The organism is Desulfarculaceae bacterium, assembly GCA_020444545.1.
GTDB lineage: Bacteria > Desulfobacterota > Desulfarculia > Desulfarculales > Desulfarculaceae > Desulfoferula.
Genome location: JAHLKT010000006.1, coordinates 169,482 through 225,501 on the forward strand (window position 1 = coordinate 169,482; position 56,020 = coordinate 225,501).

Below are 56,020 nucleotides of genomic sequence, written 5' to 3' on the forward strand. Positions count from 1 at the left end.
TGCGTTCGGGGGTTGTCAGGCGGGGATCATGGCCCCACGCCGGCCATGCGCTCCAGGCGCAACAGGCGCATCTCCACGGACTTGAGGCTGAACTCGATGTCCTCCAAGCGCTTGAGGATCTTGTCCATGCGCTTGACCAGGTCCTCGGGCACCACCATCTGAGTGCCCGCCGGGGCCGAGGCCGTGGCCGCGCCGCCGCCGGTCACCGCGCCGGGCTTGTACATGGGCGTGGCCGAAGCCACAGCCTTCTTGGTGGGCTTGGTGATCATGCGGGCGTCCACGATGTCGCCCCGGTACAGGTTGACCAGCACCTTGTCGTTCTTGATCACCACGGTCTGGAAGGGCAGCCAGTCGTAGACCAGTTCCTGATCGGAGGGGTTGTCGATGCGCCACTCGCTGCCGTCCATGAGCACCACCAGGGTGCCGACCTCCTTGACCGACTTGATGAGCGCCTTCTTGGCCTCGGCCTGGGCGCTGCCCGCCATGAGGCCCAGCAAAAGCAGAGCCAGGCTGATAAGTAAAACGATCCTGCGTTGCAGGGGCATGGTTGTTCGCTCCTGTGGGTTGCCGGGTAAAATCATGTCTATTTATCTAACCACAAATCGGGCCGGGCTTCGAAGGTCAATTGTGTTACAGCCCGCCGGGCGGACCGCCCCCGGGAAGACCATTCCCTGACAATATTAGGGCATTTTTGGCCGGGGGCAGTAAACTTAAATTCGTTGCGCGGGCCAGCCCAAACTCGGCGCAACCAGCGGCCTCCGGGCCGTCCTGTTGACACCCCCATACCCCTGTGTTACCAGGTTTCAATATGGGCTCCGCGTGGGGCCCCTACTTAATGGGCCAAAACCGTTGTAATGGGGAGTATTCATGAAAGTTCGCTTCGAGCCCTTCGGGGTGGAGGTGGAGGCCCAGGCGGGAGACCGCCTGTTGGACCTGGCCCTGGAAGCCGGGGTGCACATCAACGCATCCTGCGGCGGCGAGGGTGTGTGCGGCAAGTGCCGCGTGCATCTGGAGTCCGGTAATGTCGAGGGCGGCCTCAGCGAGAAAATAAGCGCGGCCGACGCCGAGGCCGGGGTGCGCCTGGCCTGCCAGAGCCGCATCGTGGAAGACATCACCGTGCTCATCCCGGTGCAGTCGGGCATGGACAAGGTGGGGCTCAATGCCCTGGCCGCGGGTTCGGCCCAGGTGGCCAAGCTCATCGGCGCCGAGGAGTTGAAAGAGGAGGACCGCTTCGATCCAGCCCTGTCCAAGGTGACGGTGAGCGCGACCCCGCCTTCCCTGGAAGACAACCGCAACGACGTGGCCCGTCTCTTGGGCGCCTTGCGCGCCGCCGGCGAGAGCCGCTTCGTATTCGACTTCGAAGCCATCCGCGACCTGCCCCACGCCTGGCGCGACGGCGAGTGGACCGTAACCACCACCATCGACCGCCCCATCGACCGCGAGACCGGCCGCAACCACGTTATCCGGGTGGAGCCCGGCGACACCTCTGACAAGAACCTGGCCCTGGCCATCGACTTGGGCACCACCACCGTGTGGGCCCAGCTGCTGGACCTGCACACCGGCGAGATCCTGGGCACCGAGGGCGATTTCAACGAGCAGATCTCCTACGGCGAGGACGTGATCAGCCGCATCGTCTACGCGGGCAAGCCCGGCGGCATGGAGAAGCTCCAGCAGGCGGCGTCCCGCTCCATCAACAAGGTCATGGCCCAGGTTTCAAAGCGCACCGGCGTGGACCTGGGCGAGGTGAGCCTGGCCACCCTGGCCGGCAACACCACCATGACCCAGCTTTTCCTGGGCGTGGAGCCCAAGTGGCTGCGCCTGGACCCCTACGTGCCCAGCGCGGCCTACTACCCGCCGGTAAAGGCCTCGGACTTCGGCCTTGAGCTGCCGGACCACGTGTCCACCCTGGTCTTCCCGGCGGTGGCCTCCTATGTGGGCGGCGACGTGGTGGCCGGGGTCATGGGCGTGGGCATGCACCGCTCCGAGGCGCTCACCCTGTTCATCGACATGGGCACCAACGGCGAGGTGGTGGTGGGCAACCAGGATTGGATGGCCTGCGCGGCGGCCAGCGCGGGGCCCGCCTTTGAGGGCGGCGGCATCAAGTTCGGCATGCGCGCCGCCCGGGGCGCCATCGAGAACTTCTCGGTGGACCCCTTCACCGGCGAGCCCGCCCTGATCACCGTGGGCCACGCCAAGCCCCGGGGCATCTGCGGCTCGGGCCTCATCGCCATCGTGGCCAGCCTGCTCATGGCCGGGATCATCGACGAGCGCGGCCGCTTCAACGTGGACCATCCCAGCGACCGGCTGCGCGTGGGCGATGACGGCCCGGAATACGTGCTGGCCTGGGCAAAGGACACGGCCATCGACCGCGACATCGCCCTCACCGAGCCGGACGTGGACAACCTCATGCGGGCCAAGGCGGCCATGTACGCCGCCTATATGACCCTGCTCGAAGGGGTGGGCCTTACCATCCACGACCTGGAGCGGGTCATCCTGGCCGGCGGCTTCGGGCAGTCCATCAACCTGGAGCGCGCCATCCTCATTGGCCTGCTGCCCGAGCTGCCTCTGGACAAGTACACCTTCGTGGGCAACGGCTCCCTGCTGGGCTGCCGTTTGGCGGCCATGAGCAACCCGCTTCGGGCCGAGGTGGGCGGCATCGTGGAGCAGATGACCAACTTCGAGCTTTCGGTGGCCCCGGGCTACATGGACAACTACACCGGCAGCCAGTTCCTGCCCCACACCGAGGCCAACAGCCTGTTCCCCGAGACCTACCAGCGCTTGCAAGAGGCCAAGGCCGCGGTCAAGGCCGCCGGCTAAGCCGAACTTTACTAGTGCAACGGGCGCCTCTCTTCGGAGAGGCGCTTTTTTATTGGGGCGAAAGGGAGGGGGGAGAGAGAAAAGAGGGGAGAAGTCGGTGAAGGAAAAGAGGGGAAACGGGTGGCGCGGCGTTGTTGCCAGCTCGGGCGTCGGTGATGGCAGCGCGCGTGGGACGAACTGGGCGTCCTGAGAGCGCCGCCGTGTGGTGGCGAGGGCGAGAGGATCAGGAGAACGGATAGGAGTGGGGGAGCTGGCGGCTGCCTGGAGTGCGCACAACAGACGGCGCGGAGCACAACCGACCTTTAGCTTTTCACCGACCTCTTATTGCCTTCTCTGGCCGAAACCGCCTCGCCTCACAGTTCCACCAAGGGCAGCCAGTCCTGAGCCGGGCATCCCTCGCAGCGCGGGTTGGTCTTCTTGCAGCGCTCCTTGCCCAGGCGCACCAACAGGGCGTGGTACTCGTTGAACAGCGCCACCTCGGCGGGCAGGGCGTCCATGAACACCTCTTGCAGCTCGAAGTAGCCCATATCCGGCTCGGCCAGGCAGTGGCGGCCCAGGATGCGGAAGGTGTAGGCGTCCACCACGAACACCGGCTTTTGCGCCGCGTACAGGGCGATGCTGTCCGCGGTCTCCGGGCCCACGCCTTTCACCTCCAGCAAGCTGCGCCGCACCGTGTCCGTGCCCTGGGAGAAGAACCACTCCAGGTCGCCATCCCAACGCTCATGGATCATGGCCAACAGGTTGGCCAGGCGCTTGGCCTTTAGGTTGTAGTAGCCCGCCGGGCGGATCAGTTCGGCCAGCTTTTGCGGGGGCAGGGCGCTCAGGGCGGGCAGGGAAAGCTCATCGGCCCGCTTCAGGTTGGCGATGGCCTTCTCCACATTGCCCCAATTGGTGTTCTGGGTGAGCACCGCGCCGATCATCACCTCGAAGGGCGTGTCCCCGGGCCACCAGTCCTGAGGGCCGTAGGCGTCCAAAAGGCGCTGATAGAGTTCCTGCAAGAGCGAGCGGGTGGACATGAAACGAGCCTCTTTCTCGGAGTTTGGAGGCCAAGCCTAACACGCGCCTCCGGCCCGCGCCAAGCCGCTCAACTTGACAAGCACAGGGGCCGCGTATAACGTTTATTACCGCCGCCTCCAGCAAAAGGGCGGCGGATTTTTTCGCACCGTCGAGCAAGGAGCACCCCGGCCATGGCTGGTGAAAACCGCCTCAAGAAAACCCGTAACTTCGGTGTGGTGGCCCACATCGACGCGGGCAAGACCACCTTTTCCGAGCGGGTGCTCTACTACACCGGCCGCACCCACAAGATCGGCGAGGTGCACGAGGGCACCGCGGTGATGGACTGGATGGCCGAGGAGCAGGAGCGGGGCATCACCATCACCAGCGCGGCCACCACCTGCCAGTGGAACAACCACATCCTGAACATCATCGACACCCCCGGCCACGTGGACTTCACCATCGAGGTGGAGCGCAGCCTCAGGGTGTTGGACGGGGTCATCGCGGTGTTCTGCGCGGTGGGCGGGGTGGAGCCCCAGTCCGAGACGGTGTGGCACCAGGCCGACCGCTACCGGGTGCCCAAGATCGCCTTCATCAACAAGATGGACCGCATCGGGGCTGACTTCGCCAACGTCTTGGAGCAGATGCGCACCAAGCTGGGGGCCAAGCCCCTGCCCATCACCATTCCGGTGGGCGCGGAGGACACCTTCGCCGGAGTCATCGACCTGCTGACCATGGACATGCTGGTCTGGGAGGACGAGGAGCTGGGCTCCAGCTACGAGCGCCGGCCCATACCCGAGGAGCTGGCCGACGAGGCCGCCCTGCAGCGCGAGGCCATGATCGAGGCCCTGGCCGAGACCGACGACAGCATCATGGAGCTGTATCTGGGCGAGGAGGAAGTCCCGCTCAAGGACCTGAAGCAGGCGGTGCGCGCCGCTTGCTGCGGGCTCAAGCTGGTCCCGGTGTTCGCGGGCAGCGCGCTCAAGAACAAGGGCGTGCAACCTGTGTTGGATGCGGTGGTGGACTTTCTACCCTCGCCCCTGGACGTGCCGGCCATCGAGGGCGTGGACCCCAACACCGGCGAGATGGAACGCCGCAAGGCCGACGACGCCGCGCCCCTGTCCGCCCTGGCCTTCAAGGTGCAGATGGACCAGGGCCGCAAGCTGGTCTACGTGCGGGTCTACTCCGGCACCCTCAAGGCCGGGGCCGAGGTCTACAACGTGGTCAAGGAGGGCCCCGAGAAGGTGGCCCGCATCCTTCGGATGCACGCCAACAAGCGCGAGCGCCTGGACAAGGCCCAGGCCGGCGAGATCGTCGGGGTCATGGGCCTCAAGAACGTGAGCACCGGCGACACCCTGGCCACCCGCGACCGGCCCATCATGCTCGAGCCCATCGACACCTACGAGCCGGTGATCAGCGTGGCCGTGGAGCCCAAGACCGTGGGCGACCAGGACAAGCTGGCCCTGAGCCTGGACAAGCTGGCCGACGAGGACCCCACCTTCCGGGTGCGCCTGGACGAGGACACCGGCCAGACCATCATCAGCGGCATGGGCGAGCTGCACCTGGAGGTACTGGTGCACCGCCTCAAGCGCGAGTTCGGCCTGGACGTGAACGTGGGCCGGCCCCAGGTGGTCTATCGCGAGACCATCACCGCCGGGGTGGCCGCCACCATGACCTTCGACCGCGACCTGGGCGGCGACCGCCAGGTGGGCGAGGTCTCCCTGGAGCTCAAGCCCAACCCCCGGGGCGGCGGCAACACCTTCCACGTGGAGGCCCCGCCCGAGCAGGTGCCCCCTGAGTATCACGCCATTCTGGAAAAAGCCGTGGAAGAGGGCCTCTCCTCCGGGGTGGTCATGGGCTATCCGGTGGTGGATTTGGGCGTGGTGGTCAGCGGGGGCAAGTTCACCCCCGGCCTGAGCACCGAGCTAGGCTTCCGCCTGGCCACCTCCATGGCCCTCAAGAAAGGCCTGGAGGACGGCTCGCCGCTGCTGCTGGAGCCCATCATGCAGGTGGAGGTCATCGCGCCCGAAGAGTTCATGGGCGAGGTGATCGGCGATCTCAACGCCCGGGGCGGTTCGGTGGAATCGGTGGAGCCCAAGGGCGGCACCAACGTGGTGCGCGCCCTGGTGCCCCTCAAGGCCATGTTCGGCTATTCAACCGACCTGCGCTCGGCCACCCAAGGCCGGGCCATCTTCACCATGCAGTTCAGCCACTACGACGGCAAGACCGAGCGCAGGTAGGCCGCTCTACTTCTTCTTGTCGTCCTTGGCCGGCGCGGGCTTGGCCGGAGCCGCCTTCGGCTGGGCCGCGGCCGCTTCCTTGGCCATGCGCTCCCGCTCGGACTGGATAAAGGCGGTCATTTCGGTGCCCACGATCTTGGCGTTGCCCTGCAACAGGGTGGGCATCTTCTCGCGGATGGCCTGGCCCTGCTTGGAGCCGTAGAAGGCGGTCAGAGCCTTGAGCTCGTCGGCGGTGAAGACCTCGGCGGCCATGGCCAGCCACTGCTTCTTGACCCCGGCCATCTTCTTTTTGTCGAAGAACTTGTTGGCCCGCTCCATGAAAGCCTTGCGCTTGTCGGGCGGAAGCTGCTCGGAGACCTTCTGCATGGTTTCGATGATGCGGTCGTGGGTCTTGGTCAGGTTCCAGTAGCCTTCGGCCGCCTTGACCCGCTGGGCCATTTCCTTGGCGTCGGGCTGGGCGGCCCAGGAGGACAGGGGCAGGGCCACCAGGCAGGCCAGGCTCAGGATTACCAGCAGTCTTTTCATCTTAACGTCCTTTGCCGCTCATGAACGGCGTGTCGGGTTTTTGCAAGGCGGGAAAAAGAGAATTCCAGTTCGGCCCTGGCGAGCCTTCTTGCTGCTCCTCCTCCTGCTGCCTCTTCTTCATTCGGCGGTGCGCGGTGTCGTCGATCTCTTCCAGGGCCTTCTGGGCCTTTTGTTGCAGCTCCGGCTTGCCGGCCAGCTGGTCCACCGCCCGGTTCAGATGGTAGCGGGCCGAGCGGTAGTTGCGGCGCTGCTTGAAGGCCAGTCCCAGATACAGCGAGGCCTCGCCCACCATGCCCAGGCGTCCGTAGGTCACCCCCAGTTCGTACATGGCCGCGTGATTGGTCACGTCCAGCTTGACCAGCCTAGCAAGCACCTGGCGGGACTTGGCCAGCTCGCCCTCGCGCTGGTAGGCCTGGCCCAGGGCCAGCAGGGCGTCCTGGTCGTCGGGCTTTAAGTCCAAGGTATGCTGCAACACCACCTCGGCCTCGCGGTTGCGCCCCATCAACAGCAAACACACCCCGTTGGCCCGGAGCTGGTAGGGGTCGTCGGGCCAGTAGTTCTTGAGGGCCTGCAAAAAGCCCAGGGCCGCGTCGTACTGGTGCTGGCGCATGGACAAAAGGGCCAGGCCGTAGATGGGGTAGGGGGACTTGGGGTCGGCCAGGCGGCGGCGGGCCAGGGAGGTCCGGGCCTGGGCCTCGCTGTCGTACAGGGCGATGAGCCGGGTCTGAATCAAGAGAAAGCGGTGGTTGTCATAGTCGTTGGCCTTGCCGCCCCACAGCCGGGTCATGTTGGCCATGTTTTCGATGCGCTGGGGGCTGGTGGGGTGGGTGCGCAGATACACCGGCACGTTGCCGCCCAGGTACTGCTCCTGCTTCCAGATGCGCTGGAAGCTCCTTTCCATGTCCTGGGGCGGATAGCCCGCGCCGGTGATGGTCTTGAAGGCGGCCCAGTCGGCCTCTTCCTCGTCCTCGCGGCTGAAGGCCAGCTGCTTGGTCACCCCGCCGGCCACCGAGCCCATGGTCACCGCCTGACCCAGGGCCGGGTTGACGATTCCGCCCAGCAGGAGCCCGGCCAGCATGCCGGCCAAAGAGGCGATGTTCACCGGGGTGGACTTGTCCAGGCGACGGGCCAGGTGCCGCCGCCACACGTGGCCCATCTCGTGGGCCAGCACCCCGGCCAGCTCGCCCTCGCTCTCCAGGGAGATCATCATGCCCCGGAACATGAAGATGTAGCCGCCGGGGATGGCGAAGGCGTTCAGGTCGGGCAGGTCGGCCACGTAGATGCGGAAAGGAAAGGGCTTGTCCGGGACGTAGACCTCCAGCTTTTTGGCCAGGTCGCGCACGTACTCAACGACGTCCGGATCGTCCACCAGAGGAATCTCGGCCATCACCCCTTCGAAGGACTCACGGCCGATCTTGCGCTCTTCCTCCAGGGTGATCATGGCCCCGGCCGGAGGGGGCACCATCCCCACCAGCAGGGCGGCGATCAGCAGCAGGCACAGCGCGCGCAGGGCCATACTAGCTTCCTTGCTTGAGAAGCAGGCTCCGTCCGGTCATGGCCGACGGTTGGGCAAGCCCCATCAGCTCCAGCACGGTGGGGGCCACGTCGCACAAGGCTCCGTCGGCGCGCAGCCCGGCCTCCTCGCGGGAGGGGTCCACCAGGATCAAGGGCACCGGGTTGGACGCGGTGTGGGCGGTGTAGGGTCCCCCGGTGACCGGGTCCACCATCTGCTCGGCGTTGCCGTGGTCAGCGGTCACCAAGGCCCGCCCCCCGGCCTCCAGGAGCGCGGGCACCACCCGGGCCAGGCACTTGTCCAGGGTCTCCATGGCCTCGATGGCCGCGGCCAGCACCCCGGTGTGCCCCACCATGTCGCCGTTGGCGTAGTTCATCACTATCAAATCGTAGCGGTCCGCCGCGATGCGCGCCACCACCTCGTCGGTCACCTCCACCGCGCTCATGGACGGCTTCTGGTCGTAGGTGGCCACCTCCTTGGGCGAGGGCACCAACACCCGGTCTTCGCCAGGCACCGGGTCTTCCATCCCGCCGTTGAAGAAGAAGGTCACGTGGGCGTATTTCTCGGTCTCGGCGATGTGCAGCTGGCTCTTGCCCGCCGCGCTCACCACCTCGGCCAGGGTCTGTTCCACCGTCTGGGGCGGGAAGGCCACCGGCGCGCCCAGGTGCTCGTCATACTGAGTCATGCACACGTAATAGCCCAGCTTGGGGCGGCCGCTCACATCGAACTCTTTGAAGTCCGGGTCGTTGAACACCCAGGTCAGCTCCCGGGCGCGGTCGGCCCGGAAGTTGAAAAAGATCACCGCGTCGCCGTCGGCGATGCTTCCCATTGGCTGGCCGTGCTCGTTGATGAGCACCGTGGGCTTGATGAACTCGTCATACTCGCCGTTGGAGTAGTCCTCCTCCACGGCGGTGACCAGATCGCCCGCCTGGCGGCCCTGGCCCTTGACCAAGGCGTCGTAGGCCTTCTCCACCCGGTCCCAGCGCTTGTCGCGGTCCATGCCCCAGTAGCGCCCCCCCACGCTGGCGATGCGCCCGGCGGGGTGCTGGTTGAGGAAGTCCTCGAGCTGCTTGAGGTAGCCCGCCCCGGAGTCGGGCGGGGTGTCGCGACCGTCCAAAAAGGCGTGGATGTAGATGCGCTCAACTCCGGCGGCCTCGGCCGCGGCGATGATCGCCTCCAAGTGGGTGATGAGGGAGTGCACCCCGCCGTCGCTCAGCAGGCCCAGCAAGTGCAGGGCGCGGCCGTCCTCTTTGGCCACGGCAAAGGCTTTTTGGAACTCGGGGTTGGCCCCCAGTTCGCCGTTGGCCACGGCCAGGTTGATGCGGGTGATGTCCTGATACACCACCCGACCGGCCCCCAGGTTCAGGTGCCCCACCTCGGAGTTGCCCATCTGGCCCTCGGGCAGGCCCACCGCCTCGCCGGAGCATTTCAGGCTGGTGTGGGGGTAATCGGCGAACAGGGAGTCAATGAAGGGCGTCTTGGCCAGGCGGACCGCGTTGCCCTCCTCGCTCTCGTTGATGCCCCAACCGTCCAGGATTATCAGCGCCACGGGGGCATGTGCGGACATGGTCTTCTCCAGATGCCTTAGTCGCCCTGCTTTTCGGCCTTATGGGGAACCAGGCCGTCCAGGACAACCGGGTCCAGCTCCACCCGGGGAGCGTCGCCCCACAGGGAGTCCAGGTCGTAAAACTCGCGCACCGGCTGGTGGAAAACGTGCACCACCACCTCGCCGAAGTCCAACAGGATCCAGGTGCCTTCCTTGAACCCCTCGACGCCCAGGGCGGGGCGGCCCGCCTTTTTGAGCACCCGAGCCACATTCTCGCCCACCGAGCTGGCCTGGCGGGTGGAGCGGCCGCTTACCAGGAGGAAGTAGTCGGCATAGCCGGTCAGCGCGCCTACTTCCAAAAGCAGCGGGTCCTCGCCCTTCTTGTCCAGGGCGGCCGCCGCGCAGAGTAGGGCCAGCTCCCGGGGAGTGGCGGGTTTGGGCGGGCGGTTGCGGTTGCGCTGGCTGGTGCTCACCTGGCCTGGCCCTGATCGACGTATAGTTTCATGGATTTAATATAGTCTTCCACCGCCTGGGGTACAAGAAAGCTTATGGAGCGCCCGGTGGCCACCCGGCGCTTGATGTCCGTGCTGGAGATGTCCAACAGGGTGGTGGACATGGGGCGCACCCCGTGTCCGCCGGGCAGGCGGAACCACCCGTTGCCGTCGGGCTCGAAGGCCGGGTCCAGCTCGGTGCGCAGATAGTCCAGCAGGTCCCAGCGGGGCGAGGCCGGCCGGTCCATGACCACGAAGTCGGCCAGCTCCAAGAGGCGGTCCGGCCGATACCAGGAGTGCAGATAGAAAAACTGATCCGTGCCCAACAGGAAGTACAGCTCGTGGCCGGGGTAGTCCAGCTTGAGCTGCTCCAGGGTGTCCACCGTCCGGCTGTGCCCCCCGCGCACCACCTCCAGCTCGCTCACCTCGAACACCGGGTGGTCTTTCACCGCCAGATGCACCATGGCCAAACGGTGGGTAGTGTTGGCCCACACCCGCTTGTTGTGGGGCGGGCTGGCGCAGGGCATGAACAAGACCCGGTCCAGACCCAGCTCCTCGCTCACCTCCTCGGCGGAGCGCAGGTGGGCCATATGGATGGGATCGAAAGTCCCCCCGCAGATCCCCAGCTTTTTGGCCATTAGCCCCGCACCTGGCCGTCGCCGTAAGCGATGAACTTGGTGGTGGTCAGCTCGGTGAGGCCCATGGGCCCGAAGGCGTGCAGCTTGCCGGTGTTGATGCCGATCTCGGCCCCCAGGCCCAGCTCGCCGCCGTCGTTGAAGCGGGTCGAGGCGTTCACCAGCACCAGGGAGGAATCCACGCTGTTGATGAAGCGGCGGCCCCGCTCGTAGTCGCGGGTCACGATGGCCTCGGTGTGCTGGCTGCCGTAGCGGGCGATGTGGTCCATGGCCTCGTCCATGCTCTCCACCACCTTGACCGACAGGATCAGGTCCTCGTACTCGGTGGGCCAGTCTTCTTCCGTGGCGGGCACCGCGCCGGGCACCAGCTCCAGGGTGCGGGGGCAGCCGCGCAGCTCGGTGCCCTGGGCCATGAGCGCCTCGGCCGCCTGGGGCAGGAAGGCCTCCGCCTCGTCGGCGTGCACCAGCATGGTCTCCAAGGCGTTGCACACTCCCGGGCGCTGGCACTTGGCGTTGACCGCGATGTTCACCGCCATGTCCAGGTCCGCGCCCTGGTCCACGTACAGATGGCACACGCCCTTGTAGTGCTTGAGCACCGGGATGGAGCTGTTCTCGGCCACGAAGCGGATGAGCCCCTCGCCGCCTCGGGGGATGATCACGTCCACCAGGCCGTCTTGCTTGAGCAGAGCCATGGTGGCCGCCCGGTCGGTGGTGGGGATCAAACGCGCCGCCGCGCCGGGCAGACCGTTGGCCTCCAGGGCCTGGGAGATCAGCTCGGCCAGGAACAAATTGGAGTTGATGGCCTCCTTGCCGCCTTTCAAGACCACCGCGTTGCCGCTCTTCAGGCACAGCCCGGCCGCGTCCACGGTCACGTTGGGCCGCGACTCGTAGATGAAACCGATGACCCCCAGGGGGATGCGCTGGCGGCCCACCAGCAGGCCGTTGGGGCGGCGCTGCATGCCGGTGACCTCGCCCACCGGGTCGGGCAGGGCGGCCACCTCGCGCAGGCCCTGGGCCATGGAGGCGATGACCTGGTCCGAAAGGGTGAGGCGGTCCAGGAAGGCCGCGCTCATGCCGCTTTCCCGGCCCGCGGCCAGGTCCTTGGCGTTGATTTCCTGGATGGCGGGCGCGTTGGCCTCCAGGGCTTCGGCCAGGCTAAGTAGGGCCTGGTTCTTAACCCCGCTGGGGGCCACGGCCAGGGCCCGCGCCGCTTGGCGCGCCTCCCGGCACAGCTCGCTTACTAGCTGCTCAACAGACATGCCACGCTCTCCTCGTCCTCCAGGTCGAACATCACCAAATTGTCGCGGTGGATCACCTCGTCGTAATCCTTGTAGCCCAGGCGGCTCTCGATCTCGTCCGAGCGAAGGCCCATGATCTGCTCCAGCTCCTCGCTGGCGTAGTTGGTCAGCCCCACCCCGATGACCGTCTCGCCGGGCCCCAGCACCCGCACCGCCGCCCCGGCCAGGAAAGAGCCCCGCACCGCGCGGATGCCCGCGGCCAACAGGCTCTTGCCCTTTTCGCACAGGGGCCGCACCGCGCCTTCGTCCACCACCAGCTCGCCGGCGGGCTCGGAGTCAAAGGCGATCCAGGCCTTGCGCCGGGACAGGGGCTCGTGGTGGGGCAGGAACAGGGTGCCCCGCATTTCGCCGGCGGTCAACTCGTCCAGGATGCCGTCCACCGTGCCGTTGGCCACGATGGTGGCAGCGCCGCAGCGGGCGGCCTTCTCGGCGGCCTTCACCTTGCTGAGCACCCCGCCGCGCCCCACCGAGCCGGGCTGGGAGCTGGCGGCCTGCAAAAGCTCGTGGGTCACCTTCTCCACCCGGGGGATCAGCCTGGCCTCGGGGTTGCTGCGGGGGTCGGCGTCCAGGATGCCTTCCACGTTGGTCAGGTTGACCAAGAGGTCCGCGGCCAGCAGGTTGGTCAGGGTGGCGGCCAGGTTGTCGTTGTCGCCCAGCTTGATCTCGGCCACGGCCACGGTGTCGTTCTCGTTGACGATGGGCAAGACCCCCCAGTCCAGCAAGGTGAACAGGGTGTTGCGCGCGTTGAGGTAGCGCTTGCGCCGGTGCAGGTCCCCGCCGGTGAGAAGCACCTGGGCCACCTTGACCCCGTGCTCGGCAAAGGCGTCCTCATAGGCCTGCATGAGCCGCGATTGGCCCAGGGCGGCGGCGGCCTGCTTTTCGGGGATGGAGGAAGGCACGAAGCCGGGCCGAAGCTTGGCGGCGCCGCTGGACACCGCGCCGGAGGACACCAGCACCACCTGGCGGCCGCTGGCCAGCAAGCGGGCGATCTGCCCGGCCAGCTGGCCCACCCGGTTGAGGTCCAGACCCTGGGAGCCGGTCAGCACCCCGGAGCCCACCTTTACCACCACGCGGCGGCTGGCCTGAATGATCTCGGCCCTATTCACCGCTCTCCTCCTCTTCGGCGGGCTCTTCCTCTGGGGCCATGGCCGCCAAACGATCGGCCAGCTCCTCCATGAGCCCGGGCACTCCCTCGCCCTCCATGGCGCTGATGGGCCACACGGCCAGGCCCGCCTCTTGGCAGGTTTGTCGGAAGGCGGGCAGATTCTCCTGCGCGGCCTCCAGGTCCATCTTGTTGGCCGCCACCAGCCCGGCCCGCTCGGCCAGGGCGGGGTCGTAGGCCCTGAGCTCCTCGCGCACGGTCCACAGGTCCGCCGCCGGGTCCTCGCCGCTCAGGTCCACCACGAACAAAAACAGCCTGGTGCGCTCCACGTGCTTGAGAAAGCGCAGCCCCAGACCCGCGCCCTCGTGAGCCCCGGCCACCAGGCCGGGCACGTCGGCGATGGTGAAGGGCGCGCGCTCTTCCAACTGTACCACCCCCAGGTTGGGGGTCAGGGTAGTAAATGGATAGTCCGCCACCTTGGGCCGCGCCGCGCTGGCCGCGCTGATCAGGCTGGACTTGCCCGCGTTGGGCAGGCCCACCAGGCCCACCTCGGCCAGGAGCTTCAGCTCCAGGCGAAGGGTGCGCTTGACGCCTTCCTCGCCGGGCTGGGCGAAGCGGGGGGCGCGGTTGGTGCTGGTGGCGAAGTGGGCGTTGCCCTTGCCGCCCCGGCCGCCGGTGGCCACCGCCACCTCCTGGCCGTCGGCGCTGAGGTCGGCCACCAGCTCGCCGGTGTCCACGTCGTAGACTTCGGTGCCCACCGGCACCTTGACCAGCTTGTCCTCGCCGGCCTTGCCGTACTTGTTGGAGCCTTGGCCGTGGGTGCCGCGTTGGGCCCGAAAATGTCTGAGATAGCTGTGGTCGGAAAGGGTGGTGACGCGGTTGCTGGCCCGCAAGATGACATGGCCGCCCCGGCCGCCGTCGCCGCCGTCGGGGCCGCCTTTTGGCCGGAAGCGCTCGCGCAGGAAACTGACGCAGCCGTTGCCGCCGTCGCCTGCCGCCACCTCGATGATGGCCTCGTCCACGAAGCGCATGACTACTGCCCCGGCGCCGGGGTTAAAAAAAAGCCAAGGGCGGCCCGGGCGCCATCAGCGCCGCCACGGCCGCCCCAACAAAGGCCTCTTAAGCGGGATAAACGCTGACCTGCTTGCGGTCGCGGCCCAGCCTTTCGAACTTCACCGTGCCTTCGATGGTGGCGAAGATGGTGTAGTCGCGGCCCATGCCCACGCCCTTGCCGGGGTGGATCTTGGTGCCGCACTGGCGCACGATGATGCTGCCGGCCGTAACCAGCTTGCCCTCGCCGCTCTTGATGCCCAGCCTCTTGCCCGCGGTGTCGCGGCCGTTGCGCGAGCTGCCGCCTGCTTTTTTATGAGCCATGGTTCGACTCCCCGAATGCTAAAGCGGCCCTAGGCCGAGATTTCGTTGATACGCACCGCAGTGAAGTGCTGGCGATGGCCCCGCTTGACCTGGTAGCCCTTGCGCCGCTTCTTCTTGAACACGGTGACCTTCTTGGCCTTGCCCTGCTCAAGGATGGTGGCCTTGATGCTGGCGCCGTCGATGTAGGGCTGACCGATGGTGGGCTCGCCCTCGCCGCCCAGCATGAGCACCGGAGCAAGCTCCACGGTGTCGCCCACTTCGCCGGCGAGCTTTTCCAAGCGGAGCACTTGGCCCGCTTCAACTTTGTATTGTTTACCGCCAGTGGCGATTACCGCGTACATGGGAGAGCACCTCCAAAAATTAAGAAGGTGAAGTATAGCAAAAGTCTAGGCCCTGTCAAGGGATGCGCCACCCTGCGTGGCGCGGTGTTTGCCATTGATACACCAGGGGAGGTGGTCGCGCAAGCCTTTGGCCTCAAAATAAAAGCCGGGCCACCGCGTGGATTGCGCGGCGGCCCGGCGGGGTTACGAATCTAGAGCCCTACTTGGGGGCCCTGAGGTACTTGTAGAAGTCGCTGTCCGTGGACAGGATCAGGTCGGTGCGCTGGCCGTCCTCGGCGCCGTAGGCCTCCAGGGTCTTGAACAGCGCGAAGAACTCCGCGTCGCGGCCATAGGCCTGGCCGTAGATGCTGGTGGCCTTGGCGTCGGCCTGGCCCTCGATCTTCTGGGCCTTCTTGTAGGCCTCGGAGCGGATGCGGGCCAGCTCCTTCTGCATCTGGCCCAGGATGCGGCGCTTTTCGCCCTCGCCCTCGGAGCGGTACTGGCTGGCGATGCGCTTGCGCTCGGAGATCATGCGCTCAAACACCTGTTTCTGCACGCTTTCCACGTAGTTGATGCGCTTGATCTCGATGTCCACCACCTCGATGCCGTACTGAGGGGTCAGCTTGGCCGCCTCGGCCAACATGCTCCGGGTGATGGTCTTGCGCCCAATCTTGACCTCTTTGTCGATGCGCGCCTGGTCGTCCTCGGTGCCGGGCACCGGCTTGGCGGTGGGGTAGTTCTCATACCCCGAGGTCTGGGTGCGGTACACCGGCTTCCAGTCGCTGGAGCGCACCAGCTCCACCAGGAGGTTGGAGCTCACCTGGTCGCGCACCACCGAGTCGATGATGTCGTCCAAGCGGCTCAGCGCCCCGCGCTCGGTGGACACGGTCTGCAAGAAGCGCAACGGGTCGGTGATGCGCCAGCGGGCGGTGGTGTCCACCCAGATGTATTTTTTGTCCCGGGTGGGGATCTGGTTGGGCGAGCCGTCCCACTTCAACAGGCGCTTCTCAAAGGTGTGCACCTCCTGAATCATGGGAATCTTGAAATACATGCCGGCCTGCTGGTAGGGGCCGCCCACCGGCTTGCCGAACTGGGTGAGTATGGCCTGCTTGCCTTCCTTGACAATGAAGAACGAGCCCGAAGCCGTCAACACGGCGATGAGCAGCAGGACGATGATGGGCAGTCCCTTCTTGGCGGCGCTCATCACTTCACCCCCTTTCCGGTGCTCGGCTGAACCCCGGGGGCCAGGTTGAGCATGGGCAGCAGGCTGCGCACGTTCTGGTCCACCACGTAGACCTTGTCCGCCTTGTCGATCATGCGTTGCATGGCCTCCAGGTACAGGCGGCGGCGGGTGACGTCCTTGGCGGTGAGGTAGCTGGCCAAGACATCCTCGAAGCGCTTGGCCTCGCCCTGGGCGCGGTTGATCTTCTCGGTGGCGTAGCCCTCGGCCTCGGTGACCACGCGGGAAGCCTCGCCCAACGCCTTGGGAATCTCGCGGTTATAGGCCTCCTGGGCCTCGTTGATCATGCGCTCCTTTTGCTGGCGCGCCTCGTTGACCTCGTTGAAGGCGGGCTGCACCGGCGGGGGCGGGTTGACGTCCTGGAGCTTGACCGTGACGATCTGCACCCCGGTCTTGTAGGAGTCCAGAAGCGACTGAAGGTCCGTCTGCGCCTTGGCCGCGATCTCCACGCGCTGCAAGGTGAGCACCTGGTCGCTCAGGCGGTTGCCCACGATCTGGCGCATCACCGACTCGGAAAGGTCGCGGATGGCGGCCACGGGGTCGCGCACCGCGAACAGCCACAGGCGCGGGTCGCGGATCTTGTACTGCACGATCCACTTGACCTCGATGACGTTGAGGTCGCCGGTGAGCATCAAGGATTCGTCGGAGTATCCCTTTTCGGAGAAACGGCTGCGGATGCCGGGGTTGATCCCCCGGAAGCCGAACTCCTCCTTGAACACGCGGCCGGTCTTGACGTTGATGGCCTGCTCAATGCCGAAAGGCAGCTTGAAGTGCAGGCCCGGGCCGTTCTCCCGGGAGAAAGCTCCCAAGCGCAACACGATGCCGGTCTCCTCGGGGCCCACGGTGTAATAGGCCGTGGAGCCGAGGATGATGGCGGCGACCACCAACACCACGATCCACAGGCCTTTGGCCCGTTTGAAACCCGGCATTTTGCTCTTGAAATCAGCGATGACCTTGTTCAGGTCGGGCTCCCGGCCGGTCCCCCTTGGTGGGGGAGTCCAGTCCATGGGCATATGCTCACCTCGTAGGGGCTGGGTAGGTAAAAAATACTACAATTACGAAATACTATCAGCCACCCGGCGGGGGGGCAAGGTATTCCGGGCAGCCGGGCGGGCAAGGCAATATGGCCCCGCCTCTTGATCGCGGGGGCTCTGGGCCGCGATTCCTCTTTAAATCACGGCTTGCGCAAGAATCGGATTGGTCTGGTCCCGCCTTGCAGGCATGCTAAGGGTCGAAGCGGAGGTGAAGGGGGTACAGGAGGAATTAAGCCCATGGACCGGGATTACCAACGCATCGAGCAGGCCATCGCCTATTTGGAAGAGCATGCGCCGGAGCAGCCCAGCCTGTCCCAAACCGCCGCCGCCCTGAGGCTGAGCCCTTTTCATTTTCAGCGGCTTTTCAAGCGTTACGCCGGGGTCAGCCCCAAGCGTTTCCTGCAATTTTGCACCGCCCAGGAGGCCCGCCGCCTTCTCGGGCAATCCACGCCCGTGTTGGAGGCTGCCTTTGAGCTGGGGCTGTCCTCGCCCAGCCGGCTGCACGATCTAACCCTGACGGTGTATGCCCTCACTCCGGGCGAGGTGGCCCTGGCCGGAGCGGGAATCGAAATACGCCACGGCTTTCACGACACCCCCTTTGGCCGTTGCCTCCTGGGGCTGAGCCCCCGGGGAGTGTGCTGGCTTTCTTTCGGCGACGCTGGGGATGACAAGCAAGCCTTGCAAGACTTGGCGCGGTGCTGGCCCAAGGCCGACTTGCGCCGGGACCAGAAGGCCACCGCGCCGGTGGTGGCCCGGATTTTTCAACCCCAGGAAGACCAGGCGGCCGCCCCCCTGCCTCTGCTGCTCAAGGGCAGCAACTTTCAGCTTCAGGTGTGGCAGGCCCTGCTGCGCATCCCCTCGGGGGCCTTCACCACCTATGGCGACCTGGCCCAACGCCTGGGGCGGCCGGGCGCGGCCCGGGCCGTGGGCAATGCGGCCGGGGCCAATTCCATCGCCTACCTGATCCCCTGTCACCGGGTTCTGCGCTCCAGCGGAGCCCTGGGCGGCTACCGCTGGGGGATGCAGCGCAAAAAGGTGATGATAGCCCGCGAGGCGGCCCGGATATCGGGTTAGGCGAGGCCGCTCAGGCGTCCACCTTTTGGGGCGGGCGCTTGGCCGGGGCGTACTTGACCAGGAGAATCAGGCCCGGGATGGCCGCCAGGGTGCAGAAAATGAAGAAGCCCGGCCAGCCCATGTACTGGGCCATCCAGCCGGTGGGCGCGCTGGCCACCACCCGGGGGATGCCGATGAGGCTGGAGAGCAGGGCGTACTGGGTGGCGGTAAAGCGCTTGTCGGTGAGGGTGGCCATGAAGGCCAGGAAGGCCGCCGTGCCCATGCCCGAGGCAAGGTTCTCAAAGGCGATCACCGCGGCCAAGGCCCATATCTGGTGGCCGATGTAGGCCAGGGCCGCGAAGCCGGCGGTGGAGACCGCTTGCAGAATGCCGAAAATCCACAGGCAGCGCCGGATGCCCAGCTTGAGGATCACCACCCCGCCGAACAGCCCGCCGCCCACCGTGGCCCAAAAGCCGAATAGCTTGACCACCGCCCCGATCTCGCTGTTGGTGAAGCCGGTGTCCAGGTAAAAGGGGATGGTCATGGTTGAGGCCATGGAGTCGCCGATTTTATATAGAAGCACGAAGGCCAGCAGGCCCAAGGCCCCGGAGCGTTGGAAATACTCCACAAAGGGCTCGATCACCGCGTCCCTGAGGCTGGTGGGGGTGCCCCCGGGATGGGGCGGTTCGCGGCAGAGCAGGGTGGTGATGATGCCCACGCCCATGGCCGCGGCCATGATCATGTAAACCTGGGTGAAGCCGATGTGGTCGGCCATGATCATGCCCCCGCCGCTGGCCAGGAGCATGCCCACCCGGTAGCCGTTCACGTACAGCGAGGAGCCCAGGCCCAGCTCCTCGTCGCTCAGGTCCTCCCGGCGGTAGGCGTCCACCACGATGTCTTGCGAGGCGCTGAAAAAGGTGACCAGCAGGGCCACCAGGGCCAGCACGGTGGGGGCCTTGGCCGGTTCGCTGAAGCCCAGGGCCACGATGGCCCCGGTGAGGAGCACCTGGGCCACCAGCAGCCAGCCCCGCCGCCGCCCCAGGAAGGGCAGGGTGTAGCGGTCCACCAGGGGGGCCCAAAGGAACTTGAGGGTGTAGGGCAGGCCCACCAGGGCCATGAGCCCGATGGTGGCCAGGTCCACGCCCTGGGCGCGCATCCAGGCCTGCAAGAGGGAGATGGTTAGGAGCAGGGGCAGGCCGCAACTGAAGCCCATGAGCAGGGCCACCAGCATGCGGGGGCTGAATATCTGCCGGATGATGCCGGGCATGGCTCAGCCCCGCCGCCGTGGCGGCTCAAGGTTGTTGCGATTTTCCGGGATGTGAACGCGCGGGAGCTGGGGCGCGGCGGTCCTCATCACTCTACGCTGACGATCTCCAGCAGGCGGACGCCGCCCGGGGTGCGCACCGAGACCTCCTCGCCCTCTTCCTTGCCCAACAGGGCCTGGCCGATGGGAGAGGTCATGGAGATGCGTCCGGCGGTGGCGTCGCTCTCGGCCTCGCCCACGATCTGGTAGGAGAACTCCACGTCCCCGTCCACGTCGTAGACCGTGAAGCGACAGCCGAAGACCACCCGGCCGTTGGGGTCGGGCAGGGGATCAACAATCTCGGCCACGGCCAAGAGGTTCTTGATCTCGGCGATCTTGCTCATGATTATGGCGTTGCGCTCTTTGGCGGCGTGGTACTCGGCGTTTTCCGAGAGGTCGCCGTGGGCCCGGGCCTCTTCGATGGCCTTGACGTTGGCCGGAAGGTCCACCTTGCGCAGTTGGTCCAGTTGGTCTTGCAGACTTTTGTGGCCCTCGCGGGTGAGTAGGGTGCGCGACACCGTAACTCCTTACCTGGGGCGGCCCTAAAAAATAAACGGGCAGCCGGGGTTCAAGAAACGGCGCGGACGAAAGCGTCCGCGCCGCCGTGAAAAGGAGTATAACACCAACCTCCCGCCTACTCAACGCCGCCCTTTGTTCAAGCGCGGGGCCAACTTGTTAAGACCGGGGGGCGATGTTATACTAGGCCTCCTGTTCTTGGAGGGGTGGACCGGGGAACCCCCTGAAAGCCCTGGAGCATTTTGCCCCGGCTGAGGCTTGACAGCCGGGGCGGTTTGCTATAGTCAACAGCAGGCCCCAAAGGTGGTCGGACTAATGAAGATCGCGGTGAAGGACATTCAGCCGGAAGGCCTCGCCGTAAACTTCAGCGATAATGCCGCTCAACCGGGGGACCTGGGTCCGCAGGTGGAGGCCATAGCACAAGCGCCCCGGGCCGAGCTTCGCCTGGAACGCGAGGGCGATCTGGTCTTTGCCAAGGGCAGCTACGCCGCGGAGCTGGTGCTGGCGTGCAGCCGGTGCCTGGGGCCCGCGCCCCTGGGCCTGGAGGGCACGGTGGACTGGACCTTCCGGCCCCTGCCCGAGGACGCGCCCGAGGAGTTGCGCCTGGCCGGCGAGGAGATGGAGCTGTCGTTTTATAAAGACGGTGTCATCGACCTGGCCCAGGCCCTTCGGGACGAGTTGGGCCTGGCCCTGCCCATGGCCCCCTTGTGCAGCCAGGCCTGCCCGGGCCTGTGCCCCGTGTGCGGCAAGCCCATTGAAGAGGGCAAGGCCTGCTGCGCCGAAGAGAAGATCGACCCCCGCTGGGCCAAGCTGGCCCAGTTGAAAAAAGAGTGAGTTTGCAACCAACGCGGCACGACCGCGATTAAAGCCGGAGACATTAGAAAATGGCCGTTCCCAAAAGACGTCATTCCACCACCCGCGGCAAAAAGCGGCGCTCCCACGACGCCATCGCCCTGCCCAACACCGTGGCCTGCCCTCAGTGCGGCGAGCCCAAGATGCCCCACCGGGTGTGCCCTTCCTGCGGCACCTACAAGGGGCGCCAGGCGGTGCAGACCGAGGAGTAGGTACTAACTTCTCATGCGCATAGCCCTGGACGGTATGGGGGGCGACAAGGCCCCTGAAGCGGTGGTCAAGGGAGCGGTGCGCGCCCTGAGCGAGAACCCGTCGGATGTGGAAATCATCCTGGTGGGCCAGCCCGAAGCGCTGGAGCCGCTCTTGGAGCGCGAGAGCTACCCCAGCGACCGCCTACATCTGCATCCGGCCACCCAGGTGGTGGCCATGGACGCCTCGCCGGGCACCGCGCTCCGGCGCTTGCCTGATTCCAGCATCCGGGTCTGCTACGACCTGCACAAGAGCGGCGAGGCCGACGCGGTGATCAGCGCGGGCAACTCCGGCGCGGTCATGGCCCTGGGCGTGGTGATCATGGGCCGCTTGGCCGAGGTGGACCGCCCGGCCCTGGCCTCGGTGTTCCCGGCCCTCAAAGGAGCCACCCTGCTCATCGACGTGGGGGCCAACGTGGATTGCACCCCGTTGATGCTCCTCCAGTTCGGCTACATGGGCAGCGTGTACGCCGAAAAGGTCATGGGAGTGCCCTCGCCCAAGGTGGGGTTGTTGTCCATCGGCGAGGAGCCGGGCAAGGGCAACACCGTGGTCAAGCAGGCCGCCGAGCATCTGAACAACAGCGGCCTGAACTTCATCGGCAACGTGGAAGGCCGCGACATGTTCGTGGGCGAAACCCAAGTGATCGTTTGCGACGGTTTCGTGGGCAACGTCTGCATCAAGCTGGTGGAAGGCTTCGCCGACACCTTTGAGTATTTTTTCCGGGAATACATGTCCCACAGCATCAAGGGCCGCCTGGGCGGCCTGTTGCTGCGCGAACAGTTCCGCGACGTGGCCAGCCGCCTGGACTACTCCAACTACGGAGGCGCCCCCCTGCTGGGCATCAACGGGGTCGGGCTCATCGCCCACGGCGCTTCCTCGCCCAAGGCCATAGCCACGGCGGTCAAGGTGGCCGCTGACGCGGTCCGCGCCGAAGTGACCCGCCACCTGGCCGAAGGCCTGGAGCAATACCGCGGCCGCCTGCTGGGGCAGGGCTTCCTCGACTGAGCCCCCTCGCCCCCCGGCGGCAACCATCACTGGGGAGATACGATTCGATGGACTATTTCTTCACCGAAGAGCAGGAGATGATCCGCGACCTTTGCCGGCAGATCGCCGAAGAGCGCATCAAGCCGGTCCGGGCCGAGTTGGATGAAAAAGAGCAGTTCCCCAGCGAGATCATGAAGGCCCTGGCCCAGGCGGACCTGTTCCAGATCATCATCCCCGAGCAGTACGGCGGCTTGGGCGGCGGGTGCCTGGAAAACTGCATCGCGGTGGAAGAGCTTTCCCGCGCCTGCTGCGGCGTGTCCACCAGCTATGCCGCTTCTTTCCTGGGGGCTTACCCCATCCTGCTCTACGGCTCCGAGGCCCAGAAAGAGAAGTACCTCCCGCTCATCGGCAGCGGTGAGCAGTACTGCGCCTTCGCCCTCACCGAGTCCGCCTCCGGCTCCGACGCGGGCTCCATTGCCACCGAGGCCAAGAAGGACGGCGACTCCTACGTACTGAACGGCTCCAAGCAATGGATCACCAACGGCGGCGAGGCGGGCATCTACACCGTCATCGCCATCACCGACCGCTCCAAGGGGCCCCGTGGGGCCAGCGCCTTTATTGTGGAGGCGGATGACCCCGGCTTCAGTGTGGGCAAGAAAGAGACCAAGCTGGGCATCCGGGCCAGCGCCACGGCCGAGCTGATCTTCAACGACTGCCGCATCCCGGCCGATCGCCTGGTGGGCCGCGAGGGCCTGGGTTTCGTGGTGGCCATGCGCACCTTTGACAAGTCCCGCCCCGGCGTGGGCGCCCAGGCGGTGGGCGTGGCCGCGGGCGCCCTGGACGAGGCCGCGGCCTTTGCCCGCACCCGCAAGCAGTTCGGCAAGCCCATCATCACCTTCCAGGCCGTGGCCCACATGCTGGCCGACATGGCCACCGAGATCGAGGCGGCCCGCGCCCTGGTCTACTGCACGGCGCGTTTCATCGACTCCGGGGCCAAGGACTTCTCCAAGGTCAGCGCCATGGCCAAGGTCTTCCCCTCGGACGTGGCCATGCGGGCCACCACCAACGCGGTGCAGGTCCTGGGCGGCCACGGCTACATGCGCGACTATCCCGTAGAGAAGATGATGCGCGACGCCAAGATCCTGCAAATCTACGAGGGCACCAACCAGATCCAGCGCAACGTCATCGGCCAGGAGCTGAACAAAGAGTACGGGCGCAAGTAGGTTCCGGGAGCACTGCCTAATGAAGATCGCGGTTTGCATCAAGCAGGTCCCGGATACGGCCAACGTCAAGCTGGACCCCGAGACCCATACTCTCAAGCGCGAAGGCGTGGAGAGCATCGTCAACCCTTTTGATCTGTTCGCCCTGGAGGCCGCCCTGCGTATTCGGGAGCAGGCCGGCGGCGAGATCGTGGCCGTTTCCATGGGCCCGCCCCAGGCCGAGTCGGTCTTGAAAGAAGCCGTGGGCTACGGCGTGGACGAGTGCCTGCTCTTGAGCGACCGGGCCTTCGCCGGGGCTGACACCTGGGCCACCACCGCCGCCTTGGCGGCCGGAATCCAGGGCCTGGGCGACGTTGACCTGGTGGTCTGCGGCAAGCAGGCCGTGGACGGCGACACCGCCCAGGTGGGGCCGGGCATCGCCCGCCGCCTGGGCATCCCCCACGTGGCTTTCGTAAAAGGTTTCCGCGAAATGGCTGACGGCCGCCTGGTGGTGGAGCGCCAGATGGACGACGGCTTCGACGTGGTGGCCCTGCCTCTGCCCGGGCTCATCACCGTGGTGCGCGAGGTGGGCGAGCCCCGGCCGCCTTCGCTAAAGGGTAAGATGCGGGCCAAGAAGTATCAGGTGCCCATGAAGGGCGCGGCCGAGCTGGGCCTCACGCCCGAGCAGGTGGGCCTGGCCGGCTCCTACACCCAAGTGGTCAAGGTTTTCGCGCCCAGCGTGTCCGGCGACCGCAAGAAGCTCACCGGGCCGCCCCAAGAGACCGGCGCCTCGGTAATCGACGCCCTGGTGGAAAACCAGGTCATCATGCTGGGGAGCTAGGCGCATGGGCGTGATCATCGACAAAGAGTTGTGCACCGGCTGCGGCTCCTGCGTGGACGTCTGCCCCTTCGAGGCCCTGGAGCTCATCGACGACAAGGCGCAAGTCAACGACGCCTGCACCCTGTGCGGGGCCTGCGCCGACGAGTGCCCCGAGGGCGCCATCACCGTGCCCGAGGTGGAGCGCGCGGCCGACGAGCGCGCCGCCAGCGCCAAGGGCGTGTGGGTCTATGCCGAGCAGCGCGGCGGGGCCATGCCCGAGGTGGTGGCCGAGCTGTTGGGCCAAGGGCGCCGCCTGGCCGACGAACTGGGCGTGGAGCTGGGCGCGGCCTTGTTGGGCGCGGGCCTGGACGGCCTGGCCGGCGAGCTCTTCGCCATGGGCGCGGACGTGGTCTATCTGGCCGACGACCCCCGCCTGGGGCAGTTCAACGACGATCTTTACTGCGAGGTCCTGGCCCGGCTCATCACCGAGCACCAGCCCGAGATTCTCTTGGCCGGAGCCACCTCCCTGGGGCGCAGCCTGATTCCCCGCGTGGCCACGGCCGTGGCCACCGGGCTTACGGCGGACTGCACCGGCCTGAGCATCGATCCGGACAAGCGGCTTCTGTTGCAGACCCGCCCGGCATTCGGCGGCAATATCATGGCCACCATCGTCTGCCCCGCCGCCCGGCCTCAGATGGCCACGGTGCGGCCCCGGGTGATGAAGCAGAGCCCGCGCCAGGAGGGCCGCGAGGGCCGCTTGGTGACCCTGGATCTGAAGCCCGAGGACAAGGCGGCAACCGAGGTGCTGGAGGTGGTTCAGGCCATCGACGACCAGGTGAACCTGGTGGGCGCCGAGGTGGTGGTCTGCGGCGGGCGCGGCCTGGGCAAGGCCGAAGGCTTCGAACTGGTGCGCGAGCTGGCCACGGCTCTGGACGGGGTGGTGGGCGCCACCCGCGGGGCGGTGGATTCCGAGTGGATCGGCCACGCCCATCAGGTCGGCCAGACCGGCCGCACCGTGGCCCCCAAGCTCTATATAGCCTTGGGAGTGTCCGGCGCTGTGCAACATCTGGTGGGTATGCAGGGCTCCGAGACCATCGTGGCGGTCAACAGCGACCCCAACGCGCCCATTTTCGACGTGGCTCATTATGGTATAGTAGGTGACTTGTTCGAGGTCGCGCCGGCCATGCTGGCCCGCCTCAAAGAGTTGCGCGGCCAGGCCTAGAGCGCCGCGCCAAGGGAGGGCGACAGTTTGACTGAGCAAGGCAAGGTACATCTGATCACCGGCGGTTCCCGGGGCATCGGGCGGGCCATCGCCCTGGCCCTGGCCTCGGCCGGCGACGTGGTCTACTTCAACCACTTCGACCCCGACGATAGCGCGGCTGAGCAGACCGTGGCCATGCTCAAGGACGCGGGCGTCACCGCCTTTGGCCAGAAGTTCGATATCTGCGACCAGGCCCAGTGCCAGGCGTGGGTGAACGGCGCCTTCGAGGCCCAGGGCCGGGTGGACAACCTGATCAACAACGCGGGCATCACCATGGACGGCCTGCTGGTGCGCATGAGCGCCGAGCAGTTCAACAAGGTCATCCAGGTGAATCTGGTGGGCGCCTTCTACTGCTTGCAGGCGGCGGCCAAGCTGATGATGAAACAGCGCGGCGGCTCCATCGTGGGGCTGGCCTCCATCGCCGGGCAGATCGGCAACCCGGGGCAGGCCAACTACTCTGCCTCCAAGGCGGGGCTCATCGCCCTTACCAAGACCGCGGCCAAGGAGCTGGCTCCGCGCGGGGTGCGGGTGAACGCGGTGGCGCCTGGCTTCATCGAGACCGACATGGTCAACACCATCCCCGAAAAGCTTCAGGAGGCCATGAAGGCCATGATCCCCATGGGCCGGGCCGGCCAGCCCGAGGACGTGGCCGACGTGGTGGCCTTCCTGTGCTCCGATGCTGCCAGCTACGTCACCGGGCAGGTGATCGCCATCAACGGCGGCATGATGATGTAAGGCCCTCTTGGGCGAAGATCGGCAACGCCGCCTTCGGGCGGCGGACATATAGGGATTCAAAGACACGGCGGGCCCCCCGAGGCCCTGACACAAAATGGGAGAATAGGTTTCATGGACGACATCAAGGCAAAAGTCAAAGAGATCATCTGCGAGCAGCTTTCCGTGGCCCCCGAGGACGTGGTGCCCGAGGCATCTTTTGTCGACGACCTGGGCGCGGACTCCTTGGACTTGGTGGAGATGATCATGGCCATGGAAGAGGCCTTTGACGTTTCCATCGCCGACGAGGACGCCGAAAAGATCAAGACCGTCCAGGACGCCTGGGATTACATCGAGAAACTGAAGCAGTAGTAGCCTAGCTCCAGGGAGGGACCCCGGACGGGCGCGGTTTTTCCGCGCCGCCGGCGGGCATGGCATCGGGCGTTTAAGGAGTGATCGTGCAGCGCAGGGTGGTCGTAACTGGATTGGGGCTGGTGACGCCGCTGGGCACCGGCGTGGAAAAGACCTGGGAAGGGCTAAAGGCCGGCAAGAGCGGCATCGGCCCGATCACCAGGTTCGACGTTTCTTCCTTCAAGACCCAGATCGCGGGAGAGGTCCCTGACTTCGACCCCGAGGAGTGGGTGCCCAAAAAGAAGATACGCCGCCTCGATCCTTTCATTCATTTTGCCATCGGCGCGGCCAAGATGGCCTGGGAAATGGCCGGCTTGCCCGAGACCCTGGACGACGAGGTGGCCCCCCGGGCCGGCTGCATCCTGGGCGTGGGCCTGGGCGGCCTCATCACCCTGGAAGAGACCATCCGCATGACCGAACGGGATGGCTACAAAAGGGTGAGCCCCTTCTTCATCCCCAAGCTCATCGGCAACATGGCCCCGGGCGAAGTTTCCATGATCCACAATCTTCGCGGCACCAACCTCTGCGTGTGCACCGCCTGCGCGGCGGGCACCCACGCGGTGGGCGAGGCCATGAAGAACATCCAGCGCGGCGCCACCGACCTTATGGTCTGCGGCGGGGCCGAGGTGGTCTGCACCGCCACGACGCTGTCGGGCTTCGGCGCGGCACGGGCCCTCAGTACGCGCAACGATGATCCCCAGCGGGCCAGCCGCCCCTTTGACCGCGACCGCGACGGCTTTGTCATGTCCGAGGGCTCGGGGGTGCTGATCCTGGAAGAGCTGGAGCACGCCAAGGCGCGCGGGGTGCCCATCCTGGCCGAGCTGGTGGGCTACGGCCTCAGTTCCGACGCCTACCACATGACCGCTCCCGACCCCACGGCCCAGGGCTTCGTGCGCTGCATGCAGATGGCCCTGGAGGACGCCGGCGTCAACCCCGAGGAGCTGGACTACATCAACGCCCACGGCACCTCCACCGACCTGAACGACGCCACCGAGACCAAGGCCATCAAGATCCTGTTCGGGGACCACGCCTACAAGCTGGCCATCTCCAGCACCAAGAGCATGTTGGGCCACATGCTGGGGGCCACCGGCGGGGTGGAGGCGGCGATCAGCGTTTTGGCCCTGCGCGACCAGATCATGCCGCCCACCACCAACTACGAGAACCCCGATCCCCAATGCGACCTGGATTACGTGCCCAACCAGGCCCGCGAGGGCAAGATCAAAACCGTGCTCAGCAACTCCTTCGGCTTCGGCGGCACCAACGCCAGCGTCCTGTTCAAGGTCTACCAACCCTAGGGCGGGCGCGCCGGGCGCGGCCGGAGCTTTTATACAGCGGAGGCTCGCTCATTTGGACTCCAGACCATCCAAGGACGCCTACTATCTGAATCTGGCCCGCGAAGTCAGCCACCGGGGCACCTGCCTGCGCCGCCGCTACGGCGCGGTCATCGTCAAGGACGACCAGATCGTCTCCACGGGCTACGCCGGAGCGCCGCGCGGGGTGGCCAACTGCGTGGACCTTGGCGTGTGCATGCGCCAGGAAATGGACATTCCGCCGGGCCAGCGCTATGAGCTTTGCCGCTCGGTGCACGCTGAAATGAACGCCGTTATTCACGCCTCCAGGGCTCAGACCCTGGGGGCGGTGTTGTATCTGGCCGGTATTGAGGTGGCCGACGGAAAGCCCACCAAGCATCCCGAGCCCTGCCTCCTTTGCCGGCGGGTGATCATCAACGCCGGCATCGCCGAGGTGGTGGTGCAGCCGCGCGACTCGGAGGTCATTCACCTGGACCCCCAGGACTGGATCGACGAGGAGAATCGCGCGGCCAAGCAGGGACTGGCCGCGCCCAAGGTTTTGCCCATGGCCTAGGCTTAGGCGAGGGAAGGGGAGGAAGCTCGTGAGGTGCCCATACTGCGGCAAGCTGGACAACAAGGTGGTGGATTCGCGCGTCAGCAAGGACGCCTCGGTGATCCGCCGCCGCCGTCAATGCCTGGACTGCGACCAGCGCTTCACCACCTATGAGCGGGTGGAGGAGATGGAGACCTACGTGGTCAAGAAGGACGGCAGCCGCGAAGTCTACGACCGCGCCAAGCTCAAGAACGGCATCCTCAAGGCCCTGCACAAGCGGCCGGTGTCCATCGAAAAGGTGGAGTCCTTCCTGGACGCCCTGGAGACCGGTTTCCAGGAGCGCGGCGCCCGCGAGATTCCGGTGCGCGAGCTGGGCGAGGCGGTGATGAACGCGCTCAAGGAGATGGACGACGTGGCCTACGTGCGCTTCGCCAGCGTGTACCGCGAGTTCCGCGACGTGGACGAGTTCATGCGCGAGGTCAAGAAGCTCCTGGCCCAGCGCGAGGAAGACCTGCCAGGGGCCTGATGCCTTTTTCCGATCCACAGCCTATGGACGCCCACTTCATGCTACGGGCCCTGGCGCTCACCCGCCGGGGCCTGGGCTTTTCCTCGCCCAATCCGGCGGTGGGCGCGGTGGTGGTGGCCCATGGCCGCATCGTGGGCCAGGGCTGGCACGCCAAGGCCGGCACCCCCCACGCCGAAGTGCACGCCCTGGCCGACGCGGGCGAGGCCGCCCAGGGAGCCACCATCTATGTGACCCTGGAGCCCTGCCATCACCAGGGCCGCACCCCGCCCTGCACCAGCGCCATCCAGAAGGCGGGCATCGCCCGGGTGGTCTACGGAGCCTCGGACCCCAACCCCAAGGTGGCTGGAGGCGGCGGGCAGTTCTTGGCCGCGCAAGGCCTGGAGGTCACCCCCGGCGTCCTGGCCCAGGCCTGCGAGCGTGAGCACCGTTTTTTCATGACCCACATCACCAAGGCCCGGCCCCACGTGATCCTGAAAACCGCGGCCACCCTGGACGGCAAGACCGCCACGGCCACGGGCCACAGCAGGTGGGTCACCGGCCCGGCCAGCCGCCGCTACGTGCACCGTTTGCGCGGCTGGATGGACGCCATCATGGTGGGCTCTGGCACGGCCCTGGCCGACGACCCGGAGCTGACCTGCCGTCTGCCAAGGGGAGGCAATCCCCTGCGCGTGGTGGTGGACAGCCGTTTGCGCCTGCCTTCCACGGCCAAGGTGCTCTCTCCCCAAGCGCCGGGCTGCCTGGTGGCCTGCGGGCCGGAGGCATCGCGGGAAGACGAGCAGCGGCTGATTGCCGCCGGGGCCGATGTGCTGCGCCTGCCCGCCGGCGAGTCGGGCGGGGTGGACCTGAGCGCCTTGCTGAAGGATCTGGGCGCGCGGGGCATCACCAGCCTGTTGGCCGAGGGCGGGGCGGGCCTAGCCTGGGGCTTGTGGTCCGCTGGCCTGGTGGACGAGGCCATGTACTTCTACGCGCCCAAGGTGGTGGGCGGGGCGAGCGCCCCCTCCATGGTGGCCGGGCCCGGGGTGGAGACCATGAGCGATGCCTTCCGAGTGTCGCGGCCCGTGATGCGGCGCTTCGGGGATGATGTTATGCTTTGCTTTGGAGCGAAAAATGAGCCCGCAACCTGAGCATACACATCATGAGGAGAGAGACATGGGCGATAGCTTCGGCTGGGTGGAGCTGACCACCGACGATCTGGAAGCGGCCAAGGATTTCTACGGCCAGGTTTTCGATTGGAAGATGGAGTCCTTTGGCGAGGCTCCCATGCCCTACTACATTGTCAAAGCCCACGGCAAGAGGCGGGGCGGCATGATGGCCAAGACCAGCTCCCGCACCCCGGTGGCCTGGACCCCCTACGTGGAGGTGGACGACCTCTCGGCCACCTGCGACCGGGTGGAGCGTCTGGGCGGCCGCATCCTCAAGCACAAGACCGCCATTCCCGGCATGGGCTGGTTCGCGGTGGTGCACGACCCCCAAGGCGCGGTCCTGGGCCTGTGGCAGTCGCGCAAGGGCTAGACGAAAGGGGTTAGGCCTTGTTCACCGGATTAGTGGAAGGCACCGGCACCCTGGGGCGCATCAGCCCCTCGGGGCCGGACAGCGTGCTGAGCATCTCCCCGCCCTGGCCGGTGGGGGAGACGGTCCTGGGCGAGTCCATCGCCATCAACGGGGCCTGCCTCACGGTAACCCGCATCACCGGCGAGGGCTTCACCGTGGACGTGTCGGCCGAGACGCTCTCGCGCACCACCCTGGGCAAAATGAGGCCCGGGGCCAAGGTGAACCTGGAGCGGGCCATGCAGTTGGGCGACCGCCTGGGCGGCCACCTGGTCAGCGGGCACATCGACTGCGTGGGCGCCATCGCCAAGCGCGAGGAGGTGGGCGGCTCCACCCGCTTCGAGGTGACCATCCCTCCCGAGCACCTGCGCTTAATGGTGGAAAAGGGCTCCGTGGCCGTGGACGGCATCAGCCTCACCGTGAACTGGGTGGGCCCGGACCGCTTCGGCCTGAACATCATTCCTCACACCATGAGCGCCACCACCCTTAATCTTGCTAAGCAAGGCGATTCTGTTAATATTGAGACCGACTTGATCGGCAAGTACGTGGCCAGGCTGCTGAATCGCGATGAAGCGGAAAATGGCCAGGATCGTTCCGGCCTGAGCGTCGAGGACTTGAGGCGCGCGGGCTGGTAGCCGGGGGCCGGCGCCCCCAGGAGCGGGGCCGTGCAAGGGGTGGAGTTCACAGGCTACTATCCCGGGGTGATCGGCGAGATCACCCGCCTGCACGCCGTCTACTATGCCGACAACTGGGGCTTTGATTTGTCCTTCGAGTCCCAGGTGGGCCGGGAGCTGGCCGAGTTTCTGGCCCGCTTCAACCCGGCCCGCGATTTTTTTGTTGCCGCCCGGGGCCCCCAGGGCCTGGCCGGAGCGGTGGCTCTGGACGGCGAGTTCGCCGAGGGAGCCAGGGTCCGCTGGTTCATCGTGGACCCGGCCATGCAGGGCAGCGGCCTGGGCCGCGACCTGCTGGACATGCTCCTGGGTTTTGCCCGCGCGGCGGGCCACCGGCGACTGTTCCTGTGGACCTTCCAGGGCCTGGAGGCCGCCCGCAAGCTCTATGAGCAGGCCGGTTTCGTCCTGGACGAGGAGCACCGGGTGGAGCAGTGGGGCGACGCCATCATCGAGCAGAAGCTGGTGCTGGAGCTGTAGGCCCCGCCGACTAGAGTAGAGTTTTCCAGCCCGCGCGGCTGATCATGTTAGGAGAAAGTTCATGCCCCTGGCCAGCATCGCAGAGGCCATCGAGGACATACGCAACGGCAAGATGGTCATCCTGGTCGACGACGAAGATCGGGAGAACGAGGGCGACCTCACCATGGCCGCCGAGCTGTGCACCCCCGAGGCCATCAACTTCATGGCCAAGTACGGCCGGGGCCTCATCTGCCTCAGCCTCACCCCGGACATGGTGCAGCGCCTGGGCCTGCCGCTGATGGTGCGCGACAACCAGTCGCCCTTTGAGACCGCCTTCACCGTGTCCATCGAGGCGCGCAAGGGCGTGACCACCGGCATCAGCGCCCAGGACCGGGCCGTGACCATCCGCACCGCAGTGGACCCGGGCGCGGGCCCGGCCGACCTGGTGAGCCCGGGGCACGTATTCCCCCTGCGGGCCAAGCGCGGCGGCACCTTGGTGCGCACCGGCCAGACCGAGGGCTCGGTGGACCTGGCCCGCCTGGCCGGCCTCACCCCCTCCGGGGTGATCTGCGAGATCATGAAGGACGACGGCACCATGGCCCGCATGCCGGACCTGGAGGAGTTCGCCGTGGAGCACGATCTCAAGATCGTGACCATCGCGGACCTGATCTCCTACCGGATGCGCAACGAGTCCTTTGTGCACCGCCGGGCCGAGGTGCGCCTGCCCACCGAGTTCGGCGAGTTTCGCGCCTATGGCTACACCAACGACGTGGACGACCTGGAGCACGTGGCCCTGGTCAAGGGCGAGATCGACCCGGAAAAGCCGGTCCTGGTGCGGGTGCATTCCCAGTGCCTCACCGGTGACGTGTTCCATTCCCGCCGCTGCGACTGCGGCGACCAGCTGGCCCACGCCCTCAAGATGATCGACGACGAGGGCAGCGGGGTGCTGCTCTATATGAGCCAGGAGGGGCGGGGCATCGGCCTGGTCAACAAGCTCCGGGCCTATGAGCTGCAAGACCAGGGGGCCGACACCGTGGAGGCCAACGAGCGCCTGGGCTTCCCGGCCGACATGCGAGACTATGGAATCGGGGCACAGATCCTGGCCGACCTGGGGGTCCGCCAGATGCGCCTGATGACCAATAACCCCAAGAAGATGGTGGGCCTGGAGGGCTACGGCCTTTCGTTGGTGGAGCGGGTGCCCCTGGAGATTCCCGCCTGCCCGGACAACGAAGCCTACCTGCGCACCAAGTGCACCAAGATGGGGCACTTGCTCAAACAGGCCGAAGAGGCCGAATAGGGGGTGAGATGGCCAAGATAATCGAGGGAACCCTTAACGCCAAGGGTATGCGGGTGGCGCTGGTGGCGGCCCGCTTCAACGACTTCATTACCTCCAAGCTGGTTGACGGAGCCCTGGACGCTCTCAAGCGCCACGGCGCGGCCGAGCAGAACCTCACCGTGGTGTGGGTGCCCGGCGCCTTCGAGATTCCCCTGGTGGCTCGCAAGATCGCCGCCAGCGGCAAGTACGACGCGGTCATCGCCCTGGGCGCGGTGATCCGGGGAGCCACCGCGCACTTCGACTTCGTGGCCTCCGAGGTCTCCAAGGGCGTGGCCCAGGTGACCCTGGACACCGGCGTGCCCGTGATCTTCGGCGTGCTGACCACCGACACCATCGAGCAGGCCATCGAGCGGGCCGGCACCAAGGCCGGCAACAAGGGCTCCGACGCCGCCATGGCCGCCATGGAAATGGTGGACCTGCTCAAAAACCTCTAGGCCGCAAGCGGTCGGCAAAGGCGAGGGCCGTGGGCGAAAGACGCAAGAGCCGCGAACTGGCCCTCAAGGTGCTCTATCAGATGGAGCACGGGGACGCATCGGCCGAGGAGGCCCTGGCCAGCTTTGCCGACAACTTTGCCGCGCCGGCGCGGCTGTGGGACTATGCCCGCGAGCTGGTCATGGGCATCAGCGAGCGGGCCTGGGACATCGACGACTCCCTGTCCTCGGCCAGCCGCCGCTGGCGGGTGGAGCGCATGGACCGGGTGGACCGCAACATCCTGCGCATGGCCTGTTATGAGATGCTCTTCGCCGCCGATCCGGTGCCGCCCCGGGTGGCCATCAACGAGGCGGTGGAGCTGGCCAAACGCTACGGGGCCGACGAGTCCCCCGCTTTCATCAACGCGGTGTTGGACTCGCTGATGGCCGCACGGGGCTAGGGCCCATGCCTCCCTCCAGCACCTTCCGCAATCTGCCTTCCGACAAGCAGGACCGCATCCTGGACGAGGCCCTGAGCGAGTTCGCGGCCGTGGGCTACGCCCGGGCCTCGGTGAACCGCCTGGTGGCCCGCCTGGGCATCGCCAAGGGCAGCATCTTTCAATATTTCCGCGACAAGCCCGGCCTGTTCTCCCAGGTCTTCGACTTCGCGGTGGAGCGGGTGAAGAACCACCTGCGCGGGGTGCGCGAGGCCACGCGGGGCCAGGACGTATTCACCCGCCTGGAGAAAAGCCTCCTGGCCGGGCTGGAGCTCATCGACAACAACCCGCGCCTGTTCCAGCTCTATTTGCGCGTGGTCTTCGAAGGCGACGTTCCTTTTCGCGGGCGCCTGCTGGCCTCCATCCGCATCTTCAGCCACGACTACATCATGGATCTGCTCGAGGATGGGGTGGCGGCGGGAGACCTCAGGCCCGACCTGGATTTGGAGCTGGCCGCCTTTGTGGTGGACGCCACCCTGGAGCGTTTCCTGGTGGCCTCGGCCGTGGAGCACATGGACCCGGGCCTGGGCTTGAGCTCGGCCGACGCCCAGCGCGCCGCCGAACTGGCCGCCGGGCTGGTGGGCACCCTGCGCATGGGCCTGGGGGTGCGTCCATGAGCACTTGGCTGCTCATAGTGGCCATGCGGGCCGAGGCCGGGCTGATCATGCCTCGTTTGCGGCCCATCGACGACATAGGCCGGCGTCCGGCTTTCGAAGGGCGCCTGGCCGGGCGCGAGGTGCTCCTGGTGCTCAGCGGCATGGGCCAGGTGAACGCGGCCCAGGCCACCACCGCCGCCCTGGAGGCCCGGCCCGAGGTGCAGGCGGTTATCAACCTGGGCTGCGCCGGCGCTTATGCCCCCAGCGGCCTGGCGCGCGGTCAGGCCGCCCTGGCCACCGAGGCGGTATTCGCCGACCTGGGCGTGGCCAAGGACGGGCGGTTGCACGAGCTGAGCGTGGTGGGCATTCCCCTGTACGGCGCGCGCGGCAAAAACGACGTGTACAACCGGGTGCCCTGCGACCCCGGTCTGGCCGGGCTCATCCTGGCGGCCAACCCCGGCCTGGCGCAGGGAGCCTTCGCCACGGTGGAGCGCATCAGCGGCGACCCGGCCACGGCCGAGGCCATTGCCGGGCGCTGGGACGTGGCCCTGGAAGAGATGGAAGGCGCGGCCGTGGGTCTGGTGGCCCTGCACTATGGCAAGCCTTTCGCCGCCCTGCGCGGGGTGAGCAACCTCGCCGGAGACCGCGACCTGGACGTGGCCGCCGGAGCAGGCGCGGCCATGCGGGCCCTCATGAACCTGGACGCCCCGGCGTGAACGGCCGCGAGATCCAGTTCGGCTTTTCGCCGTGCCCCAATGACACCTTCTCTTTTCACGCGGCAATGCACGGCCTGGTGGACACCCAGGGCTGGCGGTTCGAGGCAAGGTTCGCCGACGTGGAGCAGCTCAACCAGTGGGCCCTGGAGGGCAGGCTGCCGCTGACCAAGCTCAGCTTCCCGGCTTTGGGCCGCGCTTTGGATCGCTACGGCCTGCTTCGCGCCGGGGCCGCCTTGGGCCGGGGCTGCGGGCCTCTGGTGGTATGCCGCCCGGGGTTTGACCTGGCCCGCCTGGGCGAGGTGAAGCTGGCCGTGCCCGGGATCAACACCACCGCCTTCATGCTGCTCAGCCTGTATCTGGGTAAGCCGCCCGACGCGGCCTTTATGGTCTTCGACCAGGTGATGCCCGCCGTGGCCGGGGGCGAGTACGAGGCCGGGGTGATCATCCACGAGGGGCGCTTCACCTTTGGGGCCCACGGCCTGGAGGCTCCCCTGGACCTGGGAGCCTGGTGGGAAGAGACCACCGGCCTGCCCATCCCCTTGGGCTGCATCGCCGCCCGCCGCGATCTGGGGCCCGCCGCGGCCCGCGAGCTGGAGCAGGTGCTGGCCGCCAGCGTGGCCCACGCCTTGGCCAACCCCCTGGCCTCGCGGGAGTACGTCTTGGCCCACAGCCAGGAGATGCAAGACGAGGTGGTGGCCAGCCACATCGGGCTCTATGTCAACGACTTCAGCCAAGAGCTGGGGGAAGAGGGGCTGGCCGCGGTCCGGGAGCTGATGCGGCGGGGCCGCGAGGTAGGCCTGCTGCCCGCTGCCGAAATGCCCCTGTTGGCAAGCCAGGAAAAATTTTGACCAATACCGCCGGCATACGATAAATTTAGGCTGACCCCTTGTGGGGGATTGGCATTTCTTCAGTGGATGAGGAGAAGTTGGAACCCGAGCCACGACGCGGCTTTCTCCAGCGCCTGAAACAGGCCCTGGGGGGAAACAGCGCCAACACATCAGAAGAGCTCGAGCGCGAGATTCACGGCCTGGTTGACCAGGGCGAAGCTCAGGGCCTGATCACCGAGCGGGAAGGCCAGATGATCGAGGCCATCCTCGACCTGGACGAAACCACCGCCGGGCAGATCATGGTGCCGCGCACCGAGATGGCCACCGTGGACGCCACGGCAACCCTGACAGAAACGGTCAAGGTCATCGTGGATTCCGGCCACTCGCGCATTCCCATCACCGGCGAAGACCTGGACCACATCGTGGGCGTGGTGCACGCCAAGGATCTGTTGCCCCATTGGGGCTGCGCCAACGGCGGCGTCTCGCTCACCAAGATCTGCCGCCCGCCATTTTTCGTGCCCCAGTCCAAGCCGGTGGACCAACTCCTCAGCGACTTCAAGCGCAAGCGGGTGCACTTGGCCATCGTGGTTGACGAGTACGGCGGCACCGCCGGCATCGTCACCATCGAGGACGTGCTCGAGGAGATCGTGGGCGAGATCGTGGACGAGTACGACCAGGAGCAGCCCCAGATCATGGAGCAGGCCGACGGCTCCCTGCTGGTGGACGCCCGCCTGGAGACCGAGAAGCTGGCCGAGCACCTGGACATCGAGCTGCCCGCCGAGCTGCCCGAAGGCCGCTTCGAAACGGTGGGCGGCTTCATCACCACCCTCTTGGGCCGGGTGCCCCGCACCCAGGAAGAAGTCAGCTACGGCCCCCTGCGCATGGTGGTTACCGGGGCGGACGAGCGCCGCATCACCCAAGTGCAGCTCCACCACGACCCCCAGGCCCCGCCGTCTCCCCACACGGGGGACTGACCCCTTCATGTCCAGACTGACTGCATGGCGCCCCGGCCGGGGCGCCGCGATCACCGCCATTTTGGGCGGCCTGCTATTGGCCTGCGCTTTTCCGCCAATAAACCTGTGGCCCCTGGCCCTGGTGGGCCTGGTGCCTTTCTTCTGGCTGGCCCGCCGTCTGACGCCCAAGAAGGCGCTGGTGGCCGGCTGGCTGGGCGGCATAACCATGTTCATGGGCCTGGTCTATTGGCTCATCGTGGTGATGATCACCTACGGCGGGGTGCACTGGTCCGCCGCCTTGCTGGCCCTGTTCATCTTTGCCTGGTATTTGGGATCTTATCTGGGCATATTTTGCTGGCTGCTCAGCCTGGGGGCGCGCGGCGGCCTAAGCCTGCTGATCCTGGCGCCTTTGGTGTGGGCGGGCACGGAGTGGGCCCGGGGGCTCATCTTCACCGGGGTGCCCTGGCTGCCCCTGTCCATGGGCCTGGTGAGCCGGCTGGAGCTGGTGCAGAGCGCCGAGCTGTGGAGCACCACCGGCCTGAGCCTCATCCTGGTGCTGGTCAACGCCCTGGTGGCCGAGGCGGTTTTCCCGGCCCGGCCGGACTCGCCCAACTGGCGGCGGGGCGCGGCGGTGGTGTTGGCCATCCTCATCGTGGCGGCGGGCTGGCTCTGGGGCGCCCAGCGCATGGACCAGGTGGAGGCCCAGGCCAAGAGCGCGCCCACTCTGGCGGTGAGCGTGGTGCAGGGCAACGTGCCGCTTGCCATGATGTGGCAGCGCCAGCTGCGGCCCCAGGTGATCGGCCGCCACGCGCGGGCCACCAAGCGGGCCGCCCAGGACAACCCCGAGCGGCCCTGGCTGGTGGTGTGGCCCGAGTCGGCCGCGCCGTTTTATTTCTTGCGCGACGCCCGGCCCAGCATCCCGGTGCTGGAGCTGGCCAAGGAGCTCAAGGCCTATGTAATGCTGGGCTCCCTGGGCGCGGTGAAGGACGGCGACCTGCTGCGGGTGAGCAACCGCTCCTGGCTCATCGGCCCGGACGGCCGCGAGGCGGGCTATTACGATAAGGTGCACCTGGTGCCCTTCGGCGAGTACGTGCCCCTGGGCAAGCTCTTGTTCTTCGTGCGGGCCGTGGCCCAAATCGGGGTGGACTTCGCGGTGGGCAGCCCGGGCAAGGTGCTCATGGTGGGGCCCCTGGCGGTGGGGCCGCTTATCTGCTATGAATCGATCTTTCCGGAGCTGGCCCGCCAGATGCGCCTGCACGGGGCCCGGCTGCTGGTCAACCAGACCAACGACGCCTGGTTCGGCCGCACCAGCGCGCCCTATCAGCATCTGAGCCACTTGCAGCTCCGGGCCATCGAGAACCGGCTGGCCTGCGCCCGCGCGGCCAACACCGGCATATCGGGGTTCGTGTCGCCCAGCGGACGGGTGAGCCAGGCCACGGGCATCTACCGCCCAGGCCTGGAAAGCGCCCGTGTGCCGCTCATGGAACAGAAGACCTTTTTCACCCGCCACGGGGATATAATCGGGCCAGTCGCCCTGGCCGCCGCGCTGCTGTTGGTGCTGGCCGGCTGGTGGCGCGCCCGCAAAAGAGAGGCATGAGTCATGTACGAGGAGCTCAAGGAACAACTCAACGGGCTGTTGGCGCGTCTCAATCTGCTCCAGGAGTATCTTTGACCCCGCGTCCAAGAAAGAGCGCCTGGCAGAGCTGGACAAGCTCATGGCCAAGGACGGCTTCTGGGATGACTCCGACGCCGCCACGGAGGTGATGAAGGAGCGCTCTCTTCTGGAGCAGGGGATCGAGAGCCTGACCGCGCTGAGCCAGCAGGCCGAGGACGCCGAGGTGCTCCTGGAGCTGAGCCAGGAGGAGCAGGACAAGGCAGCGGCCAAGGAGGTCTCGGCCAACCTGGAGGAGCTGGAAAAGGGCGTGGCCAAGCTGGAGGCCCAGCGCCTCTTGGGCGGGCCGGACGACCACCGCGACGCCATCCTGGCCATCAACGCCGGGGCCGGGGGCACCGACGCCCAGGACTGGGCCGAGATGCTCTTGCGCCTCTACACCCGCTACGCCGAGCGCCAAGGCTTCGAGGTGCGCCTGCTGGACTTGCAGGAGGGCGAGGAAGCGGGCATAAAGAGCGCCACCCTGGAGGTCAACGGACACCAGGCCTATGGCCAGCTAAAGGGCGAGGCGGGCATCCACCGCCTGGTGCGCATCAGCCCCTTTGACGCCTCGCACCGCCGCCACACCGCCTTCGCCTCGGTGTCGGTTTCGCCTCAGGTGGACGAGGACATCGAGATCGAGATCAACGACAACGATCTGCGCATCGACACCTACCGCGCCTCCGGGGCGGGCGGCCAGCACGTGAACAAGACCTCCTCGGCGGTGCGTATCACCCACCTGCCTACCGGCACGGTGGTGCAGTGCCAGAACGAGAAGAGCCAGCACCGCAACCGCGATTTGGCCATGAAGGTCTTGAAGGCTCGCCTGTACGAGCTGGAGCTGGAGAAGCTCCAGGCCGAAAAGCAGGAGGCCTACGACAACCAGCGCGAGATCGCCTGGGGCAGCCAGATCCGCTCCTATGTCTTGGCCCCCTACCGCTTGGTCAAGGACCACCGCACCGGGGTGGAGATGGGCAACGTGGACGCGGTCTTGGACGGTGACCTGGAGAGCTTTGTGCAGGGGTATCTGCTCTGGCGCAGTCAGGCTTAAGCTGGGGAATCATTTAGATCGGCACGCGGCGCCGCCCTTTAAGGGCGGCGTTTCTTTTGGTGGGGTTAGTTGCCGGCCCGCTTGAGGTCCTTGGCGTAGCCCACGATGCCTTCGGCGATGCCCTGGGCCACCACGTCGCGGTAGGACTTTTTGGCCAGCAGGCGGTGCTCTTTGGGGTTGGTGAGGAAGCCCACCTCCACCAGGATGGAGGGCATCCGCGCGCCGATGAGCACATAGAACGGCGCCTGCTTTACCTTGAGGTCTTGAATCTTGGCCTTGCTGCGCGCCTTGGCCAGCATGTCGCCGTGCACCGAGCGGGCCAGGCGGTTGGACTCGTTGATCTTGGAGTTGAGCATCAGGTCGTTGAGGATCATCTGCAAGTCGCTGATGGAGCGGGTGGTGGTGGCGTTCTCCCGCGCGGCCACCCGCATGGATTCTTCATCCGAGGCCAGGTTGAGGAAGTAGGTTTCCATGCCGTTGAGGCGGTGGCTGGCCGCCGCGTTCACGTGGATGGAAACGAATAGGTCCGCGTCGCGGGTGTTGGCAAAGGCGGTGCGCTCCTCCAGAGCCAGGTACTCGTCGCGGTCGCGGGTCAAGAGCACCTGCACGCCCATCATCTTCCTGAGCTTGGCGGCCACCCGTTTAGACAGGTCCAGGGTCAGATCCTTTTCCTTCATGCCCTTGTACAGGGCGCCGGTGTCCTTGCCGCCGTGGCCAGGGTCTAAGACCACCCGCTTGACCCCCAGCCCTAAGGCCTTGGCCAGGCTCAGATCGGGCGGGGTCTCATGGGCGCGGCCCCGGGGCACCCGCCGTTCCCTTGCGTTCTGGCGCTTCTGGGCCCTGGCCTTGGCCTGCTCGCCGAAGCAGTCGATCACCACGCGGAAGGGGTTTTCCAGGGTGAAGACCTTGTAGGTGGCCAGGTGCTTGATGTCCAGGACCAGGCGTACCGTGTCCGGGCTGTATTGCCCGGCCCGCGCGGCTTTCAAGAGGCCGTCGCCGATGGGCATGCGGTCGTCGAAGCCCGAGGGCAGGCGCGCGCCTTTGAGGTCCAAGTACAGCCGCCGCGGCTTGTTGTGGTCCGGGTCGCGCTTCAAGAGGGCCGAGTTGTAAGGCACCGGCCGCTCCAGGCCGATGACTACGCGGGTGTAGCTGGGCGTGGACCAGTGACGCAGGCCTTTCACCGTGGCCAGGGCCTTTTCGCCCGGCTTCTGGGCCGGTTTGGCGCTAGGGGTCTTGACCGGCTTGACTGCCGGGGCGGGGGCTGGGGCCTTCTTGCCCTGGTCGCGCTGGCCCGCGGCCAGGCGTTCCTCAAGGGCGTCCAGGCGCGCCTTGGCCCGGGGGGACATGTCGCCCCGGGGGTAGTTCACCGTCACCCGGAGGTATTCCAGATAGGCCTGCTTGGGCTGGCCCGCTTCCTCGTAGAGCCCGGCCAGCATGGTCTGGGCGTCGTCTGCCAGGCGCGAGTCCGGGAAGTGGTTCACCAGGCGCTTGAACAGGTCAACCGCCCGGTCGAAGTCGTCCTGGCGCTTGAAGCGCCGCCAGGCCTGGCCATGCACCCGGCCCATCCACAACAGGGCGCCCGCCGCGAAGGGTCCGTTGGGCGAGGCGGTGTAGACCCGCGAGAAGCGGTCGGCCAGGCTCTGCCAGTTCTGATACACCGACTGGGCCTTGGGGTGCTTGATCAGCCAGTGGTAGTCGGCCCGCGCTTGGTTGTAGACCGCCTTCTCGTCCTGGGCCAGGGCCGCGCCGCCCGCCAAGGCGGCAAGCAGGGCCACAGCCAAGGCGATTATGCTCAGCCTAGTCCAGTTCATCCTGCCACTCGCTGAGCAGGTTCAGGGCCTGCAAGGGGGTTAGGGCGCTTAGGTCCAGCTCGGCCAGCTTGCTGATGAGCGGGTGCCGCTCCGGCGCGAACAGGGCCAGCTGGCCGCCGCCCGCGCTCTGGTCCGGGGAGGGGGCGGGCGGGCCTTCTTGTTCCAGACGGGCCAGCACCTCCCGCGCCCGGGCCAGCACCGGCTCGGGCAGCCCGGCCAGACGGGCCACGGCCAGGCCATAGGAGCGGCTGACTCCGCCCGGGGCCAGACGGCGCAAAAACACGATGGAGCCTTGGTACTCCTTGACCGCCACGTTGAAATTCTTTGCCCGGGGGTGGGTGGCGGCCAGCTCGGTGAGCTCGTGGTAGTGGGTGGCGAACAGCGTCTTGACCCCCACCCCGTCCAGATCGTGCAGATGCTCGGCCACGGCCCAGGCCAGGGACAGGCCGTCAAAGGTGGAGGTGCCCCGGCCCACCTCGTCCAGGATCACCAGGGAGCGCGGGGTGGCCGCGGCCAATATCTGGCTGGTCTCGGTCATCTCCACCATGAAGGTGGAGCGTCCGCCCGCCAGGTCGTCCATGGCCCCCACCCGGGTGAACACGCGGTCGATGAGCGGCAAGTGAGCTTCGTTGGCGGGCACGAAGGACCCGGCCTGGGCCAGCAGGGAAATCAATGCCACCTGGCGGAGGATGGTGGACTTGCCGGCCATGTTGGGGCCGGTGATGATCAGGACCTGCTGTTCATCGTCGTCCAGGTAAACGTCGTTGGGCACGAACTCGCCCTCGGGAAGCATCTGCTCCACCACCGGATGGCGGCCCGCGCTGATGCTTAAGGGGCCGTCCTTGCTCATCACCGGGCGCACGTAGTCGCGGCTGAGCGCCAGGCGGGCCAGCCCGGCCAGCACGTCCACCTCGGCCACGGCCCGGGCGGCGGCCACCAGGCGGGGGCCTTGTTCGGCCACGGCTCCGCGCAGCTCTTCGAACAGGGTCTTTTCCAGCTCCAGGGCCTTTTCCTCGGCCCCCAGCACGGCGGCTTCCTTGTCCTTGAGGGCCGGGGTGATGTAGCGCTCCGCGTTGGCCAGGGTCTGCTTGCGGATGAAGCTCTCGGGCACCTTGTCCAGATGGGTCCGGGTCACTTCGATGTAATAGCCGAAAACCTTGTTGAAGCTCACCTTGAGCGAGGGGATGCCGGTGTCGGCCCGGAGCTCGGCTTGCAGGGCCGCGATCCAGTCCTTGCCCGCGCCGCGCAATTGCCTGAGCTCGTCCAGCTCCTCGCTCACGCCCTGGGCGATGACCCCGCCTTCGGCCAGGGAGGCGGGAGGGCTTTCGCTCAGCCAGTCGTAGAGGCGCTGGGCCAGGGGACCCAGGCCGCCCATCTGGCCCAAGCGCGCGGCCACCAGGGCCGACTGCATGGGCTCCAACAGGGCGCGCAGGCCGGGCAGGGCCAACAGGGCGTCGCGCAGGGAAGCCAGGTCGCGCGGGGTGGCCTGGCCCAGGCTGGCCCGGCCCACCAGACGGGGCAGGTCGGGCAGCTCGCGCAGGGCCTCTTGCAAGGCGTCCAGGAGCAGGGGATCGCCCACCAGCTCCTCCACCGCCTGGTGGCGCGCCTCGATGGCTTCTAAAGAGCGCAGGGGGAAACCCAGCCATTGCTTGAGCAGGCGTCCGCCCATGGGCGTTGCAGTCATGTCCACCGCGTTCAAGAGCGAGCCCGTGCGCCCGCCGCCCGCGATGGCGCGGTAAAGCTCCAGGTTGCGCTGGGCCGTGGCGTCCAGGACCAGGTGGGTCTGCACCCGGTAGAGGCCCAGCGGTTCGATGTGCTCCGGGCTGGTGCGCTGGGTGCTCAAGACCGCGGACCAGGCCAAGGCCGCCGCGATGAGCGCCGGCTCCCAGTCCTCTTCCTCCGCCTCCTCGGGCAGGCGGGCCTCCAAGAGCTGGCGGGCCTGGCCGGGGGTGGGCGGGCGGCCTGTGGCCAGGCTGCGGGGCAACTCGGCCGCGCCGGGGCCCAGGTCGCCCAGGCCAGGGTGGGCCGCCTGGCTCTCGGCGATCACCAGCTCGGCGGGCTCCAAGCGGGCCAGCTCGTCGGCCAGGGCCGGGCCGGGCAAGAGGGTGGTGGCCATGAACTCGCCAGAGGCCAGATCCAGGCAGGCCAGGCCCAGGCGCTCGCGGCCCAGGAACAGGGCGGCCAAATAGCGGTGCTCCCTGGCGGGCAGGTGGTTGGGGTCGATGAACATGCCCGGGCTCACCACCCGGGTGATCTCACGCTTGACCAGCCCCTTGGCCTGCTTGGGGTCCTCCACCTGGTCGCACACCGCCACCTTGTGGCCCGCTTCCACCATCTTGGCCAGGTAGGCGTCCACCGCGCGGTAGGGCACCCCGCACATGGGGATGGGATCGGGGTGACCCTTGTCCCGGCTGGTCAGGGCGATGGAGAGCACCTTGGAGGCGACGATGGCGTCGTCAAAGAACATCTCGTAGAAGTCGCCCATGCGGAAGAACAGAATGCAGTCAGGCACCTGCTCCTTGAGCTCGAAAAATTGGCGCAGCATGGGGGTGTCCCGGGCGGGACTGGGCGAGGCGGAATTGGAACGGCTGGGGCCTTGAGCGGAATCGGGCTGCACGGCGCGGCTCATGGTTGGCGAGGCACCACTCCTAAGAGGGTTTCAGGGTTCCTGCTGTCCACTAACATAGCAGAAATAAAGGCCTTACGCCAGGAGCCCCCTAGCGGACCCGGGGCAACATGCTGTCCCAGCGGTGGCAGCGGGGGCATTTCCAGGTGAGCTGGTGCGAGACGAAGCCGCACTGGCTGCACTGGTAGCGCGCCTGGTCGCCCTCGATCTCGTCCAGCAGCTGGGCATAGGCCTCCAGGGCCCGGCCCCGGTCGCCGTCGGCCAAGAGGATGCGGCCGCGCAGGCGGTGGGCGTCGAGCAGATGGGGCGCCCGCTCCACGGCCATGTCCACCACCTCCAGGGCCTTGTCCTGGTCCTGGTGTTGGGCATAGTGCTGGGCCAGGGCCATGAGGGTGGGCACCTCGGCGCTGGCCGGGTCAATCTCCCCGAAGAAGCCCTCGGCCGCCTTTTCGCCCAGCTCCTCCTCGGCCGAGTTCACCCGCATGATCACCAGGTGGGCGTACTGGGGCGAAAGCTTGACCGCCTTCTTCCACACCCCCAGGGCCTTGCGGGCCCGCCCCCGGGCCAGCTCCAAATCGCCCAGGTGCAGATAGGCGTCCAGGCAGTTCTTGTCCACGTTGATGGCCTGGCTGAAGGCGTCTTCGGCCCGGTCCAGCTGGCCTGAGACCATCAACTCCTTGCCCTGTTCGGTCTTGTAATGGGCCAACACCGGGCGGCTGTCGCTCTTGGTCAGGCGGTCCAGGCGCTTGCGGGCCTCGAAGGCGCCCTCCCAGTCGCGCATCTCCTCGTAGAGGGTGGCGATCTGGCGGGCGGCCTCGATGTGGCGCTGGTCATTCTTCAAGACCTCGTCAAAGGCCTCGGCCGCGCGGTTGAACAAGCCGCCTTTCTTGTAGTCCAGGCCCAGGTCGTAGACCGCCTGGAGGTGGGACTTGGCATCAAGGTTGGGCCGGGCGATGATGCTCTGGCGGATGCGCACCGCCCGCTCGATCTCGCCCTTTTGCCGAAACAGGTTGCCCAGGACCACGTAGGTCTCCACCGTGTCCGAGTTCAGGGTCACCGCCTTGGTGAACTCCTCGATGGCCTGGTCGGTGTGGTCGGCCATGAGGTGGCTGATGCCCCGCATAAAGGCGTCGTCGCTGGCGCTGCGCCCCGGGCCCCGCTCGGAGGACTGGGCCGCGGCCTGGGCCTTGCCCGAGCGCCCGGCCAGCCAGCCGACGAGCCAGCCTATGATCAGCAGGGCGACGCCGGCCACCAGATGGGCCGTGGTCAGGCTGTAGCCCTGCCAGGTGAATAGCACCGTAGACATGATCTAACGCTTGTCCTTGTCCGGAGCCGCCCCTGGCTCCTCGGCCTGCTCCAGGGCGGGCAGTTCGCTCTCGGCCTTGGCCTCGTTGGCGCTGAAATCGTCGGTGGGGGTTATGCCCCCGGTGCCGGCCACCATCCCCTCGCCGGTCACCGGCAGGTTCCTCAGGCTGTTCAGCTCGCGCCGAAGCTCCTCGGTCTTCTTGACCTGGGCCTTGACCTGGCGGCGCAGGCGGAAGCGCTCGCTGATGCCCACCAGGCTGGCGGCCAAGAGCCCCACGAAGAAGGCCAAGAGGATTACCAGGTAGGTGGGGTAGGGCGTGGACTCCCACTTGACGAACAAAAGGTTCAAGCGGATGCCCAGGGGATGGCTCAGCGGGGTGATGTTCTGGATCATGAAGATGATGGCCAGAGCCACCACCGCCGAGAGTATGATCACCTTGATATAGCCCATGGTCGGCCTTTCTATTTTAGATCGGCGAAATAGGGGCGCAGATTCTCGTAAGTGGCGCGGATGTGCTCGGGGATCACCCGCACCTCGCCGAAGACGGTCATGAAGTTGGTGTCGCCGCCCCAGCGGGGAACCACATGGAAGTGCATGTGCTCCTCGATGCCCGCCCCGGCCACCCGGCCCAGATTCAGGCCCACGTTGAAGCCCTCGGGATGCATGATTTCCCTAAGGGCCTGCACGCTCAGGCGCACCGTGGCCAACAGGTCGGCCATTTCCTCGGGGCTCAGCTGGTCCAGGCCGGGCAGGTGCCGCCGGGGAGCCACCAGGAGGTGGCCGTTGTTGTAGGGGTACTTGTTCATCATCACCAGGCTATGCTCGCCCACGCCGAGCACCAAATCGTCGGCGCCCTTGCCGTCGCCGGCCAGGCAGAAGATGCAGCCCTCGGGTTTGTCCTCATCCAAAATGTAGGTCATGCGCCAAGGGGCCCACAGGTTTTCCATCAGCTACTCCCCTAACTTTAGCACGTGGCCGGTGATCTCCTGGTCTAATTCCAGGATGCCCACCGTGCCGCTACCCAGGAAGCCCTTGGCATAAGATCCTGGGTTAAATAACAGTATACCTTGCTTTACCAGGTTGGTGGGGCGGTGAGAATGTCCGAAGACCACCGCGTCCACCCCGGTGAATTCGTTCAGCACCCGGCCGGGCAGGCCCATGGGCGAGCCCCAGCCGTGGATCAAGCCGATCTTGAAGCCGCCGACGCCGACCACCCGCTTGATGGGCAGGTTGGCCCGGATGGCCGGGCCGTCCATGTTGCCCGCTACGGCCACCACCTCCACCCCGTCCCAGGCATCCAGGACCGCGGGATCGGTGATGTCGCCAGCGTGCAGGATCATCTCCACCCCGGCGAAGGCCTCGGCGGTGCGGCGGGCCACTTCCGGGTCATAGCCGGTGAGGTGGGTGTCGGATATCACCCCGATGCGCTTCATGCCGCGTCTCCCAGGGGGGCCAGTTCCAGCTCACCCCAGGCGGCCAGCTTGGAGCCGATGACGATGAGCGCGCCCAGCACCCCCGGCACGCCGGAAACCCAGTCCAGGGCGCTCTCCAGGTCACGGACGCTTTTGACCCGGTTGCCCAGGGCGGTGGCTGCCGCGTCGGCCAGGGCCCCGTCCTTGGCCTTTACCGTGGCCGCGTCGGCCTTGCCCAGGGAGAGCGAGTGCCCCACCGTGCCCGAGCTGGTGCCCAGGCACAGGGGCATGTCATCGGCTGCGATCTTTATGCCCAGGCGGCCGGAGATGGGCGAGTCGCCCGCCTCCAGGCCCACGGTGATGTGGCGTGCGGCGCCCAGAAAAACGTCGCCGCCGTTCTCCACCAGCACCTCGTCCGAGAGCTCGCCCAAACGGCGGCCCACTTCCTGGGCGATGGCTCCGGCCACGGCGGCCATGGGCCCGGTGCCCGCGGCCCGGCCCGCGGCCAGCATGGCCTGCATCACCGGCGGGGCGGTGGGGTCCGGTGGCAGGGGCTCCAGGGAAGTGAGCGCTTCGGGGTTTTCCAGCAGATAGCGCTCCAGGCCCCGGCGCACCGCCATGATGGCCTCCACCGCCTCCTGGGTCAGGTCGCGCGAGGCGGTGATCCAAAGGTCGGTTTCCTTGACCCGGGCGGTGAAAGAGGCCAGAGAACGGCCCCCGCATTTAACCCGGTAGATTCTTTCTTGGAATTGAGGCAAGCCCACCACCCTCCACCCGCCGCGCCGCGCGGGCGGTTCCTTCTTATAGACCAGCCCCTTGCGCGTGTCAACGAAAGCGGATAAGGGGCCCGCTTGGCTGAACCCGGGGTGCGAATTGGTCCCGAGCGCTCGGTCGGCCTTTCTTGACTTGTTCTCTATTGTCGGCTAAGTAGAGGAGGATTAGGGCGAAAGGAGGGGCATGAACAGCCGCCGCTTGGCCCGGCTCATGGACATTATCTGCGATATCAAGGCTCATCCCCGTCGCAGCCCCGACGAGATGTGCGCTCGGCTGCAGATATCCCGCCGACAATTTTACAAAGACCGTGACACTTTGTTGGCCATGGGCTTCGGGTTCCACTATTCCCGTGGCCGGGGGGGCTTCGTCCTGGACAAGGAGACTACCTTCAACGTCCAGGGCATGAGTTTGGCCGAGCTGTTCGCCCTGATCCTGGCGGTTCGCGAGCTTACCCGCCTGAGCGACTTCTCCCTGGCCATGGGCGCGGTGGCCGGCCTGCGCACCCTGGTGCGCCAGCTGCCCGACGGGGTAAGGGATTGGTTCGACGAGGCAGTGGACGGGGTGGTGGTGGCCGACGGCTTCGGCTGCGACTCCGAGGTGCTCACGGCCCTGGAGGAAGCCATCCGGGGCGAGTGGCAGGTGGTGCTGGTTTTGGAGCAGGGCCATGGCGAGAAACGCCTGACCGTGGCCCCCCGCCAGCTCTATCTGCGCGAGGGCACCCTGTTCCTGGAAGCCAGCGGGGACGAGCTGGGCGAGAGCGGCCTGGTGTCCCTGTCCCGGGTGCGCCGGGTGATCAGTACGCCGATTTTCACCGCCCGCCGCCGGGAAGAGGGGCCCGGCGCGCCGGCGGAAGAGTAATTGCAAGCGGAGAGAGGACATCCGGGGCCACAGCGGCCGCCGGAGAGGAGAATAGTTTGCTCATGCGCGAAGTAGTTATCGTCAGCGCCTGCCGCACGGCGGTGGGGTCTTTCCTGGGCGGGCTTTCCAGCCTGAGCGCCAATCAGCTCGGCGTGGTGGCCATCAACGAGGCCATCAAGCGGGCGGGCATCGACCAGCAGGCGGTGGACGAGGTGATCATGGGCTGCGTGTTGCCCGCCGGTCTGGGCCAGAACCCGGCCCGCCAGGCCACGCTCATGGCCGGGCTGCCTTACGAAGTCGGCTGCATCACCGTGAACAAGGTCTGCGGCTCGGGGCTCAAGGCGGTGATGCTGGCCGCCCAGGCCGTGGCCTGCGGAGATGCGGACGTGGTGGTGGCCGGGGGCATGGAGAGCATGTCCAATGCGCCCTACCTGCTGCCCAAGGCGCGCACCGGCATGCGCATGGGCGACGGCAAGGCCATCGACTCCATGGTGCATGACGGCCTGTGGGACCATATCAATGATTTCCACATGGGCATGAGCGCCGAACTCTGCGCCGAGAAGTACGGGGTCAGCCGTATGGACCAGGATTTGTTCGCCTTCGAGTCCTACGAGAAGAGCCTCAAGTCCGCCGAAGAGGGCCGCTTCGACGCCCAGATCGTGCCCGTGGAGATACCTCAGCGCAAAGGCGAGCCCAAGGTGGTCAAGCGGGACGAGGGGCTCATGGCCCCGGACCTGGACAAGCTGAGCTCGCTCAAAACGGTTTTCAAAAAAGACGGCACGGTCACCGCGGGCAACGCCTCCAGCCTCAACGACGGGGCGGCGGCGGTGGTGGTGATGAGCGCGGAGCGGGCCAAGGAGCTGGGCTGCTCCCCCATGGTCAAGGTGGGGGCCCAGGGCGCGGCGGGCATCGATCCCAAGTACGTGCTTGTAGCCCCCATCTGGTCCATCCCCAAGGTGGCGGCCAAGCAGGGCATCGCGCCCACCGACATCGAGCTCATGGAGGTCAACGAGGCCTTCGCCTCCAGCTCCATCGCGGTGCAGCGCGAGCTGGGCCTGGACCCGGAGCGCATCAACATCTACGGCGGGGCCCTGTCCATCGGGCATCCCATCGGCGCCTCGGGGGCCCGGGTCTTGACCACCCTGATCTACGCCATGAAGGACACCGGCGCTGCCACGGGCATGGCCAGCCTGTGCCTGGGCGGCGGCGAGGCGGTGAGCCTCATTTTGGAGAACATCTAGCGCGCCGCGACAGAGGCGCGGATTAATATTTCATAACACCAATACAACCGGAGATCGGCAGAGGAGCAATCATGAAAGAAGTAGTTATCGTAGGCGCGGCACGCACCGCGGTGGGCCGTTTCGGCGGTATGTACACGGACGTTTCGGCGGTGGACCTGGGCGTGATCGCGGCCAAGGCCACCCTGGAGCGCGCCGGGGTGGATCCCTCGGCGGTGGACGAGGTCATCCTGGGCAACGTGCTGGGCGCGGGGCTGGGCCAGAACGTGGCCCGCCAGGTGCAGGTGCACGCGGGGATGCCGGTGGAGTCCAACGCCTTCACCATCAACAAGGTCTGCGCCTCGGGGCTCAAGAGCGTGATGCTGGCGGCCCAGGCGGTCAAGTGCGGCGACAGCCGCATGGTGCTGGCCGGCGGCACCGAGAACATGACCCAGGCTCCCTACCTGCTGCCCAAGGCCCGCTGGGGCATGCGCATGGGCGACGGCAAGGTGGTGGACTCCATGGTCCACGACGGCCTGTTCGACATCTTCAACAAGTACCACATGGGCATCACCGCCGAGAACGTGGCCGAGAAGTTCGACATCACCCGCGAGGACCAGGACAAGCTGGCCGTGACCAGCCAGAACCGGGCCGAGGCGGCGATCACCTCCGGGCGCTTCAAGGAGGAGATCGTTCCGGTGATCATCCCGCAGCGCAAGGGCGACCCCAAGGTGGCCGACACCGACGAGCATCCGCGCTTCGGGGCCAGCCTGGAGGCCATGGCCAAGCTGCCGGCCGCCTTCAAGAAGGACGGCACCGTGACCGCGGGCAACGCCTCGGGCATCAACGACGGCGCGGCCTGCGTGCTGGTGACCACCCGCGACGCGGCCGAGGCCGAGGGTCTCAAGGTCATGGCCACCATCAAGAGCTACGGCTGGGGCGGCGTGGACCCGGCTTACATGGGCATCGGGCCCATCGCGGCCACCAAGGCGGCCCTGGCCAAGTATGACGGCAAGGTGGGCGACCTGGACCTGATCGAGGCCAATGAGGCCTTTGCCACCCAGGCCCTGGCGGTCATCAAGGAGCTGGGCTTCGACCCCGAGATCGTCAACGTCAACGGCGGAGCCATCGCCCTGGGCCATCCCATCGGCGCCTCGGGCTGCCGCATCCTGATCACCCTGCTGTATGAAATGATCAAGCGCGACGCCAAGCAGGGCCTGGCTACCCTGTGCATCGGCGGCGGCCAGGGCGCGGCCCTGGTGCTGGAGCGCTAAGGCCCAAAGCGAGAGGGGAAAGCACAATGGACTATGAAATGATCCTGTTCGAGACCCAGGGCCCGGTGGCCGTGGTCACCATCAACCGTCCCAAGGCCATGAACGCCCTGAGCCCCCAGGTGGTGGCCGAGATCGACCACGCCATGAAAGCGGTGATGGCCGATGACGACCTGCGCGTGGTGGTCCTCACCGGCGCAGGCGATAAGGCCTTCGTGGCCGGGGCCGACATCGCGGCCATGAGCAAGATGACCCCCCTGGAAGGCCGGGCCTTTTCCCGCGCCGGCCAGAAGGTGCTCTTCGACCTGGAGAACATGGCCAAGCCGGTGATCGCGGCGGTGAACGGCTTCGCGCTGGGCGGCGGCTGCGAGATCGCCATGGCCTGCGACTTCATCTACGCGGCGGACAACGCCAAGTTCGGCCAGCCCGAGATCAACCTGGGCATCATCCCCGGCTTTGGCGGCACCCAGCGGCTCAGCCGCCTGGTGGGCAAGAACTGGGCCATGGAGCTGTGCCTCACCGGCGCCATCATTAGCGCGGCCGAGGCCAAGGAGATCGGCCTGGTCAACCGCGTGTTCCCCGGCGAGGAGCTCATGGCCGCGGCCATGAAGACCGCCCAAGGCATCGCGGCCAAGGGCCGGGTGGCCACCCGGGCCATCAAGGAGCTGATCAACCAGGGCTACGACATGTCCCTGGAGCGGGCCATCCCCATGGAGGCGGAGTGCTTCGCCACCTGCTTCGCCAGCCCGGATCAGGCCGAGGGCATGGGCGCCTTCCTGGAGAAGCGCAAGCCCGATTTCAAGGGCGGACTGGACAAGTAATTGCGCACGGCCCCGAAGGCTCATAACGCCTTCGGGGCCGTTGTCGTATAAGATAACCCCTAATAACCAAACGCCACCGCCTCGGGCGGCGGGCGTCCGCGCGGCATTTTTTTCTTTCGAGGTGTAAGCCATGAATTTCGCTTTGACCGAAGAACAACAGATGGTCAAGGACACGGCGGCCCGGATCGCCGACGAGGACCTGAAGCCCAAGGCGGCGGAGTTTGACCAGTCCCACCAGCACCCAGCCGAGGCCTGCCAGGCCCTGGGCGAGCTGGGCTTCATGGGCATCGCGGTGCCCGAGGAGTACGGCGGCGCGGGCATGGACTACGTGTCCTACGTCCTGGCCCTGAGCGAGATAAGCCGGGGCGACGCCAGCGTGGGCGTGATCATGAGCGTGAACAACTCGCTCTACTGCTTCCCGGTGATGACCTTCGGCAACGAGGAGCAGAAAAAGGCCTTCCTCACCCCGGTGGCCTCCGGCGCCAAGATCGGCTGCTACGGCCTCACCGAGGCGGGCGCGGGCTCCGACCCGGCCTCCATGCGCACCACCGCCGTTTTGGACGGCAACGAGTGGGTGATCAACGGCGAGAAAAAGTTCATCACCAACGGCAACGTGGCCTCTTATGCCGTGATCGCGGCGGTGACCGACAGGGCCGCCGGGGCCAAAGGCATCAGCTCCTTCGTGGTGGACCTGGAGAACACCAAGGGCTTCTCCGTGGGCCGGGTGGAGGACAAGCTGGGCATCTGCGCCAGCGGCACCTCGGAGCTGGTCTTCGAGGACGCGCGCATACCCAAGGAGAACCTGCTGGGCCAGGAGGGCGGCGGCCTCAAGCAAATGCTCACCACCCTGGACAGCGGCCGCATCGGCATCGGCTCCCAGGCTCTGGGCATCGGCAAGGCGGTGTTGGAAGAGGCCATCCAGTACGCCGGCGAGCGCGAGCAGTTTGGCCGGCCCATATCGGCCTTCCAGGCCATCCAGTGGAAGCTGGCCGACATGGCCGCGGCCCTGGAGGCGGCGGAGCTTCTCTTGCTCAAGGCCGCCTGGATGGAAGACCAGCACATGCACTTTGAGAAGAACTCGGCCATGGCCAAGATGTTCGCCTCCGACGCGGCCATGAACGCGGCCATCGAGGGCGTGCAGATCCTGGGCGGCTACGGGTACTGCAAGGAGTACCCCATGGAGCGCCACATGCGCGATGCCAAGATCACCCAGATCTACGAGGGAACCAACGAGATCATGCGCCTGGTCATCGCCCGCAACCTGCTGAAAAAGAAGTAGGGCGCAAGCCAAGGAGAGGAGACGGCCCCGGCCGGATTCATGACAGCCCAAGAGAGAGCAGACAAAGTCCTGGCCGGTGACATCCGGGCCATCGCCCGGCTGATGCGCGACATCGACGACGGCGAGCCGGGCTGGCGCGAGGTGCTGGCCTTGCTCTATCCCCATGCGGGCCACTCCCGCATCATCGGGCTCACCGGCTCGCCGGGGGTGGGCAAGTCAACCCTCACCGATGTCCTGGTGGAGCGCTTCCGCGCGGCGGGCCTCACCGTGGGCGTGGTGGCGGTGGACCCCACCAGCCCCTTTTCGGGCGGGGCCATATTGGGCGACCGCATCCGCATGCAGCGCCATGCCACCGACGAGGGAGTGTTCATCCGCTCCCTGGCCACCCGGGGCCACTTCGGCGGGCTGACCGCCTCGGCCCGGGGCGTGGTCACGGTCATGGAGGCCATGGGCCGCGACGTGATCCTGGTGGAGACCGTGGGCGTGGGCCAGGACGAGGTGGAGATCGTGCGCATGGCCGACACCACGGTGATCGTCACCGTGCCCGGCCTGGGCGACGACATCCAGGCCATCAAGGCGGGCATCCTGGAGGCTGGCGACATCTTCGTGGTCAACAAGATGGACCGCGACGGGGTGGGGCGCACCGTGCAGGAGCTCAGGAACATGCTGGCCCTGAGCGGCGGGCATGAGCGCCGGGCCGGTTGGGAGCCGCCGGTGCTGACCACCAGTGCCCTGGACGGCCGGGGCCTGCCCGAGCTGATAGACGCCTTGGACGGGCACGAGAAGGTGCTGGCCGCCGACGGGGGCAAGCTCTTGAAGGCCCGCCGCCGCGAGGGCCTTAGGCGCGAGCTCTTGGACCTGATCCAGAGCGGCATCATGGAGCGGCTGGTGGCCCGCCTGGAAGCGGGCGATGGCATGGCCCCCTTGGTGGAGCGGGTCATGAGCGGCGGCGAAGACCCTTACTCGGTTAGCGACGAGGTGATTAACAAGGCCCTGGGCGAGTAGCCCAGCGGGCGGGAGCGGAAAATGGCACGCAAGGTCAAACGGCAATCCCTGGGGCAGCGCATCGGCCGCCTGCGGGAAAGCCAGGAAATGAGCCTGGAGACCCTGGCCAACATGACCGGGCAATCGGTGGAGACCCTGGCCCAGATCGAGAAGGACGAGAAGATTCCGCCCGTGGCCTTGCTGCTAACTCTGTCGCGGGCCCTGGAAGTGGACAGCGGCGAGCTACTCAAGGACGAGGACGAGGCCGAGGCTGCCGAGCGCCGCGTGGAGGCGGTGAAGAAGCGCACCGACCGCTACTCCTACCGCGTGCTCACCCCGGAGGCGGGCCACCGCCACCTCAAGAGCTTCCTGGTTACCATCGACCCCACCAGCGACCTGGAAGGCGCGGGCTATCAGCACGAGGGCGAGGAGTTCGTCTACGTGCTCTCCGGCGAGGTGGAGGTCAAGGTTGGCCAGAACCTCAACCGTCTCGCGGTTGGCGACAGTCTGCATTTCAACTCCAGCCTGGTGCACACCCTGAAAAACCCCGGCGACGAAACCACCGAGCTGCTGGTCGTACTCTACACTCCATAAAGCCGGGAGCGCGCCATGGCCTTTGTGCTCAGCGAAGAGCAGGTGATGATCCAAACCCTGGCCCGGGACTTTGCCAGGGAGGTGCTTTTGCCCACCGCCGCCGCGCGCGACCGCAGCCATGAGTTCCCCCGCGAGAACCTGTTGCAAATGGGCGAGCTGGGCTTCATGGGCATGATGGTGCCCGAGAAGTACGGCGGGGTGGGCGTGGACACGGTGAGCTACGCCCTGGCGCTCAGCGAGATCGCCTATGGCTGCGCCAGCACGGCGGTGGTGATGAGCGTGCACAACTCCATCGCCTGCGAGGCCATCCTGCGCTTCGGCTCCGAGGAGCAGAAGCAGCACTGGCTGCCCCAGATGACCAGCGGCGATTGCATCGGCGCCTTTGCCCTCACCGAGCCCGGCGCGGGCTCAGACCCCTCCAGCCAGCGCACCAGCGCGGTGCTGGACGGCGACGAATGGGTGATCAACGGCACCAAGCAGTTCATCACCACCGGCAAGAACGCGGGCGTGGTCATCGTCACCGCGGTCAACGACAAGAACAAGCGGCACCGGGGCATAAGCGCCTTTCTGGTGCCCAAGGGCACGCCGGGCCTGATCGTGTCTCGGCTGGAGGACAAGCTGGGACTGAGGGCCAGCGATACCGCGCAGTTGGTGTTCGAAGACTGCCGCATCCCGGCGGAGAACGTGCTTGGCAAGCCGGGCGACGGCTTCCGCGTGGCCATGACCTGCCTGGACGGCGGACGCATCGGCATCTCGGCCCAGTCGGTGGGCGTGGCCAGCGCCTGTTTGGACGAGGCCATCGACTTCACCCGCAACCGGGAGCAGTTCGGCCGGGCCATCAGCGACTTTCAGGGCATCCGCTGGAAGCTGGCCGACATGGCCACCCAGATCGAGGCGGCGCGCCTTTTGTGCCTCAACGCGGCCAGCCTCAAGGACCTGGGCAAGCGCTACTCCATGCAGGCCTCCATGGCCAAGCTCTTCGCCTCAGAGATGGTGCAGCAGGTGGCCGGCCAGGCCATTCAGATGCACGGCGGCTACGGCTTCAGCACAGAGTACAGCGCGGAGCGCCACTACCGCGATGCCCGGGTGTTCACCATCTACGAAGGCACCAGCGAGATTCAGCGCATCGTGATCAGCAACAACCTGATCGGCCCGCCCATGGTGCGATAAGAGTTAGCCGAGTATTGGCGGAGGGGAAACTTTTTTGGAAAAAAGTTTCCCCTCCGCGCCACCCCTTCAAAAAACTTCGCCGGATATTGCCCGAGGCAATATCCGGCCGTTGTTTTGGGCGGGGGACAACGTACAACTCAAGCATTCTGTTGCAGGCCGAGATTGCCGCGTCGCCGCTGGGCAGCGGCTCCTCGCAATGACAATGGTGGATATATAGACAACGTTGTCATTGCGAGGCGCGGCCATGGCCGGGCCGAAGCAATCTCTGCAACGAGTTGATGGTTAGGTGGAAATCGGGTGGTGCGCTAAATGAGAAAGGCAAGACAGCCC

The 56,020-nt window shown here is 66.7% G+C and carries 58 protein-coding genes; 35 read left to right on the forward strand and 23 right to left on the reverse strand.

The window, feature by feature from the left end; translation table 11 throughout:
* Window positions 1–26: 26 nt before the first annotated feature.
* Window positions 27–545, reverse strand: a complete 519-nt coding sequence (locus KQH53_17235; GenBank protein ID MCB2228427.1) for a hypothetical protein — start codon at window positions 543–545, stop codon at window positions 27–29.
* Window positions 546–867: 322 nt separating this feature from the next.
* Here KQH53_17235 and KQH53_17240 point away from each other — a divergent pair, with 322 nt between their 5' ends.
* Entirely contained in the window at window positions 868–2,817 is a 1,950-nt protein-coding gene (locus tag KQH53_17240) for a DUF4445 domain-containing protein (GenBank protein ID MCB2228428.1), read from the forward strand.
* Between the two features lie 353 nt (window positions 2,818–3,170).
* Here KQH53_17240 and KQH53_17245 read toward each other — a convergent pair whose 3' ends face one another.
* The gene (locus tag KQH53_17245) at window positions 3,171–3,833 is read right to left on the reverse strand and encodes an endonuclease III domain-containing protein (protein ID MCB2228429.1); all 663 of its coding nucleotides are present in this window, start codon (window positions 3,831–3,833) and stop codon (window positions 3,171–3,173) included.
* 171 nt (window positions 3,834–4,004) lie between these two features.
* On the opposite strand from KQH53_17245, the gene fusA reads away from it, so the two are divergent.
* A complete protein-coding gene (fusA, locus tag KQH53_17250; protein MCB2228430.1) occupies window positions 4,005–6,050 on the forward strand; it encodes an elongation factor G in 2,046 nt (681 codons plus the stop codon).
* A gap of 6 nt (window positions 6,051–6,056) precedes the next feature.
* Here the strand turns inward: fusA and KQH53_17255 are convergent, their stop codons facing one another.
* From KQH53_17255 to hflK, 12 genes are all read right to left on the reverse strand, one after another.
* The gene (locus KQH53_17255) at window positions 6,057–6,575 is read right to left on the reverse strand and encodes a DUF2059 domain-containing protein (protein ID MCB2228431.1); all 519 of its coding nucleotides are present in this window, start codon (window positions 6,573–6,575) and stop codon (window positions 6,057–6,059) included.
* Between the two features lies 1 nt (window position 6,576).
* Entirely contained in the window at window positions 6,577–8,091 is a 1,515-nt protein-coding gene (locus tag KQH53_17260; GenBank protein MCB2228432.1) for a M48 family metalloprotease, read from the reverse strand.
* Between the two features lies 1 nt (window position 8,092).
* Window positions 8,093–9,655 carry a 2,3-bisphosphoglycerate-independent phosphoglycerate mutase gene (gene gpmI / locus KQH53_17265; GenBank protein MCB2228433.1) on the reverse strand — a complete coding sequence of 521 codons (1,563 nt, stop codon included), beginning with the start codon at window positions 9,653–9,655 and terminating at the stop codon, window positions 8,093–8,095.
* Between the two features lie 17 nt (window positions 9,656–9,672).
* Complete coding sequence (gene rsfS / locus KQH53_17270) at window positions 9,673–10,107, reverse strand: ribosome silencing factor (protein MCB2228434.1); 435 nt, start codon at window positions 10,105–10,107, stop codon at window positions 9,673–9,675.
* Complete coding sequence (nadD, locus tag KQH53_17275; GenBank protein MCB2228435.1) at window positions 10,104–10,763, reverse strand: nicotinate-nucleotide adenylyltransferase; 660 nt, start codon at window positions 10,761–10,763, stop codon at window positions 10,104–10,106. The genes rsfS and nadD overlap by 4 nt, the downstream gene beginning before the upstream one ends.
* Window positions 10,763–12,019: a glutamate-5-semialdehyde dehydrogenase gene (locus tag KQH53_17280; GenBank protein ID MCB2228436.1), complete on the reverse strand. Its 1,257-nt coding sequence runs from the start codon at window positions 12,017–12,019 to the stop codon at window positions 10,763–10,765. The genes nadD and KQH53_17280 overlap by 1 nt, the downstream gene beginning before the upstream one ends.
* Complete coding sequence (gene proB, locus KQH53_17285; GenBank protein ID MCB2228437.1) at window positions 12,001–13,164, reverse strand: glutamate 5-kinase; 1,164 nt, start codon at window positions 13,162–13,164, stop codon at window positions 12,001–12,003. Before proB ends, KQH53_17280 begins: the two co-directional genes overlap by 19 nt.
* Window positions 13,157–14,191 (reverse strand): GTPase ObgE, encoded by a 1,035-nt coding sequence (gene obgE / locus KQH53_17290; protein ID MCB2228438.1) that lies wholly within the window; start codon window positions 14,189–14,191, stop codon window positions 13,157–13,159. Before obgE ends, proB begins: the two co-directional genes overlap by 8 nt.
* Window positions 14,192–14,279: 88 nt before the next feature.
* Complete coding sequence (rpmA, locus tag KQH53_17295; GenBank protein ID MCB2228439.1) at window positions 14,280–14,534, reverse strand: 50S ribosomal protein L27; 255 nt, start codon at window positions 14,532–14,534, stop codon at window positions 14,280–14,282.
* A gap of 29 nt (window positions 14,535–14,563) precedes the next feature.
* Window positions 14,564–14,875 carry a 50S ribosomal protein L21 gene (rplU, locus tag KQH53_17300; GenBank protein MCB2228440.1) on the reverse strand — a complete coding sequence of 104 codons (312 nt, stop codon included), beginning with the start codon at window positions 14,873–14,875 and terminating at the stop codon, window positions 14,564–14,566.
* A 199-nt stretch (window positions 14,876–15,074) separates the two neighbouring features.
* Window positions 15,075–16,058 (reverse strand): protease modulator HflC, encoded by a 984-nt coding sequence (gene hflC / locus KQH53_17305; protein ID MCB2228441.1) that lies wholly within the window; start codon window positions 16,056–16,058, stop codon window positions 15,075–15,077.
* Window positions 16,058–17,107 carry an FtsH protease activity modulator HflK gene (gene hflK, locus KQH53_17310; GenBank protein MCB2228442.1) on the reverse strand — a complete coding sequence of 350 codons (1,050 nt, stop codon included), beginning with the start codon at window positions 17,105–17,107 and terminating at the stop codon, window positions 16,058–16,060. Before hflK ends, hflC begins: the two co-directional genes overlap by 1 nt.
* Before the next feature lie 258 nt (window positions 17,108–17,365).
* Here hflK and KQH53_17315 point away from each other — a divergent pair, with 258 nt between their 5' ends.
* Complete coding sequence (locus tag KQH53_17315) at window positions 17,366–18,202, forward strand: methylated-DNA--[protein]-cysteine S-methyltransferase (protein ID MCB2228443.1); 837 nt, start codon at window positions 17,366–17,368, stop codon at window positions 18,200–18,202.
* Window positions 18,203–18,212: 10 nt separating this feature from the next.
* Here KQH53_17315 and KQH53_17320 read toward each other — a convergent pair whose 3' ends face one another.
* Together KQH53_17320 and greA are read right to left on the reverse strand one after the other, a co-directional pair.
* Window positions 18,213–19,448, reverse strand: a complete 1,236-nt coding sequence (locus tag KQH53_17320; protein ID MCB2228444.1) for an AmpG family muropeptide MFS transporter — start codon at window positions 19,446–19,448, stop codon at window positions 18,213–18,215.
* Between the two features lie 86 nt (window positions 19,449–19,534).
* Window positions 19,535–20,002 (reverse strand): transcription elongation factor GreA, encoded by a 468-nt coding sequence (gene greA, locus KQH53_17325; GenBank protein ID MCB2228445.1) that lies wholly within the window; start codon window positions 20,000–20,002, stop codon window positions 19,535–19,537.
* Between the two features lie 313 nt (window positions 20,003–20,315).
* On the opposite strand from greA, the gene KQH53_17330 reads away from it, so the two are divergent.
* The 24 genes from KQH53_17330 (at window position 20,316) to prfB (ending at window position 39,567) form a co-directional block, all read left to right on the forward strand.
* A complete protein-coding gene (locus KQH53_17330; GenBank protein ID MCB2228446.1) occupies window positions 20,316–20,834 on the forward strand; it encodes a DUF177 domain-containing protein in 519 nt (172 codons plus the stop codon).
* Window positions 20,835–20,884: 50 nt separating this feature from the next.
* Window positions 20,885–21,064, forward strand: coding sequence for a 50S ribosomal protein L32 (gene rpmF, locus KQH53_17335; GenBank protein MCB2228447.1), 180 nt, complete (start codon window positions 20,885–20,887; stop codon window positions 21,062–21,064).
* Between the two features lie 13 nt (window positions 21,065–21,077).
* Window positions 21,078–22,106, forward strand: coding sequence for a phosphate acyltransferase PlsX (plsX, locus tag KQH53_17340; GenBank protein ID MCB2228448.1), 1,029 nt, complete (start codon window positions 21,078–21,080; stop codon window positions 22,104–22,106).
* Window positions 22,107–22,153: 47 nt separating this feature from the next.
* On the forward strand, window positions 22,154–23,308 hold the full coding sequence (locus tag KQH53_17345; GenBank protein ID MCB2228449.1) for an acyl-CoA dehydrogenase family protein: 1,155 nt from the start codon (window positions 22,154–22,156) through the stop codon (window positions 23,306–23,308).
* Window positions 23,309–23,327: 19 nt separating this feature from the next.
* The gene (locus KQH53_17350) at window positions 23,328–24,125 is read left to right on the forward strand and encodes an electron transfer flavoprotein subunit beta/FixA family protein (protein ID MCB2228450.1); all 798 of its coding nucleotides are present in this window, start codon (window positions 23,328–23,330) and stop codon (window positions 24,123–24,125) included.
* A gap of 4 nt (window positions 24,126–24,129) precedes the next feature.
* On the forward strand, window positions 24,130–25,326 hold the full coding sequence (locus KQH53_17355) for an electron transfer flavoprotein subunit alpha (GenBank protein ID MCB2228451.1): 1,197 nt from the start codon (window positions 24,130–24,132) through the stop codon (window positions 25,324–25,326).
* Window positions 25,327–25,353: 27 nt separating this feature from the next.
* Window positions 25,354–26,100: a 3-oxoacyl-[acyl-carrier-protein] reductase gene (fabG, locus tag KQH53_17360; protein ID MCB2228452.1), complete on the forward strand. Its 747-nt coding sequence runs from the start codon at window positions 25,354–25,356 to the stop codon at window positions 26,098–26,100.
* 111 nt (window positions 26,101–26,211) lie between these two features.
* Entirely contained in the window at window positions 26,212–26,448 is a 237-nt protein-coding gene (gene acpP, locus KQH53_17365) for an acyl carrier protein (GenBank protein MCB2228453.1), read from the forward strand.
* Window positions 26,449–26,534: 86 nt separating this feature from the next.
* A complete protein-coding gene (fabF, locus tag KQH53_17370; protein MCB2228454.1) occupies window positions 26,535–27,782 on the forward strand; it encodes a beta-ketoacyl-ACP synthase II in 1,248 nt (415 codons plus the stop codon).
* 52 nt (window positions 27,783–27,834) lie between these two features.
* Complete coding sequence (locus tag KQH53_17375; protein ID MCB2228455.1) at window positions 27,835–28,350, forward strand: dCMP deaminase family protein; 516 nt, start codon at window positions 27,835–27,837, stop codon at window positions 28,348–28,350.
* Window positions 28,351–28,378: 28 nt separating this feature from the next.
* Entirely contained in the window at window positions 28,379–28,855 is a 477-nt protein-coding gene (gene nrdR, locus KQH53_17380; protein MCB2228456.1) for a transcriptional regulator NrdR, read from the forward strand.
* Window positions 28,856–28,893: 38 nt separating this feature from the next.
* A complete protein-coding gene (gene ribD / locus KQH53_17385) occupies window positions 28,894–29,979 on the forward strand; it encodes a bifunctional diaminohydroxyphosphoribosylaminopyrimidine deaminase/5-amino-6-(5-phosphoribosylamino)uracil reductase RibD (protein ID MCB2228457.1) in 1,086 nt (361 codons plus the stop codon).
* Window positions 29,980–30,004: 25 nt separating this feature from the next.
* A complete protein-coding gene (locus KQH53_17390) occupies window positions 30,005–30,367 on the forward strand; it encodes a VOC family protein (protein MCB2228458.1) in 363 nt (120 codons plus the stop codon).
* A 17-nt stretch (window positions 30,368–30,384) separates the two neighbouring features.
* On the forward strand, window positions 30,385–31,038 hold the full coding sequence (locus tag KQH53_17395; GenBank protein ID MCB2228459.1) for a riboflavin synthase: 654 nt from the start codon (window positions 30,385–30,387) through the stop codon (window positions 31,036–31,038).
* A gap of 30 nt (window positions 31,039–31,068) precedes the next feature.
* Complete coding sequence (locus KQH53_17400; protein MCB2228460.1) at window positions 31,069–31,551, forward strand: GNAT family N-acetyltransferase; 483 nt, start codon at window positions 31,069–31,071, stop codon at window positions 31,549–31,551.
* Window positions 31,552–31,612: 61 nt separating this feature from the next.
* Window positions 31,613–32,827 carry a bifunctional 3,4-dihydroxy-2-butanone-4-phosphate synthase/GTP cyclohydrolase II gene (locus tag KQH53_17405; GenBank protein ID MCB2228461.1) on the forward strand — a complete coding sequence of 405 codons (1,215 nt, stop codon included), beginning with the start codon at window positions 31,613–31,615 and terminating at the stop codon, window positions 32,825–32,827.
* An 8-nt stretch (window positions 32,828–32,835) separates the two neighbouring features.
* Window positions 32,836–33,300, forward strand: a complete 465-nt coding sequence (gene ribE, locus KQH53_17410) for a 6,7-dimethyl-8-ribityllumazine synthase (GenBank protein ID MCB2228462.1) — start codon at window positions 32,836–32,838, stop codon at window positions 33,298–33,300.
* A 29-nt stretch (window positions 33,301–33,329) separates the two neighbouring features.
* Complete coding sequence (gene nusB / locus KQH53_17415; GenBank protein ID MCB2228463.1) at window positions 33,330–33,737, forward strand: transcription antitermination factor NusB; 408 nt, start codon at window positions 33,330–33,332, stop codon at window positions 33,735–33,737.
* Between the two features lie 5 nt (window positions 33,738–33,742).
* Window positions 33,743–34,390 (forward strand): TetR/AcrR family transcriptional regulator, encoded by a 648-nt coding sequence (locus KQH53_17420; GenBank protein ID MCB2228464.1) that lies wholly within the window; start codon window positions 33,743–33,745, stop codon window positions 34,388–34,390.
* Window positions 34,387–35,085 (forward strand): futalosine hydrolase, encoded by a 699-nt coding sequence (gene mqnB, locus KQH53_17425; protein MCB2228465.1) that lies wholly within the window; start codon window positions 34,387–34,389, stop codon window positions 35,083–35,085. Before KQH53_17420 ends, mqnB begins: the two co-directional genes overlap by 4 nt.
* Window positions 35,082–35,933 (forward strand): 1,4-dihydroxy-6-naphthoate synthase, encoded by an 852-nt coding sequence (locus KQH53_17430; protein MCB2228466.1) that lies wholly within the window; start codon window positions 35,082–35,084, stop codon window positions 35,931–35,933. Before mqnB ends, KQH53_17430 begins: the two co-directional genes overlap by 4 nt.
* A gap of 77 nt (window positions 35,934–36,010) precedes the next feature.
* On the forward strand, window positions 36,011–36,886 hold the full coding sequence (locus KQH53_17435; GenBank protein MCB2228467.1) for a hemolysin family protein: 876 nt from the start codon (window positions 36,011–36,013) through the stop codon (window positions 36,884–36,886).
* Window positions 36,887–36,893: 7 nt separating this feature from the next.
* Window positions 36,894–38,462, forward strand: coding sequence for an apolipoprotein N-acyltransferase (lnt, locus tag KQH53_17440; protein ID MCB2228468.1), 1,569 nt, complete (start codon window positions 36,894–36,896; stop codon window positions 38,460–38,462).
* A 3-nt stretch (window positions 38,463–38,465) separates the two neighbouring features.
* A protein-coding gene (prfB, locus tag KQH53_17445) for a peptide chain release factor 2 (GenBank protein MCB2228469.1) occupies window positions 38,466–39,567 on the forward strand; the annotation gives its coding sequence in 2 pieces (ribosomal slippage) (window positions 38,466–38,534 and window positions 38,536–39,567; 1,101 coding nt in all).
* 65 nt (window positions 39,568–39,632) lie between these two features.
* Here the strand turns inward: prfB and KQH53_17450 are convergent.
* From KQH53_17450 to KQH53_17480, 7 genes are all read right to left on the reverse strand, one after another.
* A complete protein-coding gene (locus tag KQH53_17450; protein ID MCB2228470.1) occupies window positions 39,633–41,378 on the reverse strand; it encodes an N-acetylmuramoyl-L-alanine amidase in 1,746 nt (581 codons plus the stop codon).
* Window positions 41,365–43,923, reverse strand: a complete 2,559-nt coding sequence (gene mutS / locus KQH53_17455; protein MCB2228471.1) for a DNA mismatch repair protein MutS — start codon at window positions 43,921–43,923, stop codon at window positions 41,365–41,367. Before mutS ends, KQH53_17450 begins: the two co-directional genes overlap by 14 nt.
* Window positions 43,924–44,095: 172 nt before the next feature.
* The gene (locus KQH53_17460) at window positions 44,096–45,310 is read right to left on the reverse strand and encodes a tetratricopeptide repeat protein (protein ID MCB2228472.1); all 1,215 of its coding nucleotides are present in this window, start codon (window positions 45,308–45,310) and stop codon (window positions 44,096–44,098) included.
* Window positions 45,311–45,313: 3 nt separating this feature from the next.
* Window positions 45,314–45,760, reverse strand: coding sequence for a LapA family protein (locus KQH53_17465; protein ID MCB2228473.1), 447 nt, complete (start codon window positions 45,758–45,760; stop codon window positions 45,314–45,316).
* An 11-nt stretch (window positions 45,761–45,771) separates the two neighbouring features.
* Window positions 45,772–46,257, reverse strand: coding sequence for an HIT domain-containing protein (locus KQH53_17470; GenBank protein ID MCB2228474.1), 486 nt, complete (start codon window positions 46,255–46,257; stop codon window positions 45,772–45,774).
* Window positions 46,258–46,260: 3 nt separating this feature from the next.
* A complete protein-coding gene (locus KQH53_17475) occupies window positions 46,261–46,743 on the reverse strand; it encodes a metallophosphatase family protein (protein ID MCB2228475.1) in 483 nt (160 codons plus the stop codon).
* Window positions 46,740–47,480, reverse strand: coding sequence for a UPF0280 family protein (locus KQH53_17480; GenBank protein ID MCB2228476.1), 741 nt, complete (start codon window positions 47,478–47,480; stop codon window positions 46,740–46,742). The genes KQH53_17475 and KQH53_17480 overlap by 4 nt, the downstream gene beginning before the upstream one ends.
* A 199-nt stretch (window positions 47,481–47,679) precedes the next feature.
* Here KQH53_17480 and KQH53_17485 point away from each other — a divergent pair, with 199 nt between their 5' ends.
* The 8 genes from KQH53_17485 (at window position 47,680) to KQH53_17520 (ending at window position 55,690) form a co-directional block, all read left to right on the forward strand.
* Window positions 47,680–48,354, forward strand: a complete 675-nt coding sequence (locus KQH53_17485) for a hypothetical protein (GenBank protein MCB2228477.1) — start codon at window positions 47,680–47,682, stop codon at window positions 48,352–48,354.
* 62 nt (window positions 48,355–48,416) lie between these two features.
* A complete protein-coding gene (locus tag KQH53_17490) occupies window positions 48,417–49,595 on the forward strand; it encodes an acetyl-CoA C-acetyltransferase (protein ID MCB2228478.1) in 1,179 nt (392 codons plus the stop codon).
* Between the two features lie 71 nt (window positions 49,596–49,666).
* Entirely contained in the window at window positions 49,667–50,845 is a 1,179-nt protein-coding gene (locus tag KQH53_17495; protein ID MCB2228479.1) for an acetyl-CoA C-acetyltransferase, read from the forward strand.
* 26 nt (window positions 50,846–50,871) lie between these two features.
* A complete protein-coding gene (locus tag KQH53_17500) occupies window positions 50,872–51,663 on the forward strand; it encodes an enoyl-CoA hydratase/isomerase family protein (GenBank protein MCB2228480.1) in 792 nt (263 codons plus the stop codon).
* Window positions 51,664–51,793: 130 nt separating this feature from the next.
* The gene (locus KQH53_17505; GenBank protein ID MCB2228481.1) at window positions 51,794–52,942 is read left to right on the forward strand and encodes an acyl-CoA dehydrogenase family protein; all 1,149 of its coding nucleotides are present in this window, start codon (window positions 51,794–51,796) and stop codon (window positions 52,940–52,942) included.
* 39 nt (window positions 52,943–52,981) lie between these two features.
* On the forward strand, window positions 52,982–53,947 hold the full coding sequence (gene meaB / locus KQH53_17510) for a methylmalonyl Co-A mutase-associated GTPase MeaB (protein MCB2228482.1): 966 nt from the start codon (window positions 52,982–52,984) through the stop codon (window positions 53,945–53,947).
* A 21-nt stretch (window positions 53,948–53,968) separates the two neighbouring features.
* Window positions 53,969–54,520, forward strand: coding sequence for an XRE family transcriptional regulator (locus KQH53_17515; GenBank protein MCB2228483.1), 552 nt, complete (start codon window positions 53,969–53,971; stop codon window positions 54,518–54,520).
* Window positions 54,521–54,535: 15 nt separating this feature from the next.
* Window positions 54,536–55,690 (forward strand): acyl-CoA dehydrogenase, encoded by a 1,155-nt coding sequence (locus KQH53_17520; protein MCB2228484.1) that lies wholly within the window; start codon window positions 54,536–54,538, stop codon window positions 55,688–55,690.
* Window positions 55,691–56,020: the final 330 nt, after the last annotated feature.

Bases quoted from the DNA above. Each gene is read 5' to 3' on its own strand.
- plsX (MCB2228448.1), top strand. From the start codon at position 21,078: ATGCGCATAGCCCTGGACGGTATGGGGGGCGACAAGGCCCCTGAAGCG.
- KQH53_17465 (MCB2228473.1), bottom strand. From the start codon at position 45,760: ATGGGCTATATCAAGGTGATCATACTCTCGGCGGTGGTGGCTCTGGCC.
- KQH53_17315 (MCB2228443.1), top strand. From the start codon at position 17,366: ATGGACCGGGATTACCAACGCATCGAGCAGGCCATCGCCTATTTGGAA.
- ribD (MCB2228457.1), top strand. From the start codon at position 28,894: ATGCTACGGGCCCTGGCGCTCACCCGCCGGGGCCTGGGCTTTTCCTCG.
- KQH53_17355 (MCB2228451.1), top strand. From the start codon at position 24,130: ATGGGCGTGATCATCGACAAAGAGTTGTGCACCGGCTGCGGCTCCTGC.
- mqnB (MCB2228465.1), top strand. From the start codon at position 34,387: ATGAGCACTTGGCTGCTCATAGTGGCCATGCGGGCCGAGGCCGGGCTG.
- gpmI (MCB2228433.1), bottom strand. From the start codon at position 9,655: ATGTCCGCACATGCCCCCGTGGCGCTGATAATCCTGGACGGTTGGGGC.
- KQH53_17470 (MCB2228474.1), bottom strand. From the start codon at position 46,257: ATGGAAAACCTGTGGGCCCCTTGGCGCATGACCTACATTTTGGATGAG.
- KQH53_17255 (MCB2228431.1), bottom strand. From the start codon at position 6,575: ATGAAAAGACTGCTGGTAATCCTGAGCCTGGCCTGCCTGGTGGCCCTG.
- KQH53_17505 (MCB2228481.1), top strand. From the start codon at position 51,794: ATGAATTTCGCTTTGACCGAAGAACAACAGATGGTCAAGGACACGGCG.
- mutS (MCB2228471.1), bottom strand. From the start codon at position 43,923: ATGCTGCGCCAATTTTTCGAGCTCAAGGAGCAGGTGCCTGACTGCATT.
- KQH53_17460 (MCB2228472.1), bottom strand. From the start codon at position 45,310: ATGTCTACGGTGCTATTCACCTGGCAGGGCTACAGCCTGACCACGGCC.
- KQH53_17245 (MCB2228429.1), bottom strand. From the start codon at position 3,833: ATGTCCACCCGCTCGCTCTTGCAGGAACTCTATCAGCGCCTTTTGGAC.
- KQH53_17450 (MCB2228470.1), bottom strand. From the start codon at position 41,378: ATGAACTGGACTAGGCTGAGCATAATCGCCTTGGCTGTGGCCCTGCTT.
- KQH53_17345 (MCB2228449.1), top strand. From the start codon at position 22,154: ATGGACTATTTCTTCACCGAAGAGCAGGAGATGATCCGCGACCTTTGC.
- KQH53_17495 (MCB2228479.1), top strand. From the start codon at position 49,667: ATGAAAGAAGTAGTTATCGTAGGCGCGGCACGCACCGCGGTGGGCCGT.
- KQH53_17350 (MCB2228450.1), top strand. From the start codon at position 23,328: ATGAAGATCGCGGTTTGCATCAAGCAGGTCCCGGATACGGCCAACGTC.
- obgE (MCB2228438.1), bottom strand. From the start codon at position 14,191: ATGCGCTTCGTGGACGAGGCCATCATCGAGGTGGCGGCAGGCGACGGC.
- nadD (MCB2228435.1), bottom strand. From the start codon at position 10,763: ATGGCCAAAAAGCTGGGGATCTGCGGGGGGACTTTCGATCCCATCCAT.
- KQH53_17420 (MCB2228464.1), top strand. From the start codon at position 33,743: ATGCCTCCCTCCAGCACCTTCCGCAATCTGCCTTCCGACAAGCAGGAC.
- fusA (MCB2228430.1), top strand. From the start codon at position 4,005: ATGGCTGGTGAAAACCGCCTCAAGAAAACCCGTAACTTCGGTGTGGTG.
- KQH53_17235 (MCB2228427.1), bottom strand. From the start codon at position 545: ATGCCCCTGCAACGCAGGATCGTTTTACTTATCAGCCTGGCTCTGCTT.
- KQH53_17320 (MCB2228444.1), bottom strand. From the start codon at position 19,448: ATGCCCGGCATCATCCGGCAGATATTCAGCCCCCGCATGCTGGTGGCC.
- KQH53_17500 (MCB2228480.1), top strand. From the start codon at position 50,872: ATGGACTATGAAATGATCCTGTTCGAGACCCAGGGCCCGGTGGCCGTG.
- meaB (MCB2228482.1), top strand. From the start codon at position 52,982: ATGACAGCCCAAGAGAGAGCAGACAAAGTCCTGGCCGGTGACATCCGG.
- rpmF (MCB2228447.1), top strand. From the start codon at position 20,885: ATGGCCGTTCCCAAAAGACGTCATTCCACCACCCGCGGCAAAAAGCGG.
- rplU (MCB2228440.1), bottom strand. From the start codon at position 14,875: ATGTACGCGGTAATCGCCACTGGCGGTAAACAATACAAAGTTGAAGCG.
- acpP (MCB2228453.1), top strand. From the start codon at position 26,212: ATGGACGACATCAAGGCAAAAGTCAAAGAGATCATCTGCGAGCAGCTT.
- KQH53_17515 (MCB2228483.1), top strand. From the start codon at position 53,969: ATGGCACGCAAGGTCAAACGGCAATCCCTGGGGCAGCGCATCGGCCGC.
- lnt (MCB2228468.1), top strand. From the start codon at position 36,894: ATGTCCAGACTGACTGCATGGCGCCCCGGCCGGGGCGCCGCGATCACC.
- KQH53_17520 (MCB2228484.1), top strand. From the start codon at position 54,536: ATGGCCTTTGTGCTCAGCGAAGAGCAGGTGATGATCCAAACCCTGGCC.
- KQH53_17330 (MCB2228446.1), top strand. From the start codon at position 20,316: ATGAAGATCGCGGTGAAGGACATTCAGCCGGAAGGCCTCGCCGTAAAC.
- KQH53_17485 (MCB2228477.1), top strand. From the start codon at position 47,680: ATGAACAGCCGCCGCTTGGCCCGGCTCATGGACATTATCTGCGATATC.
- hflC (MCB2228441.1), bottom strand. From the start codon at position 16,058: ATGAGCGCCGCCAAGAAGGGACTGCCCATCATCGTCCTGCTGCTCATC.
- KQH53_17490 (MCB2228478.1), top strand. From the start codon at position 48,417: ATGCGCGAAGTAGTTATCGTCAGCGCCTGCCGCACGGCGGTGGGGTCT.
- KQH53_17390 (MCB2228458.1), top strand. From the start codon at position 30,005: ATGGGCGATAGCTTCGGCTGGGTGGAGCTGACCACCGACGATCTGGAA.
- KQH53_17260 (MCB2228432.1), bottom strand. From the start codon at position 8,091: ATGGCCCTGCGCGCGCTGTGCCTGCTGCTGATCGCCGCCCTGCTGGTG.
- KQH53_17475 (MCB2228475.1), bottom strand. From the start codon at position 46,743: ATGAAGCGCATCGGGGTGATATCCGACACCCACCTCACCGGCTATGAC.
- ribE (MCB2228462.1), top strand. From the start codon at position 32,836: ATGGCCAAGATAATCGAGGGAACCCTTAACGCCAAGGGTATGCGGGTG.
- KQH53_17280 (MCB2228436.1), bottom strand. From the start codon at position 12,019: ATGTCTGTTGAGCAGCTAGTAAGCGAGCTGTGCCGGGAGGCGCGCCAA.
- KQH53_17405 (MCB2228461.1), top strand. From the start codon at position 31,613: ATGCCCCTGGCCAGCATCGCAGAGGCCATCGAGGACATACGCAACGGC.
- KQH53_17240 (MCB2228428.1), top strand. From the start codon at position 868: ATGAAAGTTCGCTTCGAGCCCTTCGGGGTGGAGGTGGAGGCCCAGGCG.
- hflK (MCB2228442.1), bottom strand. From the start codon at position 17,107: ATGCCCATGGACTGGACTCCCCCACCAAGGGGGACCGGCCGGGAGCCC.
- rpmA (MCB2228439.1), bottom strand. From the start codon at position 14,534: ATGGCTCATAAAAAAGCAGGCGGCAGCTCGCGCAACGGCCGCGACACC.